At 62.5% G+C, this 50,705-nt stretch carries 58 protein-coding genes and 1 pseudogene (1 of these 59 running past the window's edge); 33 read left to right on the top strand and 26 right to left on the bottom strand.

The genetic code is table 11. The features are described 5' to 3' along the window. Nucleotides 1-177 precede the first annotated feature (177 nt). On the bottom strand, nt 178-1,431 hold the full coding sequence (gene tyrS / locus NKH80_RS18560; RefSeq protein ID WP_352992842.1) for a tyrosine--tRNA ligase: 1,254 nt from the start codon (nt 1,429-1,431) through the stop codon (nt 178-180). 387 nt (nt 1,432-1,818) lie between these two features. Here tyrS and NKH80_RS18555 point away from each other — a divergent pair, with 387 nt between their 5' ends. Both NKH80_RS18555 and NKH80_RS18550 read left to right on the top strand, forming a co-directional pair. After that, the gene (locus tag NKH80_RS18555) at nt 1,819-2,547 is read left to right on the top strand and encodes a glycosyltransferase family 2 protein (protein WP_352477338.1); all 729 of its coding nucleotides are present in this window, start codon (nt 1,819-1,821) and stop codon (nt 2,545-2,547) included. Beyond that, nucleotides 2,540-2,872 carry a lipid-A-disaccharide synthase N-terminal domain-containing protein gene (locus NKH80_RS18550; protein WP_023674681.1) on the top strand — a complete coding sequence of 111 codons (333 nt, stop codon included), beginning with the start codon at nt 2,540-2,542 and terminating at the stop codon, nt 2,870-2,872. Before NKH80_RS18555 ends, NKH80_RS18550 begins: the two co-directional genes overlap by 8 nt. A gap of 40 nt (nt 2,873-2,912) precedes the next feature. Here the strand turns inward: NKH80_RS18550 and NKH80_RS18545 are convergent, their stop codons facing one another. Together NKH80_RS18545 and NKH80_RS18540 are read right to left on the bottom strand one after the other, a co-directional pair. Then, nucleotides 2,913-3,581, bottom strand: coding sequence for an FMN-binding negative transcriptional regulator (locus tag NKH80_RS18545; protein ID WP_352506449.1), 669 nt, complete (start codon nt 3,579-3,581; stop codon nt 2,913-2,915). 6 nt (nt 3,582-3,587) lie between these two features. Continuing rightward, complete coding sequence (locus tag NKH80_RS18540; RefSeq protein WP_023674683.1) at nt 3,588-4,262, bottom strand: alpha/beta hydrolase; 675 nt, start codon at nt 4,260-4,262, stop codon at nt 3,588-3,590. A 254-nt stretch (nt 4,263-4,516) separates the two neighbouring features. On the opposite strand from NKH80_RS18540, the gene NKH80_RS18535 reads away from it, so the two are divergent. The 8 genes from NKH80_RS18535 to sufA all read left to right on the top strand — a co-directional run bounded on the left by NKH80_RS18535 (nt 4,517) and on the right by sufA (nt 12,051). Continuing rightward, nucleotides 4,517-5,695, top strand: coding sequence for a cysteine desulfurase family protein (locus NKH80_RS18535; RefSeq protein WP_352992840.1), 1,179 nt, complete (start codon nt 4,517-4,519; stop codon nt 5,693-5,695). 187 nt (nt 5,696-5,882) lie between these two features. Beyond that, the gene (gene sufB, locus NKH80_RS18530) at nt 5,883-7,400 is read left to right on the top strand and encodes a Fe-S cluster assembly protein SufB (RefSeq protein WP_352506447.1); all 1,518 of its coding nucleotides are present in this window, start codon (nt 5,883-5,885) and stop codon (nt 7,398-7,400) included. Nucleotides 7,401-7,419: 19 nt separating this feature from the next. Next, entirely contained in the window at nt 7,420-7,686 is a 267-nt protein-coding gene (locus NKH80_RS18525; RefSeq protein WP_352820843.1) for a hypothetical protein, read from the top strand. Beyond that, the gene (gene sufC, locus NKH80_RS18520; protein WP_352506445.1) at nt 7,686-8,441 is read left to right on the top strand and encodes a Fe-S cluster assembly ATPase SufC; all 756 of its coding nucleotides are present in this window, start codon (nt 7,686-7,688) and stop codon (nt 8,439-8,441) included. Before NKH80_RS18525 ends, sufC begins: the two co-directional genes overlap by 1 nt. Before the next feature lie 25 nt (nt 8,442-8,466). Beyond that, nucleotides 8,467-9,738: a Fe-S cluster assembly protein SufD gene (gene sufD, locus NKH80_RS18515; protein WP_352820846.1), complete on the top strand. Its 1,272-nt coding sequence runs from the start codon at nt 8,467-8,469 to the stop codon at nt 9,736-9,738. Nucleotides 9,739-9,917: 179 nt separating this feature from the next. Further along, nucleotides 9,918-11,159: a cysteine desulfurase gene (locus NKH80_RS18510; protein ID WP_352637795.1), complete on the top strand. Its 1,242-nt coding sequence runs from the start codon at nt 9,918-9,920 to the stop codon at nt 11,157-11,159. Nucleotides 11,160-11,164: 5 nt separating this feature from the next. Then, complete coding sequence (locus tag NKH80_RS18505; protein ID WP_352458424.1) at nt 11,165-11,560, top strand: SUF system Fe-S cluster assembly protein; 396 nt, start codon at nt 11,165-11,167, stop codon at nt 11,558-11,560. 110 nt (nt 11,561-11,670) lie between these two features. After that, a complete protein-coding gene (gene sufA / locus NKH80_RS18500) occupies nt 11,671-12,051 on the top strand; it encodes a Fe-S cluster assembly scaffold SufA (protein ID WP_013895897.1) in 381 nt (126 codons plus the stop codon). A 35-nt stretch (nt 12,052-12,086) separates the two neighbouring features. Here the strand turns inward: sufA and NKH80_RS18495 are convergent, their stop codons facing one another. Continuing rightward, a complete protein-coding gene (locus tag NKH80_RS18495; RefSeq protein ID WP_352703031.1) occupies nt 12,087-12,584 on the bottom strand; it encodes a GFA family protein in 498 nt (165 codons plus the stop codon). Between the two features lie 90 nt (nt 12,585-12,674). Here NKH80_RS18495 and NKH80_RS18490 point away from each other — a divergent pair, with 90 nt between their 5' ends. Beyond that, a complete protein-coding gene (locus NKH80_RS18490; RefSeq protein WP_254817632.1) occupies nt 12,675-12,998 on the top strand; it encodes a TfoX/Sxy family protein in 324 nt (107 codons plus the stop codon). Nucleotides 12,999-13,031: 33 nt separating this feature from the next. Here NKH80_RS18490 and NKH80_RS18485 read toward each other — a convergent pair whose 3' ends face one another. After that, nucleotides 13,032-13,964 carry a carbohydrate kinase family protein gene (locus NKH80_RS18485; protein WP_352992836.1) on the bottom strand — a complete coding sequence of 311 codons (933 nt, stop codon included), beginning with the start codon at nt 13,962-13,964 and terminating at the stop codon, nt 13,032-13,034. A gap of 277 nt (nt 13,965-14,241) precedes the next feature. Between NKH80_RS18485 and recA the strand changes: the two genes are divergently transcribed. The 3 genes from recA (at nt 14,242) to NKH80_RS18470 (ending at nt 19,103) form a co-directional block, all read left to right on the top strand. Then, a complete protein-coding gene (gene recA / locus NKH80_RS18480) occupies nt 14,242-15,339 on the top strand; it encodes a recombinase RecA (RefSeq protein WP_023674696.1) in 1,098 nt (365 codons plus the stop codon). Between the two features lie 259 nt (nt 15,340-15,598). Further along, nucleotides 15,599-18,265 (top strand): alanine--tRNA ligase, encoded by a 2,667-nt coding sequence (alaS, locus tag NKH80_RS18475; protein WP_352883672.1) that lies wholly within the window; start codon nt 15,599-15,601, stop codon nt 18,263-18,265. Between the two features lie 58 nt (nt 18,266-18,323). After that, nucleotides 18,324-19,103: a PhzF family phenazine biosynthesis protein gene (locus tag NKH80_RS18470; protein WP_352992853.1), complete on the top strand. Its 780-nt coding sequence runs from the start codon at nt 18,324-18,326 to the stop codon at nt 19,101-19,103. A 121-nt stretch (nt 19,104-19,224) separates the two neighbouring features. Here the strand turns inward: NKH80_RS18470 and NKH80_RS18465 are convergent, their stop codons facing one another. Continuing rightward, entirely contained in the window at nt 19,225-19,851 is a 627-nt protein-coding gene (locus NKH80_RS18465) for a glutathione S-transferase family protein (RefSeq protein WP_352992833.1), read from the bottom strand. 9 nt (nt 19,852-19,860) lie between these two features. Further along, a complete protein-coding gene (locus tag NKH80_RS18460) occupies nt 19,861-21,072 on the bottom strand; it encodes an NADP-dependent isocitrate dehydrogenase (RefSeq protein WP_352477351.1) in 1,212 nt (403 codons plus the stop codon). A 206-nt stretch (nt 21,073-21,278) separates the two neighbouring features. On the opposite strand from NKH80_RS18460, the gene NKH80_RS18455 reads away from it, so the two are divergent. The 4 genes from NKH80_RS18455 (at nt 21,279) to NKH80_RS18440 (ending at nt 24,105) form a co-directional block, all read left to right on the top strand. After that, a complete protein-coding gene (locus NKH80_RS18455) occupies nt 21,279-22,145 on the top strand; it encodes an RNA methyltransferase (protein WP_352883668.1) in 867 nt (288 codons plus the stop codon). A gap of 45 nt (nt 22,146-22,190) precedes the next feature. Further along, complete coding sequence (locus NKH80_RS18450) at nt 22,191-22,868, top strand: hypothetical protein (RefSeq protein WP_352804918.1); 678 nt, start codon at nt 22,191-22,193, stop codon at nt 22,866-22,868. A 159-nt stretch (nt 22,869-23,027) separates the two neighbouring features. After that, on the top strand, nt 23,028-23,840 hold the full coding sequence (gene murI / locus NKH80_RS18445; protein WP_352477507.1) for a glutamate racemase: 813 nt from the start codon (nt 23,028-23,030) through the stop codon (nt 23,838-23,840). Between the two features lie 76 nt (nt 23,841-23,916). Next, a complete protein-coding gene (locus NKH80_RS18440) occupies nt 23,917-24,105 on the top strand; it encodes a DUF3008 family protein (protein WP_023674705.1) in 189 nt (62 codons plus the stop codon). Between the two features lie 90 nt (nt 24,106-24,195). On the opposite strand, the gene NKH80_RS18435 is transcribed toward NKH80_RS18440, so the two are convergent. Beyond that, the gene (locus NKH80_RS18435) at nt 24,196-24,402 is read right to left on the bottom strand and encodes a hypothetical protein (RefSeq protein ID WP_352881125.1); all 207 of its coding nucleotides are present in this window, start codon (nt 24,400-24,402) and stop codon (nt 24,196-24,198) included. A gap of 380 nt (nt 24,403-24,782) precedes the next feature. Between NKH80_RS18435 and rpsD the strand changes: the two genes are divergently transcribed. The 4 genes from rpsD to NKH80_RS18415 all read left to right on the top strand — a co-directional run bounded on the left by rpsD (nt 24,783) and on the right by NKH80_RS18415 (nt 27,714). Beyond that, complete coding sequence (rpsD, locus tag NKH80_RS18430) at nt 24,783-25,400, top strand: 30S ribosomal protein S4 (RefSeq protein ID WP_352883665.1); 618 nt, start codon at nt 24,783-24,785, stop codon at nt 25,398-25,400. Between the two features lie 152 nt (nt 25,401-25,552). After that, entirely contained in the window at nt 25,553-26,440 is an 888-nt protein-coding gene (gene ttcA / locus NKH80_RS18425; protein ID WP_352738028.1) for a tRNA 2-thiocytidine(32) synthetase TtcA, read from the top strand. Next, a complete protein-coding gene (locus NKH80_RS18420; RefSeq protein WP_352506431.1) occupies nt 26,430-27,257 on the top strand; it encodes an inositol monophosphatase family protein in 828 nt (275 codons plus the stop codon). The genes ttcA and NKH80_RS18420 overlap by 11 nt, the downstream gene beginning before the upstream one ends. Before the next feature lie 49 nt (nt 27,258-27,306). Next, the gene (locus NKH80_RS18415) at nt 27,307-27,714 is read left to right on the top strand and encodes a UCP034077 family protein (RefSeq protein ID WP_254817643.1); all 408 of its coding nucleotides are present in this window, start codon (nt 27,307-27,309) and stop codon (nt 27,712-27,714) included. A gap of 18 nt (nt 27,715-27,732) precedes the next feature. Here NKH80_RS18415 and NKH80_RS18410 read toward each other — a convergent pair whose 3' ends face one another. Continuing rightward, nucleotides 27,733-28,932, bottom strand: a complete 1,200-nt coding sequence (locus NKH80_RS18410; protein ID WP_254817732.1) for a multidrug effflux MFS transporter — start codon at nt 28,930-28,932, stop codon at nt 27,733-27,735. Nucleotides 28,933-29,139: 207 nt separating this feature from the next. Then, nucleotides 29,140-29,475: a Grx4 family monothiol glutaredoxin gene (gene grxD / locus NKH80_RS18405; RefSeq protein WP_023674712.1), complete on the bottom strand. Its 336-nt coding sequence runs from the start codon at nt 29,473-29,475 to the stop codon at nt 29,140-29,142. A 162-nt stretch (nt 29,476-29,637) separates the two neighbouring features. Here grxD and NKH80_RS18400 point away from each other — a divergent pair, with 162 nt between their 5' ends. Next, nucleotides 29,638-30,444 carry a phosphodiester glycosidase family protein gene (locus tag NKH80_RS18400; RefSeq protein WP_352477360.1) on the top strand — a complete coding sequence of 269 codons (807 nt, stop codon included), beginning with the start codon at nt 29,638-29,640 and terminating at the stop codon, nt 30,442-30,444. A gap of 12 nt (nt 30,445-30,456) precedes the next feature. Here the strand turns inward: NKH80_RS18400 and NKH80_RS18395 are convergent, their stop codons facing one another. The 3 genes from NKH80_RS18395 to NKH80_RS18385 all read right to left on the bottom strand — a co-directional run bounded on the left by NKH80_RS18395 (nt 30,457) and on the right by NKH80_RS18385 (nt 34,575). Continuing rightward, a complete protein-coding gene (locus NKH80_RS18395) occupies nt 30,457-30,690 on the bottom strand; it encodes a BolA/IbaG family iron-sulfur metabolism protein (protein ID WP_023674714.1) in 234 nt (77 codons plus the stop codon). 86 nt (nt 30,691-30,776) lie between these two features. Next, nucleotides 30,777-33,014: a phosphoribosylformylglycinamidine synthase subunit PurL gene (purL, locus tag NKH80_RS18390; RefSeq protein WP_352992831.1), complete on the bottom strand. Its 2,238-nt coding sequence runs from the start codon at nt 33,012-33,014 to the stop codon at nt 30,777-30,779. Between the two features lie 148 nt (nt 33,015-33,162). Next, nucleotides 33,163-34,575 (bottom strand): aminotransferase-like domain-containing protein, encoded by a 1,413-nt coding sequence (locus tag NKH80_RS18385; protein ID WP_352992829.1) that lies wholly within the window; start codon nt 34,573-34,575, stop codon nt 33,163-33,165. Nucleotides 34,576-34,667: 92 nt separating this feature from the next. Here NKH80_RS18385 and NKH80_RS18380 point away from each other — a divergent pair, with 92 nt between their 5' ends. Beyond that, nucleotides 34,668-34,913, top strand: coding sequence for a DUF1127 domain-containing protein (locus tag NKH80_RS18380; RefSeq protein WP_352738039.1), 246 nt, complete (start codon nt 34,668-34,670; stop codon nt 34,911-34,913). A 14-nt stretch (nt 34,914-34,927) separates the two neighbouring features. Here the strand turns inward: NKH80_RS18380 and NKH80_RS18375 are convergent, their stop codons facing one another. Genes NKH80_RS18375 through purC form a run of 6 tightly spaced genes read right to left on the bottom strand, consistent with a single transcriptional unit; the run spans nt 34,928 to nt 38,431 of the window. Next, a complete protein-coding gene (locus tag NKH80_RS18375; protein ID WP_352820866.1) occupies nt 34,928-35,569 on the bottom strand; it encodes a Pr6Pr family membrane protein in 642 nt (213 codons plus the stop codon). Between the two features lie 4 nt (nt 35,570-35,573). Continuing rightward, nucleotides 35,574-35,984 (bottom strand): hypothetical protein, encoded by a 411-nt coding sequence (locus NKH80_RS18370; RefSeq protein WP_352820868.1) that lies wholly within the window; start codon nt 35,982-35,984, stop codon nt 35,574-35,576. Nucleotides 35,985-35,986: 2 nt separating this feature from the next. Further along, nucleotides 35,987-36,652: a glutathione S-transferase family protein gene (locus tag NKH80_RS18365; RefSeq protein WP_352477367.1), complete on the bottom strand. Its 666-nt coding sequence runs from the start codon at nt 36,650-36,652 to the stop codon at nt 35,987-35,989. Nucleotides 36,653-36,683: 31 nt separating this feature from the next. Continuing rightward, a complete protein-coding gene (gene purQ / locus NKH80_RS18360; RefSeq protein ID WP_352820871.1) occupies nt 36,684-37,352 on the bottom strand; it encodes a phosphoribosylformylglycinamidine synthase subunit PurQ in 669 nt (222 codons plus the stop codon). A 1-nt stretch (nt 37,353) separates the two neighbouring features. Further along, nucleotides 37,354-37,596, bottom strand: a complete 243-nt coding sequence (gene purS / locus NKH80_RS18355) for a phosphoribosylformylglycinamidine synthase subunit PurS (protein ID WP_254817733.1) — start codon at nt 37,594-37,596, stop codon at nt 37,354-37,356. A gap of 40 nt (nt 37,597-37,636) precedes the next feature. Then, entirely contained in the window at nt 37,637-38,431 is a 795-nt protein-coding gene (purC, locus tag NKH80_RS18350) for a phosphoribosylaminoimidazolesuccinocarboxamide synthase (RefSeq protein ID WP_023674725.1), read from the bottom strand. Between the two features lie 270 nt (nt 38,432-38,701). Here purC and NKH80_RS18345 point away from each other — a divergent pair, with 270 nt between their 5' ends. Both NKH80_RS18345 and NKH80_RS18340 read left to right on the top strand, forming a co-directional pair. Continuing rightward, nucleotides 38,702-39,022 (top strand): DUF1476 domain-containing protein, encoded by a 321-nt coding sequence (locus NKH80_RS18345; RefSeq protein WP_254817651.1) that lies wholly within the window; start codon nt 38,702-38,704, stop codon nt 39,020-39,022. Nucleotides 39,023-39,140: 118 nt separating this feature from the next. Beyond that, nucleotides 39,141-39,914 carry an HpcH/HpaI aldolase family protein gene (locus tag NKH80_RS18340; protein WP_352506422.1) on the top strand — a complete coding sequence of 258 codons (774 nt, stop codon included), beginning with the start codon at nt 39,141-39,143 and terminating at the stop codon, nt 39,912-39,914. On the opposite strand, the gene NKH80_RS18335 is transcribed toward NKH80_RS18340, so the two are convergent. Then, a complete protein-coding gene (locus NKH80_RS18335; protein WP_352820979.1) occupies nt 39,911-40,459 on the bottom strand; it encodes an RBBP9/YdeN family alpha/beta hydrolase in 549 nt (182 codons plus the stop codon). The genes NKH80_RS18340 and NKH80_RS18335 overlap by 4 nt on opposite strands. Before the next feature lie 271 nt (nt 40,460-40,730). Here NKH80_RS18335 and NKH80_RS18330 point away from each other — a divergent pair, with 271 nt between their 5' ends. Then, complete coding sequence (locus NKH80_RS18330) at nt 40,731-41,543, top strand: VOC family protein (protein ID WP_352820874.1); 813 nt, start codon at nt 40,731-40,733, stop codon at nt 41,541-41,543. Between the two features lie 5 nt (nt 41,544-41,548). Here NKH80_RS18330 and NKH80_RS18325 read toward each other — a convergent pair whose 3' ends face one another. The 4 genes from NKH80_RS18325 to NKH80_RS18310 are packed head-to-tail and all read right to left on the bottom strand — an operon-like array spanning nt 41,549 to nt 44,725. Further along, entirely contained in the window at nt 41,549-42,121 is a 573-nt protein-coding gene (locus NKH80_RS18325) for an RBBP9/YdeN family alpha/beta hydrolase (protein ID WP_352820877.1), read from the bottom strand. After that, nucleotides 42,121-43,428, bottom strand: a complete 1,308-nt coding sequence (gene purB / locus NKH80_RS18320; RefSeq protein WP_352820880.1) for an adenylosuccinate lyase — start codon at nt 43,426-43,428, stop codon at nt 42,121-42,123. The genes NKH80_RS18325 and purB overlap by 1 nt, the downstream gene beginning before the upstream one ends. 59 nt (nt 43,429-43,487) lie before the next feature. After that, complete coding sequence (locus NKH80_RS18315) at nt 43,488-43,988, bottom strand: hypothetical protein (RefSeq protein WP_352820883.1); 501 nt, start codon at nt 43,986-43,988, stop codon at nt 43,488-43,490. An 11-nt stretch (nt 43,989-43,999) separates the two neighbouring features. Then, on the bottom strand, nt 44,000-44,725 hold the full coding sequence (locus NKH80_RS18310; RefSeq protein ID WP_352992824.1) for a DUF2259 domain-containing protein: 726 nt from the start codon (nt 44,723-44,725) through the stop codon (nt 44,000-44,002). A 244-nt stretch (nt 44,726-44,969) separates the two neighbouring features. Here NKH80_RS18310 and NKH80_RS18305 point away from each other — a divergent pair, with 244 nt between their 5' ends. After that, nucleotides 44,970-45,224, top strand: a complete 255-nt coding sequence (locus NKH80_RS18305; RefSeq protein ID WP_254817658.1) for a DUF2171 domain-containing protein — start codon at nt 44,970-44,972, stop codon at nt 45,222-45,224. A 45-nt stretch (nt 45,225-45,269) separates the two neighbouring features. On the opposite strand, the gene NKH80_RS18300 is transcribed toward NKH80_RS18305, so the two are convergent. Both NKH80_RS18300 and NKH80_RS18295 read right to left on the bottom strand, forming a co-directional pair. Next, entirely contained in the window at nt 45,270-46,289 is a 1,020-nt protein-coding gene (locus NKH80_RS18300) for a P1 family peptidase (RefSeq protein ID WP_352992850.1), read from the bottom strand. A 14-nt stretch (nt 46,290-46,303) separates the two neighbouring features. Then, nucleotides 46,304-47,377: a branched-chain amino acid ABC transporter substrate-binding protein gene (locus NKH80_RS18295; RefSeq protein ID WP_352477374.1), complete on the bottom strand. Its 1,074-nt coding sequence runs from the start codon at nt 47,375-47,377 to the stop codon at nt 46,304-46,306. Nucleotides 47,378-47,557: 180 nt separating this feature from the next. Between NKH80_RS18295 and NKH80_RS18290 the strand changes: the two genes are divergently transcribed. The 5 genes and pseudogenes from NKH80_RS18290 to NKH80_RS18275 all read left to right on the top strand — a co-directional run. Continuing rightward, nucleotides 47,558-48,052 (top strand): flavin reductase, encoded by a 495-nt coding sequence (locus tag NKH80_RS18290; protein ID WP_352506415.1) that lies wholly within the window; start codon nt 47,558-47,560, stop codon nt 48,050-48,052. Between the two features lie 67 nt (nt 48,053-48,119). Next, a pseudogene (locus NKH80_RS30130) lies at nt 48,120-48,215 on the top strand (AAA family ATPase); the annotation flags it as partial. A gap of 63 nt (nt 48,216-48,278) precedes the next feature. Beyond that, entirely contained in the window at nt 48,279-48,617 is a 339-nt protein-coding gene (locus NKH80_RS18285; protein ID WP_352992821.1) for an XdhC family protein, read from the top strand. Between the two features lie 6 nt (nt 48,618-48,623). Continuing rightward, nucleotides 48,624-49,328, top strand: a complete 705-nt coding sequence (locus NKH80_RS18280) for an XdhC family protein (RefSeq protein ID WP_352474019.1) — start codon at nt 48,624-48,626, stop codon at nt 49,326-49,328. Beyond that, nucleotides 49,325-50,705 carry the 5' portion of an NTP transferase domain-containing protein gene (locus NKH80_RS18275; protein WP_352992820.1) on the top strand. Its footprint extends 230 nt past the window's final position, so the window shows 1,381 of its 1,611 coding nt (coding positions 1-1,381); its start codon is at nt 49,325-49,327; its stop codon lies beyond the right edge, outside the window. Before NKH80_RS18280 ends, NKH80_RS18275 begins: the two co-directional genes overlap by 4 nt.

The raw sequence follows: 50,705 nt of genomic DNA, 5'->3' as shown, positions 1-50,705 counted from the left end.
GCAAATCACTCAAGGCGGCACCTCCTGCCACCTTGAATCACCCAACAGAGATCAACTCAACAAATTAATGGGTCCTGACCCTAGCTGATTAACCTCCGCCGTGATTCCGAACCGAAGGTCAGCGCCGCAAGATGAAACCGGTTCGGAAAAGATCTAACAGGAAGGACCGGGCCCTGGTCAGACCGGCCGCACCAGAACGTGCTTCTTCTTGCCGAGCGACAGCTTTGCGACGTTTTCCGGGCCAAGGTCCTGCAGCGTCACCATCCTGCGGTCGTCGGCCACGAGCTGGTCGTTGAGGCGCACGGCGCCGCCCTGGATATGCCGCCGTGCCTCGCCGTTGGACCCAGCCAGCCCGGCGGTGACGAACAGCGACAATATGCCGACGCCGGCTTCAAGATCGGCCCTGTCCAACTCCACTGTTGGCAGTGTTTCGGCGAGCGCCCCTTCTTCGAACGTCTTGCGCGCCGTTTCGCTCGCCTCCTCTGCCGCCCCGCGGCCATGCAGCATGGCGGTGATTTCGGTGGCGAGGATCTTCTTGGCTTCGTTGATCTCCGAGCCGCCGAGCCGTTCGAGGCGCGCGACCTCGGCGAGCGGCAAGGTCGTGTAGAGCTTGAGGAAACGGCCGACATCGGCATCCTCGGTGTTGCGCCAATATTGCCAGAACTCGTACGGGCTCAACATCTCCGCATCGAGCCAGACCGCGCCCGAGGCGGACTTGCCCATCTTGGCGCCGGACGAGGTGGTGAGCAGCGGCGTCGTCAGCGCATAGAGCTGCGCGCCTTCCATGCGATGGCCGAGATCGATACCGTTGACGATGTTGCCCCACTGGTCGGAGCCGCCCATCTGCAGCCGGCAACCGAGGCGCTTGTAGAGCTCGACGAAGTCGTAGGCCTGCAGGATCATGTAATTGAATTCGAGGAACGATAGCGACTGCTCGCGATCCAGCCGGAGCTTGACCGAATCGAAGGCCAGCATGCGGTTGACCGAAAAATGCCGGCCGACATCGCGCAGGAAATTGACGTAGTTGATGTCCATCAGCCAGTCGGCATTGTCGATCATGACGGCGTCGTTCGGGCCGCTGCCGAATTTGAGGTAAGGCGTGAAGTTGCGGCGGATGCCGGCAAGATTGTCCTCGATATCCTGCGGCGTCAAAAGCTTGCGCGCCTCGTCCTTGAACGACGGATCGCCAATCATCGAGGTGCCGCCGCCCATCAGCGCGATCGGCCGGTGGCCGGTCTGCTGCAGCCAGTAAAGCATCATGATCTGGATCAGCGACCCGGCATGCAGGCTCCTGGCGGTGGCGTCGAAGCCGATATAGGCGCTCACCGTTTCCGTGGCGAAAAGCTGGTCGAGGCCGGCATCGTCCGAGGTCTGGTGGATGAAACCGCGCTCGCTCATCGTGCGCAGGAAATCGGATTTGAAGGCGGACATTTTCTTTCCCGAAAAGCTTCCGGCCGAACGCGGCTCGGCCATGCATGAAGGCGGGCGTTTAGCACTCAAGCGCGATCAGCAAAAGTGGAATCCGGTTTTGCGACACCCTCTTGCCTTCTCCCCTTGTGGGAGAAGGTGGATTGGCGCGCAGCGCCGAGACGGTTGAGGGGTGTTGGACGGAGTGCCGTCGTTGCCAAGCTGGAACACCCCTCATCCGACCGCGCTTCGCGCGGCCACCTTCTCCCACAAGGGGAGAAGGGAGAACCCCAAGCGTGCGGCCTGCTTGCGTCATTGTTTCGGCTGGCGTAATGAGGCGCCGCGCCAGCGGGGCTCTTCCACTGGACCGCGCGGCATCGATCGAATGCCATATCCTGTGACAGAGTCGAGATGCCGGAGATATCCATCGTCATTCCTTGCCGGAACGAGGCGGCGAACCTGCCGCTTCTGCTCGACGAGATCGGCACTGCCATGGCCGGGCGGGACTTCGAGGTCATTGTCGTCGACGACGGCTCGACAGACGATACACCTTCGGTGCTTGCCGCAGAGGCAGCGCTTCGCCGGTTTCCGCTGCGCCATCTCAGGCATGAAAAATCCGCCGGCCAGTCGCTCTCGGTGCGCTCAGGCGCCTGGGCGGCGCGCGGCGATATCGTCGCCACCATCGATGGCGACGGCCAGAACGACCCCGGCTACATCCCGGTGTTGATCGACGCGCTGCGGCAGGCTGGTCCCGAAGTCGGGGCCGCGCAGGGACAGCGTCTGAAGCGCCGCGACAGCAAGATCAAGCAACTGGCGTCGCGTTTCGCCAACGGACTGAGAAAAGCCATCCTGCACGACGAGACGCGGGATACCGGCTGCGGCCTCAAGGCGATTCACACCGACATTTTGCGGAAATTGCCCTTCTTCGACGGCACCCATCGCTTTGTTCCAGCGCTGGTCATCCAGGAGGGCTACCGCGTCGTCCATTGCGATGTCGTCGACCGCTCCCGCCGTCACGGCAAATCGAATTACGGCATCTTCGATCGCGGCCTTCAGGGCGTGCTCGATCTTGCCGGCGTCTGGTGGCTGCGCCGCAGGCGCCGCAGAATGCCCAAAGTAGAGGAAATCAGGCATGGGTAACGTGCTTCAGGAATTGGCGACCTGGCTTCACGATGTTTTCGTCAAGCAATTCGATGCCTGGGTGCTGCTCGGCTTCGTCGCCCAGTTCTTCTTCACCATGCGCTTTCTGGTGCAGTGGGTGGCGTCGGAAAAAGCCAAGCGCAGCGTCGTGCCGATTGCCTTCTGGTTCTTTTCGCTGTTCGGCGGCGGCCTGCTGCTGATCTACGCCATCCAGCGTCAGGATCCGGTGTTCATCGCCGGCCAGGCCATGGGCCTGTTGATCTATATCCGCAATCTCTGGCTGATCGCCAACGAGCGCAAGGCGGCGATGACCAAGGTCGATTGAGCCCGCCACCGGCCTGAACCGGTCGAGCAAGCAAGCAAGACTACTTGCCGTCCAGCCCGCCGTAGGACCTTACCAACTGGACCATGTCGGCCGAGTTGGCGGTCTCGCTCTCGAGCCCCTCGGCGACACCGACGCGGTCGCCGGCCGGGCGGTTCTGGCTGACTTTCCACTTGCCGCTGATTTCGGTGATTTCGATTTCCAGGCCGACGATGCCCTTGATCTGTGACTGGATGAAGGGTGCCGGCGCGTCGGTCACCGCCCACGGCGCCGGGCGGCTGCCCTCCTGCGACATCGTCAGATCGGAAATCTGCTCGGCCAGCCAATCCTGGTCTTCGATCACCGTGACGATGCCGCGCACCTGGACGATGGCGTAGTTCCAGGTCGGCACCACCTTGCCGGTTTCACGCTTGGTCTCGTACCAGGACGGCGTCACATAGGCATCGGCGCCCTGGAAGACGACCAGCACCGGCACCAGGGGACTGTCGGCCAAAAGCCGCCATTGCGGATTGGCCTTGGCCAGATGGGCGCGCAGCCTGCCGTTCGGCGGCACATCCGCGTTGAGCAGGGAGGGCGCGTCTAGAAGAAAGGGAATTGCGTTGGCGATCGGCCCCTCGGTGCCGTTCGACACCAGCAGGCCAAGCGGATGCGCCCGGATCAGCCCGTGCAGGACGTCCGGCCGTGTTTCCTGGAAGTGAGGCGGTTGGTACATCGCCGATTATCTCAGCCGCTTCGGCCGTGGGTCGGACAGTTCCCCGGCCAGCCGGCGGTCGAGGTAGTCCGCGCATTCCTCGATCAGAAGCTCCGCATGGTTGGCAAAGAAATGGTTGGCGCCGGGCAAGGTCTTCTGAGTGATGGTAATGCCTTTTTGCGTGTGCAGCTTGTCGACCAGGCCCTGCACGTCCTTGGGCGGCGCGACCTTGTCGGCGTCGCCGTGGATGATCAGGCCGGACGACGGGCATGGCGCCAGGAACGAGAAATCATAGGTATTGGGCTGGGGCGCGACCGAGATAAAGCCCTCGATCTCCGGCCGGCGCATGAGAAGCTGCATGCCGATCCACGAGCCGAACGAATAGCCGGCAACCCAGCAACTCTTCGAATCGGGATGCAGCGACTGCACCCAGTCGAGCGCCGCCGCGGCGTCGGACAACTCGCCGGTGCCGTGGTCGAACTCTCCCTGGCTGCGGCCGATGCCGCGGAAATTGAAGCGCAGCGTGGTGAAATTGCGCTTCTGGAACATGTAGAAGAGGTCGTAGACGATCTTGTTGTTCATCGTGCCGCCGAACTGGGGGTGCGGGTGCAGGACGATGGCAATCGGCGCGCTCTTTTCCTTCGAGGGCTGATAGCGACCCTCCAGACGGCCGGCCGGACCGGTGAAAATGACCTCAGGCATGAAATACTCCACTTGGCATAAATTGCGCGGCGCCCGGAACAACTTTTCCTCTGGCCCCAGTTTTCCCTAGGCCTTGACGCAGGGCGAGCGTCTTTCTAGAAGCTAGTTTAGAATTGTTCAAAACTGGGCGGCCAAAACTGTGGCTCGGCCACCCGCGCCGCAAGCCGCGTAAATAGGACGTCTTGCCTTGCAATTTCAAGGAAATAACGCGCTATCTTCGCGGAACGGCTTTTGAAGGGACCAGTTGGACGGAAATGGCCGGAGCACGCGCCTATCTCGACTACAATGCCAGCGCGCCGCTGCTTGCCGCCGCGCGCGCGGCGGTGGTCGCTGCGCTCGACGTCGCCGCCAACCCGTCCTCCGTCCATGCCGAGGGCCGCGCTGCGCGGCGGCTGATCGAGGATGCCAGGCGCAATGTGGCGCGACTGGTCAACGCCAGGGCCGAGCATGTCGTATTCACCTCCGGCGCGACGGAAGCGGCCTCGACGCTGCTGACGCCGGACTGGCAGATGGGGCGCGGTGCTGTCCGTATGAGCCGGCTCTATGTGTCCGAGGCCGATCATCCTTGCCTGCTGAACGGCGGGCGTTTCCCAGCGGCGCAGGTGATACGGATCGGCGTCGACGCCGACGGCGTCGTCAGGCTCGACGTTTTGGCCGAGGCTCTCGCCCAGCATGACAAGGCCGAAGGCTTACCGCTGGTGGCCATCCACGCTGCCAACAATGAAACCGGCGTAATCCAGCCGGTCGGCCGCATCGCCGAAATCGTCAAGGCGGCGGGTGGCATCCTGGTCGTCGATGCCGTGCAGGCAGCCGGCCGCATTCCGCTCGATATATCAGAGGCTTACGCAGACTATTTTATTCTCTCGTCGCACAAGATCGGCGGCCCCAAGGGCGTCGGCGCCATTGTCGCGGCGTCGGACCTGATGATGCCAAAACCGCTGGTCAGCGGCGGCGGCCAGGAAAAGGGCCATCGGGGCGGCACCGAAAACCTGGCGGCGATTGCCGGGTTTGGTGCGGCCGCTAGCGAAGCGTCTGCCGGCTTGCAAACGATCGAAGCGGTGCGGCAGCGTCGCGACGAAATCGAGGCGATCGTTAAAACGCTTGTTCCGGACGCCGAAATCTTCGGGACCGGCGCTGCAAGGCTTGCCAATACCACATTCTTCGCTATTCCCGGCATCAAGGCCGAGACGGCGCAGATCGCCTTCGACCTTGCCGGTGTGGCGCTGTCGGCCGGATCGGCCTGTTCGTCGGGCAAAGTCGGGCCGAGTCACGTGCTGAAAGCCATGGGTTACGGCGATAGCGTTGGCGCGTTGCGTGTGTCCATCGGCCACGCGACCAGCGCCAAGGATATCGAGCTGTTTCGCGCGGCGCTGGCGACGATCGTTGCACGGCAAGCCGGTAGGGAAAAGGTGAACAGGGAAAAGGCCGCCTGAGCGCGGCGAAGGAATATTTGGGCCTTGTGGCCTGGTAGAGCCGTGCGTTCGAATTTGGCCGGGTGAATTTCCGGCATGAACGCACTATATGAAACTTACGCCGCCGCGGGTGCTCAAGGGTGCTCGTTCGCGGTGCCATAGTTTGAAAACTGCCGGGCCTTGACCCCGGCGTGGATGGAGAACGCTGATGCCTGCTGTGCAGGAGACGATCGATCGAGTTCGAAAGATCGATGTCGACCAGTATAAATACGGATTCCAGACCGAAATCGCGATGGACAAGGCCCCCAAGGGCCTGAGTGAAGACATTATCCGCTTCATTTCGGCCAAGAAGGACGAGCCGTCCTGGATGCTGGAATGGCGCCTGGAAGCCTATCGCCGCTGGCTGACGCTGGACGAGCCGAAATGGGCGCGCGTCCACTATCCCAAAATCGATTTCCAGGACATTTATTATTACGCGGCGCCCAAGAGCACGCCCGGCCCGACTTCGCTCAGCGAGGTCGATCCCGAACTGCTGAAGGTCTACGAGAAGCTCGGCATTCCGCTCAGGGAACAGGAAATCCTCGCCGGCGTGCAGAAGACCGATGCGTCGGAGCTCGAGGAAGCCAGCGACAACGTCTACAAGTCGGGCCGCGTCGCCGTCGATGCGGTGTTCGATTCCGTCTCCGTCGTCACCACTTTCAAGAAGGAGCTGGCGCAGGCCGGCGTCATCTTCTGCTCGATCTCGGAAGCCATCCGCGAGCATCCGGAGCTGGTGAAGAAGTATCTCGGCTCGGTCGTGCCGACCTCCGACAATTTCTACGCGACGCTGAATTCGGCCGTGTTCACCGACGGCTCCTTCGTCTTCGTGCCCAGGGGCGTGCGCTGCCCGATGGAACTGTCGACTTATTTCCGCATGAACGAGAAGAATACCGGCCAGTTCGAGCGCACGCTGATCATCGCTGAGGAGGGGGCTTACGTCTCTTACCTCGAAGGCTGCACGGCGCCGCAACGCGACGAGAACCAGCTTCATGCCGCGGTGGTCGAGCTGATCGCGCTCGATGACGCCGAAATCAAATATTCGACGGTGCAGAACTGGTATCCCGGCGACGCCGAAGGCAAGGGCGGCATCTATAATTTCGTCACCAAGCGCGGCGACTGCCGCGGCCATCGCTCGAAGATTTCGTGGACACAGGTCGAGACCGGTTCGGCCATCACCTGGAAATATCCGAGCTGCATCCTGCGCGGCGACGATTCTAGTGGCGAGTTCTATTCGATCGCCGTCTCCAACGGCTATCAGCAGGTCGACAGCGGCACCAAGATGATCCATCTCGGCAAGAACACGTCGAGCCGCATCATCTCCAAGGGCATTGCCGCCGGCTTCTCGCAGAACACCTATCGCGGCCAGGTCTCGGCGCACCGCAAGGCGACCAACGCCCGCAACTTCACCAATTGCGATTCCCTGCTGATCGGCGATCAGTGCGGCGCACACACCGTGCCCTACATGGAAGCCAAGAATTCGACCGCGCAGTTCGAGCACGAGGCGACCACTTCGAAGATTTCAGAGGACCAGAAGTTCTACGTCATGCAGCGCGGCATCCCGGAAGAAGAGGCGATTGCGCTGATCGTCAACGGCTTCGTCAAGGACGTCATCCAGCAACTGCCGATGGAATTCGCGGTCGAAGCGCAGAAGCTGATCGGGATTAGTCTTGAGGGGAGTGTTGGGTGAGTTAACTGGAACGGCGATCATGGATTTGTTCAAGCGGATGGAAGGCTTGATATTTGCCGTTCTGATGCTCTTGCTGACATTGGCTGTTGGTGGTGCTGTGATGGCGTTGATAGGCGCAGTGTTTGGCTTGAGTTCGACAAAAACTATTGGTGGTTCGATTGCAGGCTTAAGCGCGGCTGGGTTTTTTGGCTGGATGTTGGTCACCAGCAAGTTTGTACGCGCTTTTCGAGCTTTTAGAAAAGTTCCGTCGCAGGCCGGGCACCGCGAACAAGAAAGTGGAAAATAATGCTTGAAATCAGAAACCTCCATGCCCGTATCGTCGATGACGGCACCGAGATCATCCGCGGCCTGAATCTTTCGGTGAAGGCCGGTGAGGTCGCCGCCATCATGGGGCCGAACGGCTCGGGGAAATCGACGCTGTCCTATATCCTCGCCGGCCGCGAGGACTATGAGGTCACCGAGGGCGACATCCTCTACAACGGCCAGTCGATCCTTGAAATGGATCCGGCCGAGCGCGCTACCGCCGGCATCTTTCTCGCCTTCCAGTATCCGATGGAGATACCGGGCGTGGCGACGATGGAATTCCTGAAAGTGGCGATGAACGAGCAGCGCAAGGCGCGCGGCCAGGAGCCGCTAAAAATCCCGGAATTCCTCAAGCGCGTGAAGGACGCGGCGGCCTCGCTCAACATGGATATGGCGATGCTGAAGCGGCCGCTCAATGTTGGCTTCTCCGGCGGCGAGAAGAAGCGTGCCGAGATCCTGCAGATGAAGCTGCTCGAGCCAAAGCTCTGCGTGCTCGACGAGACCGATTCCGGTCTCGATATCGACGCGCTGAAGATCGTCGCGGACGGCGTCAACACGCTGCGCTCGCCGGACCGGGCCATCGTCGTCATCACCCATTACCAGCGCCTGCTCCAATACATCGTGCCGGATACGGTGCACGTGCTCTACAGGGGACAGGTCATCAAATCGGGCGACAAGTCGCTGGCGCTCGATCTCGAGGCCAATGGCTATGCAGGCGTGATCGGGCAAGCCGCGTGAGATGCCGGAAGGCAGGACGAAACTGATGAATATGCACACGACAACACCCCAGCGAACATTAGCCGAAACGGCGCTGATCGACGCCTTTGGCGAGCGGCTGTCGCTGCTGCCCGGTGACGGCGCGGTGATGCTGAAGCGCGACGACGCCATCGAGGCGATCAAGAGCGGCCTGCCGACGCGGCGCATCGAATCCTGGCACTATACGGACCTGCGCCGGCTGCTGACCTCGGTGCCGGACTTCGATCCGGCAGCGGTTGCGAAAGCCATTGCGCCGATCGTCGAAGGCTCCTCGGTTTTGCCGGTGCTGAACGGCGTTTCGAGCGCCAAGCTCGCTAGCATCGAGGGCGTTGTCGTGCAGCGCCTGTCGGAGAAGCTGACCGACGGCAGCGCAGCACCTGGGCTCGATTCTTATGGCAGCGACGACGCCATCGGCGCGCTCAACACCGCCTTTGTCGCCGACGGCTATTTCGTCGACATCGCCGACGGCGCCCAACTGGAAAAGCCGCTTGAGCTGCAGAATCTGCAGGCCGGTGGACAGACGCATGTACGCCTGGCCGTCCGTGTCGGTGCCGGCGCCAACGCTGTCATCGTCGAACGCCAGGCGGGCGAGGGGGCGGCGCTGGTCAGTTCGGTCAGCCAGCTTGTGCTTGGCGAGGGCGCCGAAGTGACATGGCTTGTCGTGCAGGAGCAGCCGGATACGGCGACGCATCTCGCCCAGTTCAAGGCGCATCTCGGCAAGAATTCGAAGCTGACGCTGTTCGTCATGAATGCCGGCGGCAGACTGGTGCGCCAAGAGGTCGTTGTGAAGACGACCGGCGAGGGCGCCGAATTCACGCTGCGCGGCATCAATCTGCTCGCCGGCGACACCCATACCGACGTCACCATGGTGCTCGACCACGCCGTGCCGCATACCGCATCGACCGAAGTCATCCGCAATGTGGTGACCGGCAAGGCGCGCGGCGTCTTCCAGGGCCGCATCAATGTCCACCAATATGCGCAGAAGACCAACGCCAAGATGGCCTGCAACACGCTGCTTCTGTCGGACGACGGCGAGTTCTCGACCAAGCCGGAACTCGAAATCTTCGCCGACGACGTCGTCTGCGGCCATGGCGCGACCGTCACCGAGATCGACCACAGCCATCTGTTTTACCTGATGGCGCGCGGCGTCGACGAGAAGACCGCGCGCGGCTTGCTGGTCAAGGCCTTCGTCGCCGAAGTGATCGAGGAACTGGACGACGAGGCCATCGTCGAGGCGCTGGAACGTCGGCTCGACGATTGGTTTTTGACGCACGGGTAGAGGTGACTGAGGGGTTGGTGCCAACACCCCTCATCCGTCGCCTTCGGCGCCACCTTCTCCCACAAGGGGAGAAGGAGAGGCGCTCTTCCTTCTCCCCTTGTGGGAGAAGGTGGCCGAGCGAAGCTCGGTCGGATGAGGGGTGCTGGACGGAATGAGGCGATGCCTCGAGAGAGCTTGTGATGGACCAGAAAGTCGAAAACATCCCCTACGACGTCGAGGCGATCCGCCGCGACTTCCCGATCCTGTCGCGGCAAGTTTACGGCAAACCTCTGGTCTATCTCGACAATGGCGCCTCGGCGCAGAAGCCGCAGGCCGTGCTCGACGCTATCCAGCACGCCTATTCCCAGGAATATGCCAACGTCCATCGCGGCCTGCATTTCCTGTCGAATGCCGCGACCGACGCCTATGAGAAGGCTCGCGAGACGGTGCGCCGTTTCCTCAATGCGCCGAGCACCGACAACATCGTCTTCACCTCGAACACCACGGCGGCGATCAACACGGTCGCCTATGGTTTCGGCATGCCGAACATCGGCGAAGGCGACGAGATCGTGCTCTCGATCATGGAGCACCATTCCAACATCGTGCCGTGGCATTTCATCCGCGAACGGCAGGGCGCGAAACTGGTGTGGGTGCCGGTCGACGATCTCGGCGTCTTCCACATCGAGGAATTCGAGAAGCGGCTAACCGACCGCACCAGGCTGGTTGCCATCACCCATATGTCGAACGCGCTGGGCACGGTGACGCCGATCAAGGAGATCGTGCGCATTGCCCATGCCCGCGGCATTCCGGTGCTGGTCGACGGCAGCCAGAGCGCCGTGCACATGCCGATCGACGTGCAGGACCTCGACTGCGATTTCTTCGTCTTCACCGGCCACAAGGTCTATGGCCCGTCGGGCATCGGCGTGCTCTACGGCAAGAAGGATATTCTGGAGCGCATGCGCCCGTTCATGGGCGGCGGCGAGATGATCGAGGAGGTGACGCAAGACATCGTCACCTACAACGACCCGCCGCACCGTTTCGAGGCCGGCACACCGCCGATCGTGCAGGCGATCGGGCTTGGTGCTGCGCTGGAATACATGGAAAAGATCGGCCGCGAGCGCATCGCCGCGCACGAGGCCGATCTGAAGGATTATGCGCATCAAAAACTGCGCGCCATCAATTCACTGCGCATCTTCGGCGACGCGCCCGGCAAGGGCGCCATTATCTCGTTCGAGCTGCAGGGCATCCACGCGCACGACGTGTCCATGGTCATCGACCGGCAGGGCGTGGCGGTCCGCGCCGGCACGCATTGCGCGCAGCCGCTGTTGAAACGCTTCGGCGTAACATCCACATGCAGGGCGTCGTTCGGCATGTATAATACCAGGGCCGAAGTCGACGCTTTGGCCGATGCGCTGGAGAAGGCGCGAAAGTTCTTCGGGTGACGATCATGGATGATGCGAGCCACACCGCCGAAAGCACGGCACTGGATATGACCACCAATGCGGCGGTTTCCGGGTCAACGATTCCTGCCGACGAACTGGCGCGGCTGACCGACGACATCGTCTCGGCGCTAAAGACGGTCTACGACCCGGAAATCCCGGCCGACATCTATGAGCTCGGCCTCGTCTACAAGATCGACATCGAGGACGACCGCTCGGTCAAGATCGACATGACGCTGACCGCACCCGGCTGCCCGGTGGCCGGCGAAATGCCGGGTTGGGTGGAAAATGCCGTCGGCGCCGTCGAAGGCGTTTCCGGTGTCGAGGTCAACATGACCTTCGACCCGCCCTGGTCGCCCGACCGCATGTCGGAAGAGGCACAGGTGGCGGTTGGCTGGTACTAGCATCCGACCAGCCAGAGGCTGGCGCACTTGCGCCGGGTACAAAACTTCACCATTTTAGGTGAGGAATCATTCGGCAGGCCTTGAACCTGCGCGCAATGGAGAAGGAAAACATGGGACGCTTCGCCGTCATCACTATGACCGAAAAGGCCGCCGACCGGGTGCGCGAGATCGTCGCGACCCGCGAGAATGCGCATGGCATTCGCCTTGGCATCAAGAAGGGCGGCTGCGCCGGCATGGAATATACGGTCGACCTGGTGACCGAGCCCAACACCAAGGACGACCATATCGAGCGCGACGGCGCCCATGTCTATGTCGCGCCGGAGGCAGCGCTTTTCCTTTTCGGCACCGAGATGGATTTCGAGCAGACGACGCTGCGCACCGGCTTCACCTTCCACAACCCAAACCAGAGTTCGGCTTGTGGCTGCGGCGAATCGGTCGAACTGAAGCCGGCCGATTTGAAGGCCTTGGCTGAAGCGCGCGCTTCCGCCTGATCTTTCCTTCTCCTCCGTTCACGGGGAGAAGGGACCTAATCCACCCACATTCCTGTTCGTTTGTGCCAGTCGGCAATTGATTCTTCCGGGTACACGTCGAAGACCTTGTCCCTTTTGCCGATCTCCGGCTCGACCCAGTTCGCCTTGTATTTCAGCATAAGATGCACCTTCTCCGGCGGCTTTGGCAGGTCTGTGTCGATCGCCGAGGCGAAGGGGTGCACCAGCTCCGGCCAGGTCGGGTCGTAGAGCCAGAGTGCCGTCCCGCATTTCGTGCAGAAGTTCCGCTCGCCCGTCGAGATTTCGCGTTGCGGGTGCTCGTCGTCCTCGATCTCGGCGCGGTAGACGCCGAGATGGCGCTTGCCCTGGATTTTCAACGTCTTGTAATCGGCGCCGAGATTGATGGCGAAACCGCCACCGCCCTGCTGCTTGCGGCAGATCGAGCAGTAGCACAGCATGAACGGCACCGGCGTGTGGCTTTCCACCTCGAAACGCACGGCATTGCACCGGCAGGACCCTTTGAGCAGAAGCGGCATGAGAAACTCCGACGAAACTGGTTCCGAACTTGTCAGGATGGTGCCGGTTGCGGCGATGACAAGGGGAAATCCGGATGACATGATCGCCGCATGGACAATGAGCGCATCGAAGAGCTTTTCGAAGGCCTTGGCCCGGTTAGCATCCGCAAGATGTTCGGCGGCAAGGGCATCTATTTCGACGGCGTCATCGTCGCCGTCGTCATCCGTGACGAATTGATGCTGAAGGCTGACGCGGAAAGCGCGCCTGAATTCGAAGCGGCCGGCTGCCGGCAATGGACCTATACCGGCTCACGGCACGGCAAGCTGGTGTCTATGCCGTATTGGAGCGTTCCCGACAGTGCCTTCGATGATCCGGATGAGATGGCGATCTGGGCACGCCGCGCCTACGAGGCAGGACGGCGCGCCGGAAAATAGCTGCGTTATGCTTCGGCAATTCCGGGCCGCACTTCATGCCAGGTCCCGCGCCTCGGGCACGAGCGCCAGCGCCTCGGCAAAGCTGGCACTGGTGAAGGCGGCGCTCTCGATGGCGAGCGTCGCGGCGGCGACGCCTTCACGCAACGCTTCGCGCAGCTTCAGGCCACGCAGCAGGGCAGCGATCGTGGCGCCGGCCAATGCGTCGCCCGCGCCTGTGGCATCGGTCCGCTTTTGCAGTGGCGGTGGCAGGATCGAAAATGCGCCGGTTTGGTCGAAACCGAGCACCGGTCCGTCGCCGGCGGTGATCACGCCGCTTTTCAGGCCGGCGCGTCTCAGGCTGTCGACGATGCCTTGATCGCCAGCATCGATGTCGGCGCCGGCGAGCACGCCGGCCTCGTGCCGGTTCATGAACGCCATCGCCAGACGGTCGAGCACCGGCGTCAGCCGCGCCGCTTTGCTGGGCGAGACGGCAAGCGCAAACACCGGCTTGCCGGCGGCGAGTGCCGCCAGCCGCTCCAGCGCGGTCGACGGCAGGTTGGCGTCGCACAGGATCGTATCGGCCGAACCGATAGCTTCGCGCACCTTGGCGCGGCGGATCTGCTTGGGAAGCGCCAGCTCATAGAGCACCATGTCGGCAAGGCCGGCGATCAGCCGGCCGTCGCTATCGATCAGCATCGTATGGCTTGGCGTTGCCCGGTCGAGGAACACCGCCGACAGGTCGGCGATTCCGGCCTCGGCGACGGCGCGTAAAACCGTGTCGCCCAGAGCATCGCCGCCGCGCACCGAAAGCAGCGAGGCCGAGGCGCCGCGCCGCACCGCCCAGCGCAAGGCGTTGAAGACGGCGCCGCCAACATGCTCGCGCATCGTGCCGGGGTTCAAGGCGGCTGGCACGAAGGTGCCGGCAACCCGGCCGCGCCGCTCGATATAGGCGCCGCCCACGGCCAGGATCGTCGGGGAGTTCATCATGCCGGCGAAATGCCCTTTGCTGTTGCCCGGGAGGAGACTAGGTCGCTGGGCGGAACCCTGCAATCGCGGGTGCGATTCGGTTGGTGACGGCGGCGGCGCCGCATGCGAAGCCGGTTGCATCCGGAAGCAAAATTACGAAACAAAAATAGAACAAATATGGATATCCGTTATTTTTCAAATCCTTGCCGCTCATTGACAAATGAGAACAAACGAGGTACATTCTTTTAAGGATTGCGGGATTGTCCGGCCTCCATTGACGACCACGGGGTGATGTATCATGGCTCAGAATTCTTTGCGGCTTGTAGAGGACAAAGCGGTGGACAAATCAAAGGCTCTGGATGCGGCGCTGTCGCAAATCGAGCGTGCCTTCGGCAAGGGCTCGATCATGCGGCTCGGCGCAAACGAGCAGGTCGTCGAGATCGAAACGGTGCCGACCGGCTCGCTTGGGCTGGACATCGCGCTTGGCGTCGGTGGCCTGCCGCGCGGCCGCATCGTCGAGATCTACGGGCCGGAAAGCTCGGGCAAGACGACGCTGGCGCTGCACACGGTGGCCGAAGCCCAGAAGAAGGGCGGCATCTGCGCCTTCGTCGATGCCGAGCACGCGCTCGACCCGGTCTATGCCCGCAAGCTCGGCGTCGATCTCGAAAATCTATTGATCTCGCAGCCCGATACCGGCGAGCAGGCGCTGGAGATCTGCGACACGCTGGTGCGCTCCGGCGCCATCGACGTGCTGGTGGTCGATTCGGTGGCGGCGCTGACGCCGCGGGCGGAAATCGAAGGCGAGATGGGCGATTCGCTGCCCGGCCTGCAGGCGCGCCTGATGAGCCAGGCACTGCGCAAGCTCACCGCCTCGATCTCGCGCTCCAACACCATGGTCATCTTCATCAACCAGATCCGCATGAAGATCGGCGTCATGTTCGGGTCGCCCGAGACGACGACCGGCGGCAATGCGCTGAAATTCTATGCTTCGGTCCGCCTCGACATCCGCCGCATCGGCTCGGTCAAGGATCGCGACGAGGTTGTCGGCAACCAGACCCGCGTCAAGGTGGTCAAGAACAAGCTGGCGCCGCCCTTCAAGGTGGTCGAGTTCGACATCATGTATGGCGAGGGCGTCTCCAAGACCGGCGAGCTGGTCGATCTCGGCGTCAAGGCCGGCGTGGTCGAAAAGTCGGGCGCCTGGTTCTCCTACAATTCGCAGCGTCTTGGCCAGGGCCGCGAAAACGCAAAACTGTTCCTGCGCGACAATCCCGACACGGCGCGCGAGATCGAGCTGGCGCTGCGACAGAATGCCGGGCTGATCGCCGAGAAATTCCTTGAAAACGGCGGCTCCGAAAGCAGCGACGACGGTTTCGAGGACGACGCTGGGGTGATGTAGGGCAGGCGACGCCTCGCGGAGCCTCAGCCGGGTTTCGATTTGATGTTTTGATTTTGAGTTTGCGTAATCGATGCGTTTCGCCGCCGGCCCCGTGCCGGCGGTTTGCGTTTGATGGCGGGGCAGAAGCCATTTCAAAGCGCTGGTGAAAGCGGGAATTTGAGCCCATTTGGTGTTTCTGGACAGGCTGCGGTGCGACCGCTAAAAGGCCATGTCTATTTTCCGCCGGCAGCCGGCGGTTCTCTCGAAAAGGCAGTATTTCATGAGTGGCGTCAACGAGATCCGGTCGGCATTTCTCGACTATTTTCGCAAGGAAGGTCACGAGGTCGTCGCGTCAAGCCCGCTGGTGCCGCGCAACGACCCGACGCTGATGTTCACCAATGCCGGCATGGTGCAGTTCAAGAACGTTTTCACCGGTCTGGAGAAGCGGCCCTATTCGCGCGCCACGACTGCCCAGAAGAGTGTTCGCGCCGGCGGCAAGCACAACGACCTCGACAATGTCGGCTACACTGCGCGCCACCTGACCTTCTTCGAGATGCTCGGCAATTTCTCCTTCGGCGACTATTTCAAGGAGCGCGCCATAGAGCTTGCCTGGAACCTGATCACCAGGGAGTTCGGGCTGAAGAAGGAGAAGCTGCTGGTCACCGTCTACCACACCGACGACGAGGCGGCCTCGTACTGGAAGAAGATCGCCGGCCTTTCGGACGATCGCATCATCCGCATCGCGACTTCGGACAACTTCTGGGCAATGGGTGACACCGGGCCTTGCGGGCCGTGTTCGGAGATATTCATCGACCGTGGCGAGCATATCTGGGGCGGCCCCCCCGGCAGCCCCGAGGAGGATGGCGACCGTTTCCTCGAATTCTGGAACCTGGTGTTCATGCAGTATGAACAGGTGACGAAGGAACAGCGCGTCGACCTGCCGCGTCCGTCGATCGACACGGGCATGGGCCTCGAGCGCATGGCCTCCATCCTGCAAGGGGTTGAAAGCGTCTTCGAAACCGACCTGTTCCGCCACCTGATCGACGCTGCATCGTCGGCGCTCGGCAAAGGTCCGGATGCGGACACCGTCGCATCGTTCCGGGTCATCGCCGACCATTTGCGTTCGTCCTGCTTCCTGGTCGCCGACGGCGTGCTGCCGTCCAACGAAGGACGCGGCTACGTGCTTCGTCGCATCATGCGCCGCGCCATGCGCCACGCGCAGTTGCTCGGCGCCCGCGATCCGCTGATGTGGCGCCTGGTGCCGGCGCTGGTCCGCGAGATGGGCCAAGCCTACCCGGAACTGGTGCGCGGCGAACAGATGATCACCGAGACGCTGAAGCTTGAGGAAACTCGTTTCCGCAAGACGCTGGTGCGCGGCTTGGGCTTGCTTTCGGAGGCGACGGAGAAGCTGGCCTCCGGCGACATGCTGGATGGCGAGACAGCGTTCAAGCTCTACGACACCTATGGCTTTCCGCTCGATCTGACGCAGGACGCGCTGCGCCGGCGCAACATCTCGGTCAACCTTGCCGGCTTCACCGAGGCAATGGAGCGGCAGAAGGCGGAGGCACGCAAAAGCTGGGCTGGTTCCGGTGAGGCCGCAACCGAGACGGTATGGTTCGCGGTGCGTGAGGAGACCGGCGCCACCGAATTCCTGGGTTATGAGACCGAGCAGGCCGAAGGCCTTATCCAGGCGCTGGTCAAGGACGGCAAGACCGTCGACAGTGCCGGCAAAGGCGACGCCGTTGCCGTGGTTGTCAACCAGACGCCGTTCTATGGCGAGTCCGGTGGCCAGATGGGCGATACCGGCGTCATTTCGGGCGACGGGTTCTCGATCGAGATATCCGATACCCAGAAGAAGGCCGATGGGCTTTTCGTCCATCTCGGCAAGGTGGCCAATGGCACTGTCAAGACGGGCGCGACCGTCGAGCTGAAGGTGGACCACGCGCGGCGCTCCAGGCTGCGCGCGAACCATTCCGCCACACATCTGATCCATGAGGCGCTGCGCGAGGTGCTGGGTACCCATGTGGCGCAGAAGGGCTCGCTGGTCGCGCCCGAGCGTCTGCGCTTCGACATTTCGCACAACAAGCCGATCTCGCCGGACGAGCTCGAAGAGGTCGAGCGCATGGCAAACGAGATCGTCGTTCAGAACGGCTCGGTGATCACGCGACTGATGTCTGTCGACGACGCCATCGCCGAGGGCGCCATGGCGCTGTTTGGCGAGAAGTATGGCGATGAAGTGCGCGTCGTTTCGATGGGCACGGGCTTGCATGGCGCCAAGGCCAACCGGCCTTATTCGGTCGAGCTATGCGGCGGCACGCATGTCAGGGCGACCGGCGATATCGGCCTGGTGCGCATCGTGTCCGACAGCGCGATCGCTGCCGGCGTGCGCCGCATCGAGGCGTTGACCGGCGAGGCCGCCAGAAAGCATCTCGACGAACAGGACAAGCGGCTGAAGGCGGCCGCCGCCACGCTGAGGATTTCGGCGGCCGATGTGCCGGCCCGCGTCGAGGCGCTGCTCGACGAGCGCAAGAAGCTCGAAAAGGAGCTGACAGAGGCACGCAAGAAGCTGGCGCTGGGCGATCGCTCGCCAGCTGGTGTGCCTGCGGAGAACGAAACCATTGCCGGTGTCGGTTTTCTCGGCAAGGCGGTATCGGGCGTCTCGCCAAAGGATCTTAAGCCGTTGGCCGATGCCGGCAAGAAGTCCCTCGGCTCCGGCGTCGTCGTCTTTGTCGGCGCCGGCGAGGACAACAAGGCGAGCGTCGTCGTCGCCGTTACCGATGATCTGACCGGCCGCTTCAGCGCCATCGATCTGGTGCGCGTCGCGTCCGCGGCATTGGGCGGGCAGGGCGGCGGGGGGCGACCCGATATGGCCCAGGCCGGCGGCCCGGACGCGTCGAAGGCCGAAGACGCGATCGCTGCGGTGAAGGCGGCGCTGGAAGCTGCGTGAATCTGCACCAGTAAGGACAGGCCGAAGTGGCAGCGGGGATGAGGTGGCAACGTTGACTATGTATCAAGTCGACGCTTTTGCCGAACGGGCTTTCCAGGGCAACCCTGCTGCCGTTCTCATTTTGGAGGACTGGCTATCGGACGACGTGATGCAGGCCATCGCAAACGAGAACAATCTTGCTGAAACCGCGTTTGCGCGGCCGAGTGGCGAGGGTTGGGATTTGCGCTGGTTCACGCCGGTTCATGAAGTCGACTTCTGTGGCCATGCTACACTTGCGGCCGCCCATGTGCTGACTACGGAATACAATGGTCAGGGCGAAATGGCCTTCGCCACCCGGGTGGGCGCGCTGCGGGTTTCCCGGCGGGAAGGCGCCTATCAGCTCGATCTGCCGTGTTTTCCGCCGCAGCCCGTCGAGGACGAGCTGAACTCGGCGCTGCAAGCGATATTGCCTCAGCGGCCGGCTGCGAGCTTCCGCAATTTCGAGAACCTGTTTGTCGAGCTTGCCGACGAGACAACCGTGCGATCTTTCGTTCCCGATCTGCTCAGGATCGGACGTTTTCATCCTCTCGGCCTGGTCATTACCGCGCCTGGGCGAGCCCATGATTTCGTCTCGCGTTATTTCGTACCCGGAGCTGGCATTCCCGAGGACCCGGTGACTGGCTCCATTCATGCGATATTGGTGCCGTACTGGGCTGAAAAGCTCGGCAAGACGCATATGTCGGCATTCCAATGCTCGCAGTGCGGCGGGCATTTGCTATGCGAACTGGCCGGAGATCGCGTGCTGATCACAGGCCGTGCGAAGACCTTCATGAAGGCGGAGATTTACCTTCCCGATTGAGCGGTATTTCGCAGTGGGTCGCCTTCGGCGAAGCTGCCGATCTCCCCCGCAAGGGGGGAGATTGGATGTCACTTCGGCTTTCGCTAATCACCAGAAGGCCTATTGCCGAATGCTTGTCTCCTCACTCTGCCTTTTCGGTCTTCGCAAAACCCGCACGCGCCGCGATGCGCACATACCAATCCCGAATATCGGCAAACTCCGCCAGCAGGGCTTGCCCCTCGGCGACCTTGACGAAATAGCTGATGATTGGCGCAGCGTGCAGGTCGGCCAGCGTCAGGTCCGTCCCCAACAGCCAAGGCCCTTCGGCTTTCAGCGAAGACAGCGCCTGCAATGCCGTTCTCGCCTGCCGCAACCCGTTGGCGATCACGGCTTCGTCGGGTGGCGTTTTCTCCAGCCGCTCGACCGCGACATCCCAGACCATGGCCCTGTAAGCGTAGGCGTCGAGCAGGCCGGTGATCTGGTTCATGCGTGATCGAGGCCGGGCTTCGACCGGCTGCAGCGCCGGGCCGTCAAAGGCTTCGTCGACATAACGGGCAATCGCGCCGGTCTCGTAGAGGCGAAAGCCGTCATGTTCGAAGGCCGGGATGCGGCCGAACGGCTGGTGCTCGAAGTACCAGCCGGGAATGCCGTCCGCGGCAAAGACGTCGACGGGCACCAGCTCGTAGCCGACGCCCTTTTCCTCGAGCACCAGCCGCACGATGCGCACATAGACGCTGTAGTCCGCGCCGTAGACGACGGGCTTGCCCATGTCGCGGGCTCAGGCCATCGCCTTCTGCAAATTCTCGTCGATCTTGTCGAGGAAGCCGGTGGTCGAAAGCCATGGCTGGTCGGGACCGATCAGCAGCGACAGATCCTTTGTCATGAAGCCGGACTCGACCGTCTGGATGCAGACCCTTTCCAGGGTCTCGGCAAAGCGCTTCAGTTCGGCATTGTCGTCGAGCTTGGCACGATGCGCGAGGCCGCGCGTCCAGGCGAAGATCGAGGCGATCGAATTGGTCGAGGTCTCCTCGCCCTTCTGGTGCTGGCGATAGTGGCGGGTAACGGTGCCGTGCGCGGCTTCCGCCTCGACGGTCTTGCCGTCCGGCGTCATCAGCACCGAGGTCATCAGGCCGAGCGAGCCGAAGCCTTGCGCCACCGTGTCGGACTGAACGTCGCCGTCATAGTTCTTGCAGGCCCAGACATAGCCGCCCGACCATTTCAGGCTGGAGGCCACCATGTCGTCGATCAGCCGGTGCTCGTACCAGAGCTTCTTCGCCTTGAATTCGGCTTCGAACTCAGCCTCGTAGACCTCCTGGAAGATGTCCTTGAAGCGGCCGTCATAAGCCTTGAGGATTGTGTTCTTGGTCGAGAGGTAGACGGGGTAATTACGCAGCAGGCCATAGTTCAGCGAGGCGCGGGCGAATTCGCGGATAGATTCGTCGAGATTGTACATGGCCATGGCGACGCCGGCGCTGGGTGCGTCGAACACATCGTGCTCGATCACCTGGCCGTCCTCGCCGACGAATTTGATCGTCAGCTTGCCCTTGCCGGGAAAGCGGAAGTCGGTGGCGCGGTACTGGTCGCCGAAGGCGTGGCGGCCGACGATGATCGGCTTGGTCCAGCCGGGCACCAGCCGCGGCACGTTCTTCATGATGATCGGCTCGCGGAAGATGGTGCCGCCGAGGATGTTGCGGATGGTGCCGTTCGGCGACTTCCACATCTTCTTCAGCTTGAATTCCTCGACGCGCTGCTCGTCGGGTGTGATCGTCGCGCATTTCACGCCGACGCCGTATTTCTTGATGGCGTTCGCCGAATCGATGGTCACCTGGTCGTTGGTGGCGTCGCGGTGCTCTATGCCGAGGTCGTAATATTCGAGCTTGAGGTCGAGATAAGGGTGGATCAGCTTGTCCTTGATGAACTGCCAGATGATGCGGGTCATCTCGTCGCCGTCGAGTTCGACGACCGGGTTCGCCACCTTGATCTTCGCCATGGAAAGAATGCCTCGCTTTTGGGGAACGGAACGGCCTTGCCCGCACGGCTGCCGGCCCTGGGATGCGGCCCGTATATCAAAGGCTTTTTGGCCGCGCAAACGGCGAACCGCGCCGTAGTGCCGGCATTCTTTGCGAAAGCTTCATTTTCGCCGCCAAATGTGGCAGGGGACTGCGAAATGCCGCAAACAGCAGTTCACTGACAACCATGGCCGCTACCCAGGATCCCGACACCCCTCTTGCCTCCGGAACGCCTGCGTCCGGACCGGCGATCATCCTGGTCGAGCCGCAGCTCGGCGAGAATATCGGCATGGTTGCGCGCGCCATGGCCAATTTCGGCCTTGCCGAGCTGCGGCTCGTCAATCCGCGCGACGGCTGGCCGAGCGACAAGGCGCGTGCCGCCGCAAGCCGCGCCGACCACGTCATCGATGCCGTCACGGTGTTCGACGACCTGGCCTCGGCGGTCGGCGATTTGAACTTCGTCTTCGCCACCACGGCGCGCGCGCGCGACAATTTCAAGCCGGTGCGCGGTCCGGTCGAGGCGGGCAGGGCGCTGCGGGCGCGGCAGCGGGCCGGCCAGCGCACCGGCATCCTGTTCGGCCGCGAGCGCTTCGGCCTCTATAATGACGAGGTCGGCCTTGCCGACGAGATCGTCACCTTCCCCGTCGATCCAGCCTTCTCCTCGCTCAACATCGCCCAGGCGGCCCTGCTGATGTCCTATGAATGGATGAAGTCCGGCCTGGAAAACGAGACCATGACCAACTTTTCCGGCCCTGAAATGCCGCCGGCTGCCAAGGAAGAATTGCACGGCCTGTTTGCGTATCTGGAAGGTGCACTGGAGGCGCGCGGCTATTTCCGCCCGGCAGCGAAGAAGCCGAAGATGGTCGACAATTTGCGCGCAGTGCTGACCCGCCCCGGCTTCGCCGAGCCGGAGCTCAAGGTGCTGCGCGGAATAATATCATCGCTGGACAGGTTCTCGCCGGCCATGCCGCGCGGCGATGGATCGCCCGGCGACGATCCAAGGCGGCTCCCGGCGGCTGCGGCACGCGCTGCGAGGGCGAAAGACAAAGACTAGGCGCGCAAATGCAAGCGTCTTACCAGTAACCGAATTTTATTTGGTTTGATCCATGGTTTTCGAAACGATGGATCTCGGATGTTTAGCTCAAATATCGGTCGTCTTCGCTTTTTCTTCTATTCCGTGGGTCTGCTGGTTGCGGAAATCGCGACCTTTGTGCTGTGTGTCGTGCTGACCATCGGTATCGAGGGCTTGGCCAATTCGAAACCAGGTCCTTCCAGGGAAGGTCTGGCCGCGGCCGTTCTCGTCGCCTCGCTGGTGATCGTTCTGTTGCGCGCGAATTTCGCCTGGCGTCGAAGCCGCGACGCGCAAGGGTCGGGTTGGATCCTTTGGTCGTATATCGTGTTCTCGACCCTGTTTGCGATTCTGCAGGCCGGCACTGTTCTTGTCGTAAAATTCGACGGCGAAGATTCGCATTCCGGCCTTAACCTGCTGGGATTAGCTCTTGTCGGGCTGTGGGCCGTTATCTTGGCGGCCAAGCCGGCGGGCGGTGGCTCTTCGGATATGGCATCATCCCTGAGTTTCGACGATTTCGACCCGCCCGGGCCGCTGCGCCGCACCGCGGCGCCCCGTTCAGCGTCAGCCGCGGGCGTGACGGCCCTGGCTCCAGCCTACGCCATGCGCGCCGCGCCGGTGCCGTCGAACCATGCTGCATCTCAACCTGCATCTCCGGCAACCGGCCGGCCGCGGGCCGGCGGCTTCGGCAAGCGGGGCCTTGTGTGACCCGTCTCGCCGCATCAAGGCCATGATGGTTCCACATAGAAGCGGCCGGGACAAAGCATCATTGGCCGAAGCAAAATGCATAGGCCGGCCTTCTCTCGTGATCTCGTTTTGTAATTCCCCAGCCCTTAGTGATTCCCAGCCCTTAGTGACTCAATGACCATGACCGATCCGTCGAGCGCCCGTCCGATCCTGATGTTCGATTCCGGCATTGGCGGCCTCACCGTGCTGCGTGAGGCGCGCGTCCTGATGCCTGACCGCCGCTTCATCTATGTCGCCGACGACGCGGCGTTCCCCTTCGGCGCCTGGGAGGAAACGGCGCTGAGAACACATATTCTGGAGTTGTTCGCTAGGCTGCTCGAACGGTTTTCGCCGGCCATTTCGGTCATCGCCTGCAACACCGCCTCGACACTGGTCATCGATGCGTTGCGCGAGCGGTTTCCCGGCCACCCTTTCGTCGGCACCGTGCCGGCCATCAAGCCAGCGGCGGAACGCACGCGCTCAGGCCTGGTTTCGGTGCTGGCGACGCCCGGCACCGTCAAGCGCCAGTACACGCGCGACCTGATCAGCAAGTGGGCGCAGAAATGCCACGTCCGCCTGGTCGGCAGCGACAGGCTGGCTGGATTGGCCGAAGCCTATATGCGCGATGGTTTTGTCGACGAGGACGCCGTGCGCGCCGAGATCGCGCCGTGCTTCGTTGAGCATGACGGGCTGCGCACCGACATCGTCGTGCTTGCCTGCACCCATTATCCTTTTTTGGCCAACCGCATGCGCAAGACAGCACCTTGGCCGGTCGACTGGCTCGACCCGGCCGAGGCGATCGCACGCCGCGCGCTGTCGCTGCTTGCCGATACCGAGGCCGCTTATCGCAGAGAGGCACTGCCGGAAGGGGCCGACCTTGCGTTCTTCACCTCGAACAGCGCCGATTTTCCGACGCGCCGGCTGATGCAGGGATTTGGCCTGGCGATATCTTAACCGCAAGCAATTTTCGCTTTGGGAACATCACACCAGACAATGCGTTTTCCTCTCATCGGAAACGGGAGAAACCATCATGCCAGCCACCTCAAAAGCCCAGCAGAAAGCGGCCGGCGCGGCATTGTCAGCCAAGCGCGGCGAGACCAAGAAGGGCGCGCTCAAAGGCGCGTCGAAGGGAATGTATAAATCCATGAGCGAAAAACAGCTCGAGGAATTCGCCGAGACCAAGCGCAAGGGCCTGCCGGAAAAGAAGTCGAAGCACTGATCGACTGACCATTCTGGCAGCGGATGCCGGCCAACAAAAGGCCCGCGGCTGAGCCGCGGGCCATGAAGTCTCGACGGGCGAGGGCGAAAATTACCAGTTCCAGCCGCAGCGCCGCACTTTGTAGCGGATGACCTTGCGATGACCGTGGCGCCACACCACCTTCTTCTTGACCACGATGCGGCAGATCTGGTGATGCCTGTGCCCATGCCAATGCCGGGCCTGCGCTGGCTCGGGCACAACCGCCATCGTGCCGGCCATCACCGCGGCTCCTACCAACGTAAGGAAGAACTTCTTCATGCGAATTCCTGCTCCTCTGACTTCAGTCCCTTCCTGATGCCGCTGGCGCAACCTCCCGCCACATCCGGCACGTTCCACAACAGTAACACTATCCGGTTCGGCGACTCGCGCCAGCCAGAAGCTTGACAGCGGTTAAATCTCCGTTTAACCAGCCCACCAACACCGGGCCGCAATGCCCGGTGGTTTTCTTTATGTGTGCAAGACGTTTGGGAAGCCGGTTTTACTTTCCCTATGTCTTGTTTGAAATGACGTGTCCCGTGGGTTTTCCGTCGCGTTGCGTGGAAAACCCTGTCAGGTCTCGAAAACGGAGGCCAGAGGAGGGCGCGTTTCCTTCACACGGACCATAAGGTTCCGGGTGTGTTGTTTTGAAAGGGAATGCGATGAGCAAGCGCGAATCCGCGAAGTACAAGATCGACCGCCGTCTTGGCGAAAACATCTGGGGCCGCCCGAAGTCCCCGGTCAACAAGCGTGAATACGGCCCCGGCCAGCATGGCCAGCGCCGCAAGGGCAAGCTTTCCGATTTCGGCCTGCAGCTGCGCGCCAAGCAGAAGCTGAAGGGCCACTATGGCGACGTTTCGGAGAAGCAGTTCCGCAAGGTCTATGAAGAGGCGGACCGCCGCAAGGGCGACACCTCGGAGAACCTGATCGGCCTGCTCGAATCGCGCCTCGACGCCGTCGTCTACCGCTCCAAATTCGTGCCGACCATCTTTGCGGCGCGCCAGTTCGTCAATCACGGCCACGTCAACGTCAATGGCAAGCGCGTCAACATCGGCTCGTACCGCTGCAAGCCGGGCGATGTCATCGAAGTGCGCGAGAAGTCGAAGCAGCTGGTCATCGTGCTGGAATCGGTGGGCCTGGCCGAGCGCGACGTGCCCGATTATATCGAGGCCGATCACAACAAGATGACCGCGGCCTTCACGCGCATCCCCGGCCTGGCGGACGTTCCGTTTGCCGTGCAGATGGAACCGAACCTGGTCGTCGAGTTCTATTCGCGCTGATCGGCGCGTTCGTCGCGATACAATCGAAGGCCGCCCGTCGAGGCGGCCTTTCTTTTTTCGTTCCTTTTCCGCGGCGTGATTCCGAAATCGATTTCGGTTTTCGGTCCGATGCGCTACTGCGGGCGGCAACAGGATCTTGGGGCGGACGCGCCATGAATATGCTGCCAGACGCCGAAACACTCGAACCGGTCGCCGACACCGAAGGCGGCTTTCATCCGCTGTTTGCCGATGTGCCGTCCTCCGTCGAGTTCAACAAGCTGCGCAAGCGGCTGTTGCGGCTTGCCCGCCAGGCGATCGACGATTTCGCCATGGTGAGGCCCGGCGACCGTTGGCTGATCGCTCTGTCGGGCGGCAAGGATTCCTACGGCCTGCTTGCCGTGCTGCTCGATCTCAAATGGCGCGGGCTGCTGCCGGTCGAGCTGTTGGCCTGCAATCTCGACCAGGGCCAGCCGAACTTTCCCAAGCACATATTGCCCGACTATCTCGACAGCCATGCCATTCCGCATCGCATCGAATATCAGGACACCTATTCGGTGGTCACCGACAAGCTGGCCGAGGGCAGCACCTATTGCTCGCTGTGCTCGCGGCTACGGCGCGGCCATCTCTATCGCATTGCCCGCGAGGAGGGCTGCTCGGCGCTGGTGCTCGGTCATCACCGCGAGGACATACTGGAAACCTTCTTCATGAACCTGTTCCATGGCGGACGCCTTGCCGCCATGCCGCCGAAGCTGCTCAACGACGAAGGCGATGTCATGGTGCTGCGGCCGCTCGCCTATTGTGCGGAAGCCGATCTCGAGAAATTCGCCGGCGCCATGAAATTCCCGATCATTCCGTGCGATCTGTGCGGTAGCCAGGAAGGCCTGCAGCGCAACGCCATGAAGGCGATGCTCGACGACATCGAGAAGCGCATGCCTGGCCGCAAGGACACGATGATCCGCGCCATGACCAATGTGCGGCGTTCGCATCTGCTCGACAGGAAACTGTTCGATTTCGCCGCCCTCAACGAAACCCTCACCACTAGGCGTCCCGATGACATTTGAAGATAGCGCGATCGACTGGCTTGCCGACCTTCTGTCGGAAGCCGCCGTCGCCGAGATCATGCCGCGCTTTCGCCGTTTGAGCGAGGGCGACGTCCGTCGCAAGACCTCGGCCGCCGATCTCGTCACCGAGGCCGACGTCAATGCCGAACGGCTCATCACCGCCAGCCTGCGCCAGCGTTATCCCCACGCAATGATCGTCGGCGAGGAGGCCTGCTCCGACGACCCGACGCTGCTCGACGGTCTCGGCGATGCCGAACTCGCCTTCGTCATCGACCCGGTCGACGGCACTTTCAACTTCGCCTCCGGCGTGCCGCTGTTCGGCGTCATGCTTGGCGTCGTGGTCAAGGGCAAGACGGTCGCCGGCATCATTCACGACCCCGTCGGCAAGGATTGGCTGATCGGCGTTAGTGGCGCCGGCAGCCATATCCGCCATGCCCATGGCAATCTGGAAAAGGTCCATGTCGCCAAACCGGCGCCGATGTCGGAAATGACCGGTGCGGTCTCATGGCACTATGTGCCCGAGCCGGACCGCTCACGTTTGGCGCGCAACCAGACTAAGTCGCTATCGCAGTTCAATTATCGCTGCGCCGCCCACGAATACCGCCTGCTGGCCAGCGGCCACGGCCATTTCGTCGTCTACAACAAGCTGATGCCTTGGGACCACTTGGCCGGCGTGCTGATCCATGCGGAGGCCGGCGGCCATGCCGCGCGCTTCGACGGCAGCGCCTATCTGCCGTCGCATGTCGGGGGTGGCTTGCTGGTCGCGCCGGACCGTGAGAGCTGGCGGGAGCTGCGCCGCGAGCTCTGGGCGGAATAGCTCTTCGCTGCCAAAGGTGTCCAATCTTGTGCGAAACCGGAGATCTCGAATGAAACCTCGGTCCGCAATTGTTGCAACGGCCTTTGCCCTTGCCTTGGTTGCCGGTGTCAATGAAGCAAGAGCTGGGGAACGCGCATGTCGCAGTCCCGACTCCGTCGACACCATAGACGAGATGTTCTCCGCAATCTTCGCCTGTTGGAAGCCGCCGCCCGGAACCGCGGGCATGACCCTGACGCTGCAGTTCTCAATTCGCCGAAACGGCACGCTTATTGGCAAGCCGCGCGCCACTTTCTCCCATCTAGGGGACGATGGTCCGCTCAACCGGGCCTTTGTGGCTTCCGTCCTCGAGGCGCTCGACAAGGCTCTTCCACTGCCCGTTTCCGACAGTATGGGTGGAGCAATCGCAGGACGTACGCTGTTCCCTCGCTTCACCGCGGTCAGTGAGGGTGCATCATAGGCGCACGCGCAATGTGTATTAAACCGGCGGGTTATGCGGCTGGAATAGTCTGCCGCGCTCGGCCAGCAGGATCATCAGCAGCGCCGCCACCGACACGCTGCAGAACCCGGCGGCCAGCGGCGTCACCGTGCCGTTGAAGGCTTGGCCGATTAGCGTGCCGAGAATGCCGCCAAGAAATGTCTGCATGAACCCAAGGATCGACGACGCAGTGCCGGCCAGGTGCCCCAGCGGCTCCATAGCGAGCGCGTTGAAGTTCGCGCCGAGCGCGCCGAACGGGACCATGGCGCAGGCAAAGAAGGCAATGAAGAGCCATAGCGGCATCTTCATTTCGATGGAAACGACCAGCCAGGCAAGGCTGATTGCCAGAAACAGCAGCAGCGCGCTTTGCGACAGGCGGCGCATGCCGATACGGCCGACGAGGCGCGAATTGAGGTAGTTCGAAAACGCAAGCACGCCGGCAACCCCCGCGAAGATGACCGGGAACATCTCACCGACATTGAACACGCTGACATAGATCTGCTGGGCCGAGGCGATGAAGCCGAACATGGCGCCGAAGATGAAGGTGCTGGCGAAGGCGTAGCAGAGCGCGATGCGGTTGGTGAGAACGATGCGGAAGCCGCCGATGATGGAGGACAGCGTCAGCGGCCGGCGATATTCGGGATGTAATGTCTCGGGCAGGCGCAGCAGCGACCAGGCGGACACGATCAGCGCGCCGGCTGCCATGGTGACGAAGATCACATGCCAGGTCGCAAACAGCATGATGAACTGGCCGATACCGGGCGCGACCACCGGAATGGCCATGAACACCATGAAGATCAAGGACATGACTTCGGCCATGCGCCTTCCGTCGAACGTATCGCGCACGATCGAGACGGCAATGACGCGCGTCGCCGCCGCGCCGATGCCTTGCACGGCCCGGCATAGCAGAAGCGTGGCGAATGACGGGGCGATTGCCGCAGCGCCGGCCGCGACGACGTAGATCACCAGCCCTGCGACAAGAGGCGCGCGGCGCCCGAAACGGTCCGAGATCGGCCCGAAGAACAGCTGTCCGCCCCCAAAGCCAAGGATATAGGCGGTGACCACATATTGCCGGTGGTTTTCATTTTCGACGCCAAGCGAAGCGCCGATCTGCTGCAGCGCCGGCAAAATAATGTCGATGGCCAGCGAATTGAGCGCCATCAGCGCCGCGCACAGCGCAATGAATTCCCAGCGCGGAATGGGCAAGGTGCTTGCCTTTTGCTGCGCTTGTGCTTGCTGATCCACGGCCAGTCCGATCCTCAACGAAAATGCGCCGGCTGGCCGACGCATCCATTCGTTGATTGCCCCGATGTCGGGCAGAACTTTTTGCCAAGGTGGGGGCTGCCCCGGCGCTTATCGCTTGACCCCCGAAAATCGCAGTCGGAAGGTCATACGCAGAAACAGAAGTCAGGCGGCGCCTTTGACGCTGACGCCTTTTTCGACGAGGAAGGTCTGCAATTCGCCCGCCTGGAACATCTCGCGGATGATGTCGCAGCCGCCGACGAACTCGCCCTTGACGTAGAGCTGCGGGATGGTTGGCCAGTTGGAGTAGTCCTTGATGCCTTGCCGCAGTTCGGCCGACGTCAGCACGTCGACGCCCTTATAGTCGGCGCCGATATAGTCGAGGATCTGCACGACCTGGCCGGAAAATCCGCATTGCGGAAAGCCGGGGGTGCCCTTCATGAAGAGAACGACGTCGTTGCCCTTCACCTCATTGTCAATGTAATCGTTGATGCCGCTCATGGAATACCCTTTCATGCCTGTGGGAGTCAGGCTCGAACATTACCCTTCAAATAAACCCATGGGTTGCGCGAAACAAGATGTTTGCCGCCTTGCCATGCAAATGGCGCAAAGGAAGGTCTGATCTTGGGCCAAGCCGTTGGCCACCATTTGTCCCGAGGCGTGATGAAAAGACGGTATCTCGCCGGGGTCGTCCTCGCCGTTCTGTTCGCCGCACTGTCCTTGATCTGGTGGGCCAAGTCGCCGAGGCAGCCACCTCTCGTCGTCGGCGGTGGATTACCGGCGCCGTGCCGCGACGCGAGCTTCGAGGCGGTCGCCTATGTCGTCTGCGAAATCGATCTGCGCCGCTATGACATCGGTGTGTTCCACGCAGGCATTGACGGCAAGGCTTTCGGTTCACTGGACAAATTCGACAAGGCGATGGCGGATCAGGGCCGGCCGGTGCTGCTCGCCATGAACGCCGGCATGTATCACCAAGACCTGACTCCGGTCGGCCTTCTCGTCGAGGACGGCCGGGAGAAGGCGCCGATCAACCTCGCCGACAGCGAAGGCAATTTCTTCCTGAAACCGAACGGCGTCTTCCTGGTCCGGAAGGATGGCAAGGCGGCGGTCATCGAGACAAGCGCCTATGTTGCGACCAGACTGGACGTGATGTTTGCCACGCAATCCGGCCCGATGCTGGTGATCGACGGCCGGCTTCATCCCCGCTTCGAGCAAAACGGCACATCGCGCTATATCCGCAATGGCGTCGGCGTGCGTGACGAAAACACTGTCGTGCTGGCGATCTCGCGCTCTGAGGTCAGCCTCGGCAGCTTCGCCCGACTGTTTCGAGACGCGCTCGATTGTCCCAGCGCGCTTTTCTTCGACGGGGCCGTTTCGGCGCTGTCGAACGGCGAGCGGATGATTGTGGGTGGAAACTATCCAGCCGGGCCGATCATCGCCGTGACCGGTAAGAAGCTTGCGAGCCGGTAACTGCAAGAGAGCTCAGTCCGGCACGCTGGTCTGCAGGGCAAGCGCGTGCAGCACGCCGCCCATGTTGCCCTTCAGCGCGTCATAGACCATCTGGTGCTGCTGGACGCGGCTTTTCCCGCGAAAGCTTTCGGCCACAACCTCAGCCGCATAATGGTCGCCGTCGCCGGCCAGGTCGCGAATCGTCACCTTGGCGTCCGGAATGCCTTCCTTGATCAGCCGTTCGATGTCGTGGGCGTCCATTGCCATGTGAGGATTCCTTGTTCAGGTCGTGATCTCATAGATATGGTCGAAATGGCGGATGAACCACAGGGAAAGGGGCCCACTCGATCACATCACGGGTCCACGACCTCATTTGCCATGAAGCGAGGGAACCAGGATTCGTGGGCGGCAGTCAATTCGCTGACCGGTATCGCACGCGCCTCGCCCAGCTTCAGTTCGCTGCCGCCGGTCGAGCCGATCCACGGCGCAAAAACGCCGAGCTTGTTTTGCTGTTCGCGAATGGCGTCCCATTGCTCGCTCTGCGGGTCGATCGACAGCGTCAAGAGATAGCGGCCCTGGTCCTCGCCGAACCAGACCGGGATTGGATCTGTGCCGATCAGGCCGGGGATGGTCGCGCCGATGCCGGAGGCCATCGCCATCTCGGCCAGCGCCACCGCGATGCCGCCATCGGAAACGTCATGCGCCGCGGTAACGACACCGGAGGCGATCAGTGCCCGCACATGGTCGCCGACCCGCTTCTCGTGGCCGAGATCGACCGGCGGCGGCGGGCCGTCGGCGCGGCCATGAATGTCGCGCATATAGACCGACTGGCCAAGATGCGTTCCCCACATGCTCGGCGCGCCGACCAGCACGATCATCTGGCCTTCGGCGGCAAAACCGATCCGTACCATCTTCGACCAGTCGGCAATCAATCCGACGCCGCCAATGGTCGGTGTCGGCAGGATGCCTTGGCCGTTGGTCTCATTGTAGAGCGAGACGTTGCCGGAGACGATCGGGAAGCCGAGCGCCCTGCAGGCATCGCCAATACCTTTCACCGCGCCGACCAACTGACCCATGATCTCCGGCCGTTCCGGATTGCCGAAATTGAGGTTGTCGGTGGCCGCGAGCGGCAGAGCACCGGTGGCGGTAAGATTGCGCCAGCATTCGGCAACCGCCTGCTTGCCGCCCTCGTAAGGGTCGGCTTCGCAATAGCGCGGCGTCACGTCGGAGGAGAAGGCGAGCGCCTTGGTCGGGTGGCCATCGACGCGCACGACACCGGCGTCGCCGCCGGGAAGCTGCAGGGAATTGCCCTGGATCAGCGTGTCGTACTGCTCCCACACCCAGCGGCGCGAGGAAAGGTCCGGTCCCCCCAACAGCTTGAGCAGTGCGTCGGCCACATCGGCTTGAGGTGCATCGCCGGTCAGCGGCGCCGGCTTCTTCGGTTCGACCCAGGGACGGTCATATTCCGGCGCCTGGTCGCCGAGATCCTTGATCGGCAGATTGGCAACCTCGTCGCCCTGGTGCAGCACGCGGAAGCGCAGATCGTCCGTGGTCCTGCCGACGATGGCAAAGTCGAGGCCCCATTTGTGGAAGATCGCCTCGGCCTGTTTTTCCTTTTCGGGGCGCAGCACCATCAGCATGCGCTCCTGGCTCTCCGAAAGCATCATCTCATAGGCGCTCATGCGCTCTTCACGCACCGGCACCTTGTCGAGATCGAGCTCGATGCCTAGGTCGCCCTTGGCGCCCATCTCGACCGCCGAGCAGGTGAGGCCGGCCGCACCCATATCCTGGATGGCGATAACGGCGCCGGACGCCATCAGTTCGAGGCAGGCTTCGAGCAGGCATTTTTCGGTGAACGGATCGCCAACCTGCACGGTGGGGCGCTTCTCGTCGATCTTGTCGTCGAACTCAGCCGAAGCCATGGTGGCGCCACCGACGCCGTCGCGCCCGGTCTTGGCGCCGAGATAGACGACCGGCAGGCCGACGCCCTTGGCCTCGGACAGGAAGATTGCGTCTGTCTTTGCGAGGCCTGCGGCAAACGCATTGACCAGGATGTTGCCATTGTAGCGGGCGTCGAAATTGACCTCGCCGCCGACCGTCGGCACGCCGAAGGAATTGCCATAGCCGCCGACGCCGGAAACGACGCCGGCAACGAGGTGCCTGGTTTTGGGATGATCCGGCGCGCCGAAGCGCAGCGCGTTCATCGCCGCGATCGGCCGCGCGCCCATGGTGAAGACATCGCGCAGGATGCCGCCGACGCCGGTCGCAGCTCCCTGATAAGGCTCGATATAGGAGGGGTGGTTATGGCTCTCCATCTTGAAGACGACGCAGTCGCCGTCGCCGATGTCGACCACACCGGCATTCTCGCCCGGGCCCTGGATGACTTGCGGCCCGGTGGTCGGCAGCGTGCGCAGCCACTTCTTCGAGGATTTGTAGGAACAATGCTCGTTCCACATAGCCGAAAAAATACCAAGTTCGGTAAAGCTCGGTTCGCGCCCGACCAGGTCGAGGATGCGCTGGTACTCGTCGGGCTTCAGCCCGTGCGCGGCAATGAGTTCAGGAGTGATCGGCACGGAATTGGAAATGGTCATGGTCGGCAATTGTGTCCTTGGGATCGAGTCCCGTCTTATCGCAAGCTTTGCAGCCGATACACCCCGTCGGATGACTAAAACGATGGAAAGCAACAGCTGACGGCAAGTAGCGAAAGATCGCCACTCGACCCGCCGGTTTCAAGCCGGTTCAGGAAAAGCTGTCGTAGCCGGCGCGGCCCTCGTCCAGAAGCCGCCGGATCACCGCGACGCCGTGCGCGATATCGGCCCGCTGTCGCGGTTGCGAGATGCCAAACCGCACGCCGTGAAAGGCCTGTTCGGAACGCCCTGCCTTGAACTCATCCTCGTCATCGATGAGCACGCCATGTTCGAGGCAAGCCTGTTTGAAAGTGCCGGAAAGCCACGGGTCGGGCAAAGTGAGCCAGACGAACGGCACGTTGTCCAGCGCCTTGAAGTCGAAACCGTCGAGTGTCTCGCGCACGATCGCGATGCGCGCACCGATCTCGGCAATGCTGCGCTTGCGCATCTCGGCGGCCTGACCGGACAGCACCAGCCGGCTGCCCACCTCCGCCAGCAGAAAGGGCAGGCCGCCCGTCATCATCTTATGGGCGACCCGGATGCGGTGACGGTAGGCCGGCGGGCAAGCGAGCCAACCGCCGCGAACACCCGCCGCGACCGATTTCGACAGGCCGCCGGCAACGATGGTCCGTTCGGGAGCATATTCGGCCATTAAAGGCGTTGGGTCATCGGTCAGTCCGCCATAGAGATCGTCCTCGATCAGGACGACGTTATATTGACGGGCGACATGCGCGATTGCTTCGCGGCGCGATGCCGACAGCGTTGTCAGCGTCGGGTTCTTCGCCGTGGGCATCAAAAAAATCATCTTCGGATGCTTTTGTGCGCAGACGCGCTCGAAATCCTGGGGATCTATGCCCTCGTCGTCAGCCGCCACCAGTGCGGTCCGGCGACCGATCAGGCCGGCACTGCGGGAGATCTGCGAATAGGTGAGGTGCTCGAAGACGACATAGTCGCCGGGGGCGGTGAGTCCCGCAATGGTTGCCATCACCGCGGCGTGGGTGCCGAGCGTGGGAACGATTGCATCCGCCGCCGGGCGATAGGAATTGCGCGACAGCCAGCGTCTGCCCGCTTCCAACCAGCGGTCCGGGAAATCACGAGTATAGCTTGAAATCTCATGCGGATGGTCTTGCGCCGTGCGTGTCAATACGTCGGCGACGATGGCACCCTGGCCGACATCCGGTGCGGCCGTGCTATCGAAGCGCAGCTTGTCGCCGGGCGCATCCATATAGCGCGTGCCTTGTTCGACCGGCCCCAGGAAATCCGGCTTTGCGCTCTCCGACTGTTGAGCGATAACATAGGTTCCGCGGCCGACCTCGCCGCTGACCAATCCCCGCTCGCGCAGCAATTGATAGGCCCTGCCGACCGTGCCGACGGTCGTGCCGATGTCGTATGCCAGGTCGCGCTGCGGCGGCAGCTTTGCCCCTGCACCGATCAGGCCGCGGTCGATGTCCGTCTCGATGGAATCGGCAAGCCGCTGATAGAGCGGGCCGGTGCGGGCGGTCAGGTCTGGAAGCCAAGTTGTCATGGTGACAATTTTTTACATTGCACCGAAATGAGAGTCAATACATATGAAGCGGGCCGCACGGAAGGCACAATTGCAATCCTGGCAGAAAGACAATGGGTACAATAGAGACAATCCGTTACGCGGCAGTTGAATTGACCGGAAGCCGCTCGTCGGGCCGGAGATCCTATGTTCGCCGGATCGTGCAAGTGGTCACGTCATTCGTCCGATGGATCGACGGTCTGCTGGAGCGCCGGCGCAGTCGGCTGGTCCTGCTCGAGATGACCGACGATCAGCTCAAGGACATCGGTATCTCGCGCTGCGATGCCCATCGTGAAGGTCTGAGGCCGTTCTGGGACTGATGCGTTCGAGCGCGTCAGCGGACGCTCGCCGTCCTGAGCCGCGCGACGCCGCGGTCCACAAGCACCGCCACAGTACATAGCACGAGAAAAAGCCCCGTGATGGCCACGGCCGAGGCGGCGACGCTGGTCGCGCCGTTCTTGGCGACGTTGAGGAACGGGTAGGGCACTTCGCCCGATATTGGCGCCCGCGCCAGTACATAGGCCAGATACGCGATCGGATAGATCATCCACCAGGAGATGTCACGCCACCGCGTCGAGCCGTCGGCGCCCGCCACAAGCCACCACAGCACGAACAACACCGGCGTCACATAGTGCAAGAGCACATCGCAGAGCAGGAACAGCCCTCGCGGCTGCCAAAGCTGCGCCAAGACCGTTGCATAAACGATGAGAACCAGCGTTATGGCGACGGCTACGCCCGCCCGCATCCGTGGGGCGGCAAAAGCCGGAAACCAGGCATAACCCGTTGACGACAGCAACGAGGCATGGACGAGCACCGCGCCGATATTGGTCAGGATGGTGAAGAAGCTGAAATAGAAGACCAGCGAGCCGACAAAGCCGCGGCCGGCTTCCATTGATGCCGGGACGGTGATGCAGAGCTGCAGGACGAGCCCGGCCAGGCCGACGACCAGACCGGTGATCTGCAGCAGGCGACCCATTGGGCTAGGCAGCAGCGCCACAGGCCGGATTGCCCGCCCGCCAGCGGGCAATGTCCGAGCCGATGCGGGCGCCGAGCGGTTCCGCCATCAATGGGCCGAACACGTCGACGCGGCTCGAATTGCCTTGCGCCTGCACGACCAGCAGCGGCTTTCCGCCGTAATGTTTGGCCGGCACCAGCAAGAAGCGCGGCGTGCCGCTGAATGAATTCAGTTCGTTGGCCATCTGATAGGATTTGAAGGCGGGGTCCTTGCTGGCGATCCAGCATTTGTGGGCAGCGATTGCCACCTGCTCCATGGCAAGCAGTGACGCGCTCTTGCCCGCCGGCGCTGGCGTGCTCTTCGGGCCTGACTGGCAGGAGGCGAGTACAAGACCGGCGGAAGCGGCGAGGGCGAGGCGGGCTAGTGTCGATCGCATGGTCAAGCGGCGCCCATCTCGAGTTCGGACAGAAAGATCTTCAGACCGTCTGTCATCTCACCCCAGACGCGCGACAGCGCCGGATGCTGCAAGGCGATTTGCTCATAGGCATCGAATTTCGGATAGGCGTCAAGCAGGTCGGGGCGGCCGATGGTCGCCCTGAAATTGTTGAAGACGAAGCGGGTCGGCGTCAGCCACGCATCGGCGAAGGAGATGTCGTCGCCGAGCGCGAACGGGCCATGCGCCATGCGGGCCTCGATTGCTGCAAGCCCGTGATGCAATCGGGCGAACTGTGCCTTGATTTCGGCCTCGTTGCGCTGCGGTACGAAATAGAGCTCGAACAGCTTCATCGTGGGGGCGAGCACGTCAAGGTCGGTGATGCGGGCGAACATGCGCACCAGTGCGCGGTCCTTCGAATCCTTGGGCAGCAGCGCTGGCTCGGGAAAGCGCTCCTCCAGATATTCGGCAATCACCACCGATTCGACGATCGTTTCGCCCGAGCCGGTGATCAGCACCGGAATCCGGTTCAGCGGCGAGATGGCACGAAATGCCTCGGGGATGGGAAACCCAGGCGGCGGTGCAATGACCTTGAGCGGCACGTTCTTGATGTAGGCCAGCGCCCGCACGATCGACGAATAGGGCGACAACGGCCGCGAATAGAGTTTCATGACCGTCGCTCCAGGAGGAAAATTGAAGGCATCAAGCGGCGATGCCCAAGGCGCCTTCGAACAGCGCCCGGCCGTCGCTGCCGCCATGCGCCGCTTCGATCAGGTTTTCGGGATGCGGCATCAGGCCGAGCACGTTGCCGCGGCCGTTGACGATGCCGGCAATGTCGTTGATCGAGCCGTTTGGATTGGTGCCTTCGGCATAGCGGAACACCACCTGGCCTTCGCCTTCGAGGCGGGCCAAAGTTTCGGCGTCGGCAAAATAATTGCCGTCATGGTGCGCTACCGGTGCGCGGATGATCTGGCCCGGCTGGTAGCGGCGGGTGAACATCGTGTTGGCATTGGCGATCTGCAGCTTCACCTGGCGGCAGACGAATTTCAGCGAGGTGTTGCGCATCAATGCGCCCGGCAGCAGGCCGGCCTCGACCAGGATCTGGAAGCCATTGCAGACGCCGATGACCGTGACGCCCTTGGCCGCCTTTTCGGCGACAGCCCGCATTACCGGCATCCGCGCGGCAATGGCGCCGCAGCGCAGATAATCGCCAAAGGAAAAGCCGCCGGGAATGGCGATCAGGTCGACATCGGGAATTTCGGTGTCCGTCTGCCAGACGGTGACCGGCGGCGTGCCGGAAATCTTGGTCAGCGCCGCGATCATGTCGCGGTCGCGATTGAGGCCGGGGAGCAGGACGACGGCTGATTTCACCTCAGGCGATCTCCACCGCGTAATTCTCAATCACCGTATTCGCCAGAAGCTTGTCGCACATGGCTTTCAGATCGGCCTCAGCCTTGGCCCTGTCGCCCTCGGCAAGCTCGACATCGAAAACCTTGCCTTGCCGCACCTGGCCGATGCCGCCGAAACCCATTGCGGACAGCGCATGCTCGATTGCCTTGCCTTGTGGGTCTAGCACTCCGTTCTTGAGGGTTACGGTAATGCGGGCCTTGATCACGCTGGACATGCTCCTGTTCACCTGTTGAGCGGGCAAGCCATCAGTGCGGCTTGCCTTTGACGCCGTCGGTCGATGCGACCAGCACCGGCCCGGCCGGACGCGGCGGTTCGTTCTCGTTCATGATGCCGAGGCGGCGGGCAACTTCCTGATAGGCTTCGACCAGCCCGCCCATGTCGCGGCGGAAGCGGTCCTTGTCGAGCTTGTCCTGGGTCGCCACATCCCACAGCCGGCAGGAATCCGGCGAGATCTCGTCGGCGACGACGATGCGCATCATATCGCCTTCGAACAGGCGGCCGCATTCGATTTTGAAATCGACGAGCTGGATGCCGACGCCCATGAACAGTCCGGAAAGGAAGTCGTTGACGCGAATGGCCAGCGCCATGACGTCGTCGATCTCCTGTGGGCTCGCCCAGCCGAAGGCGGTGATGTGCTCTTCCGAGACCATCGGATCGTCGAGCGCATCGGCCTTGTAATAGAATTCGATGATCGAGCGCGGCAGCACGGTGCCTTCCTCGATGCCGAGACGCTTGGCCAGCGAGCCGGCGGCAACGTTGCGCACCACCACTTCGAGTGGGATGATCTCGACTTCCTTGATCAGCTGCTCACGCATGTTGAGCCGGCGGATGAAGTGGGTCGGAATGCCCATCCGGTTGAGATGATTGAAGATGTGCTCGGAAATGCGGTTGTTGAGCACGCCTTTGCCATCGACGATTTCATGCTTCTTCTTGTTGAAAGCGGTAGCGTCGTCCTTGAAGAACTGGATCAGCGTGCCAGGCTCCGGTCCCTCATAAAGGATCTTGGCCTTGCCTTCATAAATGCGGCGGCGATTTTTCATCTGATTTTTCTCTGGATTTGCGGGCAGGCGGCAAGCGACCAGTTCCTGTCCGTCTGCCTAAAATAAGATGGCGACGGTGGGGTTCAATGCCGGTGTCTATCCCAATCGCACTGTTTGCTCAATCGGCAAATCCTTTCAATCAACCGCTTTCGGGGACCGAAATGCCGCAGCGCAGCAAGCAATGTAGCATATTGACCGGCCGGCGCCCTTTTGGTTTGTGCTCCGGCAACACATATTGGCACGACGAATCGGATTTCACGGAGGGATGCCATGAGCAGCATGAAAGACCGCGAAGAGGGCTTTGAGCGCAAATTCGCATTCGATGAGGAACTTCGGTTCAAGGCTGCGGCACGCCGCAACAGAGCGCTCGGCCTGTGGGCTGCCGAAAAGCTCGGCAAGTCAGGCACCGATGCCGACGCTTATGCCAGGGAAGTGGTCGTCAGCGACATTGAGGAAGCCGGCGATCACGACGTTTTCCGCAAGATACGCAAGGATTTCGATGCGGCCGGCATTGACCAGTCGGACCATCAGATCCGCCGCACCATGGATGAATTGATGGCGCAGGCGATCGAGCAGATCAAGAACACCTGATCCTTCTCTATACCGATCGAATGCTGGACCAATCGACCGCTCGGCCCAACCGGGCGGTTTTTCTTTGCCTTTGCGGTCATTTCCGGCTGAATTGTTGCAACCAAAGAGGAAATCGCCAATGTCCCTGAAGTCACGCCTTGCGGCCGACGAGACACTGTTCACCGCATGGTCAGGCGTGCCGGATGCTTTGACGGTCGAGATACTGGCCAGACAAGGATTCGACGCGGTTACGCTCGACATGCAGCATGGTGGCCATCACGAGGACAGCGTGCTGCGCGGGCTTGTGCCGGTGCTGGCCGCCAACAAGCCGGCTTTGGTGCGCATCCCGGTCGGCCGCTTCGACATGGCCAGCCGCGCGCTCGACTTCGGCGCCGAGGCTGTGATTGCGCCGATGGTGAATTCAGTGGCGGACGCAAGGCTGTTTGCCGCCGCCATGAAATACCCGCCGCTCGGCGAGCGCTCCTGGGGCCCCACCTATGCCTTTCCGCGCCATGGCAAAGGCGATCATGCCGACTGGCTGCGCGACAGCAACCAGCGCACCATGGCGTTCGCCATGGTCGAAACGCGCGCCGCGCTTGCTGCACTCGACGGCATCCTCGACACGCCGGGTATCGACGGGATCTTCCTCGGCCCGTCGGATTTCTCGATCGCCTGGTCGAAGGGGACCACCGTCAGCTCGACGCTGGAGAGCATGATGGAGACCGTCGCCTCGATCGCCGAGCGCACCCGCAAGGCCGGCAAGCATGCGGCGATCTACGTGATGGAACCGGCCATTGCCGGTCGTGTGGTGTCGATGGGTTACCGGCTGCTGGCGATGGGTTCGGAGCATTCGCTGATTTCGCTTGGGGCAAAGACCCTGCTGAGCAGCGTCAGGGATTCGATCGCTTCCTAGAGATCCGTCAGGAATTTCGCGAACGTCATCGAACCTTCGGGCCAGGGGCCGAAGCCGGAATCCGCGTTGAGATGACCGGCATCGCCGGCGTCGATGAACAGCGAGCCCCAGGCCGCGGCAATGTCCTCGGCGACGCCAAAGGCGCAGAACGGGTCGTTGCGGCTGGCGATCACCACCGACGGAAATGGCAGAGGATCGCGCGGATAGGGACCGAAGGTCATCAGGTGCCTCGGCTTTATCTTTGGATTGGCGACATCGGGCGGCGCCACGAAGAAAGCGCCGGCGACCGGTCGCTCGAACCGAGACAATGCCTGGATGACCGCGGCGACGCCAAGCGAGTGAGCGACAATGACGACCGGCCGCTCGGCCTGGTTAACCGCCTTGGCGACACCGGCCGTCCAATCCTCGCGCACCGGCTTCGACCATTCCGTCTGTTCGACGCGGCGCGCTGTCGATAGTTTCGCCTGCCAGCGGCTCTGCCAATGATCGGGGCCGGAATTGGTGTAGCCCGGCACGATGAGAATATCTGCTTCCCTGACTTTCATGGCGCGCATGTAGCGAGAGGCGCTGTCGGGTGCAACCGGGTATGAACTCAACACTGACATGCAAACGCACCTCTCATGAGTCCGGTCTGCTCGCTATTGTGAACACCTTGTTCGCTTCTTGCGCTCTTGTGTGAACGATAGCGATCGACGATCTGTCGCCAGGAAAGAATGGCTGTTCCGAGATTTTGGCACGGACACGGCGTAGAATGATTGATGGCGCCAGGTTCCTCCGTTGGAAGCTTGTCGAGCGCCGGCTGAACGGAGCACTTCGATGAGCGAACTGCCTTTTGCCGCAACGACCCCGGTCAGCGTTGCCCGCGTCGGCTTGCGGGCGCGCGATGCAGAAAATCTCGCTGCCTACTATAGCAAAGTCGTCGGTTTGCAGGAACTGAGCCGCGCCGGCGGCACGATTACGCTCGGCGCAGTCAATCGCCCTTTGCTCGACATCGAAGCGGATCCGGCTGCGAAACCCGATGACCCGCGCAGCGCCGGTCTTTTCCACACCGCCTTCCTGCTCCCTAGCCGGGTCGATCTCGGCCGCTGGATCAACCACGCTATCGCGGGCAAGATTGGCATCGAGGGCGCGTCCGATCATCTGGTCAGCGAGGCGCTTTATCTTACCGACCCGGAAGGCAACGGCATCGAGATCTATGCCGACCGCCGCCCCCAGGATTGGAAATGGAATGGCGACAAGATCGCGATGGCGACGGAGCGGCTGAACATTCCGTCGGTCATTGCCGAAGTGCCGGCCGGTGACGTCGGCTGGCAGGGCGCGCCGGAAAACAGCATTATCGGCCACGTCCATCTGCGGGTCGGCCGGCCGGAAGAAGCCGAAGCATGGTGGCATCAGGAGTTCGGTTTCGACACCGTGGCAAAATACGGTGGCGCGGCGGTATTCTTGTCGTCCGGCGGCTACCATCACCACATTGGCGCAAATGCGTGGCAGAGCGCGGGTGCCGGCCGCCGCGATCCCGCCCGCTCCGGCTTGGCCTGGGTCGAGATGCGTTCGGACAATGTGGCTGATGCAACGACCCGCGAGGATCCGTGGGGCACGGTGATCAGGACCGTTCCCGGCAAGGCGTAGTTCGGTTAGAGCTTCGCCTTTTCAAGCAAGCGGCCAAGCATCAGCAGGCCCGCCGGCCACAGGCCGAGGCCGGCCTCGTTTCCCATATGGCCGAGATCGCCGGCATCGGCGATATCCGCGCCCCAGGCTGCGGCAAAAGCGGTCGCCTTGTCGAAAGTGACGCGCGGGTCGCTGCGGCTCGCCACCACCAATGCCGGGAAGGGCAGGCGCTTCAGCGGCATCGGCGCGAACGGGCGCACCGCGTCGAATGAGGAATCGGTATCCTCGACATTGGTCGCGGCAACCAGGAATGCCGCCGCGACCTTGTCGAGTTGGCTTTGACTGGCACTAGCAGCCCACTTCACCGCCGTCGCCACCGCCAGCGAATGCGCAAGTAGCACGACGCGGCGCGGTGCGGCGGCCACCGCCGCATCCACCTGGCCGATCCAGTCCCCAAGCTTAGGCCGGTCCCACTCGGCCTGCAGCACGCGGCTCGAATTGGGGAACACCCGGCACCAATGCGACATCCAATGATCTGGCCCGGAGTTGCCGCGCCCGGGCAGGGCAAGGAAATCGAAATCTCCGGCTGACGAAATCATCAGGCCTCTCCAAACACTCGGCTAAAGATCGTATCGACGTGCTTGGTATGATAGCCCAAGTCGAATTTCTCGCGGATCTCGGCCTCGGGCAAGGCTGCGACAACGTCCTTGTCGGCCAAAAGTTCCTCAAGAAAATCAGCGCCTTGCTCCCACACCTTCATCGCGTTGCGCTGCACCAGCCGGTAGGCGTCCTCGCGCGAAACGCCAGCTTGCGTCAGCGCCAGCAGCACGCGCTGCGAATGCACAAGGCCACGGAATTTGTTCATGTTCTTCAGCATGTTGTCGGGGTAAACGAGCAGTTTGTCGACAACGCTGGTCAGCCGTGAGAGCGCGAAATCGAGCGTCACCGTCGCGTCGGGCCCGATCATGCGCTCGACCGAGGAATGCGAGATGTCGCGCTCGTGCCACAGCGCCACATTCTCCATTGCCGGCAATGCGAACGAGCGCACCATGCGGGCAAGGCCGGTTAGGTTCTCGGTCAGCACCGGGTTGCGCTTGTGGGGCATCGCCGACGAACCCTTCTGGCCGGGTGAAAAGTACTCTTCTGCTTCGAGTACCTCCGTGCGCTGCAGATGGCGCACCTCGATCGCCAGCCGCTCGATCGACGAGGCGATCACGCCGAGCGTGGCGAAGAACATCGCGTGGCGGTCGCGCGGGATCACCTGCGTCGACACCGGCTCCGGCTTCAGTCCGAGTTTCTTGGCCACGTATTCTTCGACATATGGGTCGATATTGGCAAAGGTGCCGACCGCCCCGGAGATGGCGCAGGTGGCGATGTCCTCGCGTGCGTGCACCAGCCTCTCGCGGCAACGCGAGAATTCGGCATGGGCCTGCGCCAGCTTGACGCCGAAGGTGGTCGGCTCGGCATGGATGCCATGGCTGCGGCCGATTGTGATCGTGTCCTTGTGCTCGAAGGCGCGGCGCTTGAGCGCCGCAAGCAGCCCGTCAATGTCGGCCAGCAGGATGTCGCTGGCACGGGTGAGCTGCACGGCAAAACAGGTGTCGAGAACGTCCGAGGATGTCATGCCCTGGTGGATGAAGCGGGCATCCGGCCCGACGAATTCGGCAAGATGGGTGAGAAAGGCGATGACGTCATGCTTGGTGACGCGCTCGATCTCGTCGATGGCTTCGACATCGAATTTCGCCGCCCCGCCTTTCTCCCAGATGGTCTTGGCGGCCTCCTTCGGGATGACGCCGAGCTCGGCCAATGCGTCGCAGGCGTAGGCCTCGATCTCGAACCAGATGCGGAACCGGGTTTCGGGCGACCAGATGGCCACCATTTCCGGCCGGGAGTAGCGAGGGATCATCAGTCGGTCCTGACTTGCGAGAGCATTTGCCCGCGTCCTAACAGAGGCAGGCAAAATGCTCAACGTTGCTGGCGCGCAAACCAGACACTGGCGACAGCGAGCGCAATGAAACCGAGCGGAAAATACAGCCGGATGCCAAGGACGACGAACTGGTAGAGTGCCGTCAACATCGTGAACACGAACTGGAAAACCCAGGTGATGGTGAACGCGGGCGCATGCCATTGGACATAGTAGGAGCGGTATTGCAGCCCAAAGAGGCCGCCGGTGAAGACAATCGTCGCTGCGAGAAGGCAGACGAAGGCGGCGGCGAGGGCGATCTCCCAGTGGCGTCCGAGCGAGACGAGCCGCGCCAGGAACAGCCCAATCGGGAAAGCGAGCGCACCGCCGGCTGCATAAAGCAGCGAGACGAAGCGGATCTTTGCCGGGGTCTCCCAATTGTACTGCAGCAGATTGAGGAGCGCGCTGGCGCCCATCGCCATGGCCCACAGCAAGGCACCGGCAAATGCCGTGCGCAGCGACGGCAGAGCGCGGCGGAGACGATGCAGGGTGCGATAGCGCATGGCGGGGAACGTCACAGGCGACGGGTTACCGCGATCCAGCGATAGTCTGGCCCCTCGAACCCGTATTGGCGCACCGCGATCAGCACGGCATAGGCGCTGAGGCTATCCAGTGAAAATGTCTGAACCGCGCCGATCTGGTAGCCGGTCGGACAGCCTCTGCTTTGCGGGATCGATTTGTCCTCGTGAATAATGCTCGTCTGACCGCCGTCCTTCGCCTCGATGCGCAGCAGGCGAAAGCCATTGATCTCGCCCTGGCTCTGGCAGCGCTCGGTGTCATTCATGCCGATCTGGTCGAGCCGGAACTCGAGCGGCTCGTCGACCGGCGAAAAGATCGGGCGCGGATTGACCACCATGCGGAAGGGATCGGCAGAAAGCTCGGTCACCGGGTTGAAGCCGGCGGTGATGCCGCGATTTGCCTTCAGTTCCGCCTGACTGACGATCGCTTCGCCCTTTTGCCGGGCCTGCAACCGCGCCGCGTCCACCGCGGCATTCGCGTCGTCGAGCCGGACACGGATCGGCGAGCCCTTCAGGAAACTGTCGTCGGCCGTGTCGATATAATAGCGGTTTGCATAGGGAAATCCCGATCCGTCCTGGACGCCGTATTCCTCGAAGGCAAAGACCCCGCCATCGCGGCTGAAGCCGAGGATCTCAAGCTCGGCGACATCGCCTGCGTGGCCGGCGGCCAAAGTTGCCAGCTGGGCAAGCAGGCAGGCGGCAAACAGAGCAAGATTTCGCATGGGGAATTCCATTCAGGCGGTCGACGCCGTTAAATTCCTATCACGATGCCGTCAAAAGATCGTGCTGACTGGAACACAAAGTCGATGCATCCAATCCGGCTGTCGTTTGTTATTGTCGGCAGCTTCACCGCATCGTGCCTTCCGAAAATCAGGATCGATTTCGGAAGGCACGGCACATTGAGTCAAAATGTTTAGAGCGTCCTTTGCGCGTTCAAAAGGGCGCGGCGCTATAAGGGAGACCCCCATGACAGATGCAGCCAAGATTCGCGAACGTATGGAAGTGATCGGCGCCGACGGGGTCCATGTCGGTACTGTCGACAAGGTTGACGGAGATCGCATCAAGCTGACCAAGCGCGACAGCGGTGAGGGCGCTCACAGGGGTCATCACCACTTCATTCCTCTCAGCCTTGTCGCCGAGGTCGAGGGCCAAAAGGTGCGGCTGTCGGCAAACTCCGACGTTGCGGTCACGTTCGAGGAAGAAAAATCCGACCCCACTTGATCATAAGTCCAGTCCGGTTACGGCAAATCCGAATAAGCGGCGCGGTCAGCGCGACGACCAGACCGGGAACAGATCGCCCTCGGCCGGCGTCGCGGCAAAGACGCCGCGGCTGATGGCGCGCGCCATCGTGGCGCCGGCCGCGGCGTAGAGATCGATCGCATCGTTGGGCCTGAGCTCGATGCCGCTCTTGCCTGTTGCCAGCGCGAAGACCAGATCGCCGTCTGCGGGCGTGTGCGTCGGCCAAATGGCCCGGACAAAGCCGTCATGCGCTGATATCGCCAGGCGTTTGGCGGCGGCCTTGGTGAGTACCGCATCGGTGGCGATCACGGCGATGGTCGTGTTGGCGCCGGTTTCCGCCTGCTCTGCGGCATGCTTGTCACGGAACTTCAGCAGGATCTTTCTGGCATCGTCAGGCATCGGGTGGGGAAAGCCTAAGCCGCCGAACTCGTCGCCGATCTCGAACGGCGCCGCCCAGAAATGGCGGGTCCCGGCGACAGTCACCGAGCCCGTCGGGTTGACAGCGGCGAGCGCGCCGATGGTGACGCCGCTGTCCAGCACTGTCGAGGCCGAGCCGAGCCCGCCCTTCAAGCCGGAGCTCAAAGCCCCGCTACCTGCGCCGGCAGTGCCGAGGGCAAAGTCGATCGCGGCGGCTTGCGCGGCTTCGTAGCCAAGGGCGCGGTAAGGCGGATACCGGCCCCAATCCTTGTCGCCGCCATTGCGCAGGTCGAACAGGATCGCCGCCGGCACGATCGGCACCCGAAAGCCGCCGACCTCGACGCCGATGCCTCTTTCGCGCAAGGCCGCCTGCACCCCTGACGCGGCGTCGAGGCCAAAAGCCGAGCCGCCGGAAAGCACCACGGCATGGATGGCGTGGATCGAATTGTGCGGCTCGAGCAGGTCGGTTTCGCGGGTGCCTGGCGCACCGCCCAGGATTTGCACGCCGGCCACGGCCGGTTCGTCGCAGATGACGGTGGTCACGCCGGATTTCAGCTTCGCATTCGCCGCATTGCCGACACGCAGGCCGGCGACGTCGGTGATGAGATTGCGCGGACCCGTACGGAACATCCCCGTGCTGGACATCATTGGCTCTCCGCCGGCACGAAACGGCCGCCGTCGAAACGGTAGGCTCGATAAGGATTTTGCGTCAGGTCACCTTTTTCGTCAAAGCGGATCGGTCCGATCGCCGTGGCGAAGTCATGCGCGGTCAGCACGTTGGCCAGTCTCTCGCCGGAGCTTTGCGTCAATGCCGAAGCCGACTTGGCGATCTCGACCGCGGCATAGGCGGGCAGGGTGTAACCTTCCGGCACGATGTTTTGCCCGGCAAAGCTCTGCAGCACCTTGGGGTCGGCGACATCGGCCCATTCGGGCGGCGCGATCATCAGCGTGCCGATGGCATAAGGCACATCGCCGAGCGGCGCGCGCAACGCTTCGCCGCCCGCAAACACCATGCCGGTATTTAGCTGGCCAGCATCCCGGCCCATAATGGCGACATCATCGCCGTCGCCGCCGGCAAAGACATGCGTTGCGCCGGCTTTCTTAAGTCGGCCGATCAGGCCGATCTGGTTGTCGAGCTGCGGCCGGAACGTGTCGACGAACACCGGCTTCAGGGCCGCTTGCTCGGCGGCTGCCCGAAACGTCTCGGCCATTTCGCGGCCATAGATCGTGCCGTCGTCGACGATGGCGAACAGCTCGGTCTGCCATAGGCGGGTGAGGATGGCAGCGACGGCATTGCGCTCGTCGTCGCCGCGCGGCCCGAGACGATAGATCGGCCATCCCGTCTTGGCGCGCCGGTCGGTCAGGCTTTCCGTGCGAACGCCGACTGTGATCACCGGTATGCCGGCATCCTTGAGGATCGGCAGAGCCGCCTCGATTGCGTCGGTGCACAAAAACCCGATGACGACGTTGACCTTGGCCGCGGCGAACTCCCGCGCGGCGGCGGCGCCACCATCGGCCGTGCAGGCGTCATCGATCGTCGTGATTTCGGCGTCGTTCGCTTCAGCCGCCATTGTCGCGCCTGCCTCGATCTGTTTGCCGAGGATCGCCGACGGCCCCGACAGCGGTGCCGCGACGCCGACCAGCAGCCTCTCGGCGCTCGCACCCCCGGCGACCGAGAGCCAGGCCAGCACCGCTATTGTGGTTGTCCAAGGTCGCATGCGAGCGAAGAATTCCTCCGCGCCGGTCGCGTGTTCTGCCGGCGCCAATGCCGTCAAGACCTAAAGGCTGGCCAGCTTTGGCGCAACACGGGAATCCAGGATATACGTCAAGCACTTCGCTTGTGGGCTGCAATATCCCCCCATATATAACGGTTGGTTCTGACTAGTGGAAAATCATCGGTGCTGAAGAAGAATGACATCGGGCCGCAGGCCTACCGCGACGCGATGGCCCATTTTGCCGGTCATGTGCATGTAGTCACCACCGATGGCCCCGCCGGCAGGCGCGGCGCGACGGTGATCGCGGCCTGCTCGGTGTCGGACACGCCGCCAACCATCCTGGTCTGCCTCAATCGCGAAAATCCCAAGAATGAGCCGTTCGTGGAAAACGGCAAATTTGCCCTGAACACGCTGGCTTCGGATCAGGAGCCGCTGTCGATCGGCTTTTCCGGCATGACCGGCCTGCCGGTCGAGGAGCGTTTCGCGTTGGCCGAATGGGATGTGATCTCGACCGGTGCGCCGACGCTGAAGGGCGCGCTCGCTGTCTTCGACTGCGAACTGATCGACTCCAAGGATCTGGCGACCCACCGTGTGCTTTTTGGCAAGGTTACAGGTTTGCGCATCGGCGACAATTTGCGGCCGCTGATCTATCACAACCGCGGCTACCACGCTTTGTAGAGGCTTTCAGATGGCCGCGCCCGCGGAGACAGAATGACCGAGTGGAAAACCGCGTCCGGCGCCGCGGATGATCGACGAGACGCTCGATCTGTTGACCCGTGCGGATTATGTGGCGGACCGGTTGCTGGCAACCGTGCTGTTTTTATGGGTTCGGTCGACCCGCGCCGGTGGATCGAGGCTGGCGTGAAGCGCGTCGCGTAGCCACATGTCTCCCAAGGAGAAGATCATGGAACGCAGTATCTATCTCGATGAGGCTCGCGACCCGCTAATCATCGCGGAGGGCTGGATGAAGGACGGCAAGGGTGTCGCCATTGCCACCGTGGTCGAGACCTGGGGCTCGGCGCCGCGCCCGGTCGGCAGCCACCTGGTCATCGACGCCGAAGGCAATTTCCACGGCTCCGTCTCGGGCGGCTGCGTCGAAGGCGCCGTAGTCACCGAGGCGGTCGAGGTTATCGATAGCGGCAAGGCCAAAATGCTCGAATTCGGCGTCGCAGACGAGACCGCCTGGCAAGTCGGCCTGTCATGCGGCGGCCGCATCAAGGTCTATGTAGAAAGATTGGGTTGATCTCGAATGGATCCCTATGCGCTGAAGACACTCAACGCCGAACGCCGCGCCCGCCGCGCGGCAATCCTGGTCACCGATCTCGGCGACGGCCGCGACCGTGTCGTGCGCGAGGGAGACAGGGTAGCCGGTGAACTCGGGGCGGCCGTCGCCAAGGCATTTCGCACGGGCAATTCCGGTTCGGTCGAAGCTGAGGGGCGCACGTTCTTCCTCAACGCACATCTGCCGCAGCCGCGCCTGGTGGTGATCGGCGCCGTCCACATCAGCCAGGCGCTGGCACCGATGGCCAGGATCGCCGGCTATCCTGTCGAGATCATCGATCCGCGCACGGCCTTTGCCACGCCCGATCGTTTTCCCGATATCGCGCTGCATGCCGAATGGCCAGAGGATGTGCTGACGCGTCAGCCGCTCGATAGCTATACGGCGCTGGCTGCTCTCACCCACGATCCGAAGATCGACGATTTCGCGCTGAAGGCGGCGCTCGACGCCGGCTGCTTTTATGTCGGCGCGCTCGGCAGCCGCAAGACCCACGCCAAACGTGTGGAACGCCTGCTGGCTTCGGGGGCGACAGCCGACCAGATCGCCCGCATTCATGCCCCGATCGGCCTCGACATTGGGGCTGCCAGCCCGGCCGAGATCGCCGTCGCGGTGTTGGCGCAAGCGATCCACGCCTTTCGCTCCCGCGGCCTCGAATCCAAAGGCGCAGTCGCGTGAAATTTGGTCCCGTTGCGATCGATGCGGCCGAAGGGGCAGTGCTTGCGCACGCCACTACAGCCGGAGGGCGCCGCTTCCGCAAGGCGCACCGGTTAAGCGCCGGGGATGTGTCCCTGTTGAAGGCCGCTGGCATTTCCGAGGTCGTCGCGGCGGTGTTGGCGCCCGATGATCTCAGCGAGGACGTCGCCGCTGAAAAGATCGCCGCATGTATGATCCATCGCAACATCGAGGCGAAGCCTGCCGCGACAGGTAGGGTCAACCTGCACGCGCAGGCTGCCGGCATGTTCACCGTCGACGCGGCGATGATCGACGCCATCAACGCCGTCGATCCGACGATCACCATCGCCACACTCGCGCAGCATGCGCCGGTCGAAAAAGGTCAGATGGTGGCAACGGTGAAGATCATTCCGTTTGCGGTCGCCTCCGCTTTGGTCGATGCGGTGGCAAGGATCTGCGCGAGCGGCGAGATATTTGCGGTCAACGCCTATCAGCCCGTGCGCGTCGGCGTCATCCAGACGGTGCTGCCCGGCATCAAACCCAGCGTGCTCGACAAGACGCTGCGCGTCACCGAAGCACGCCTGGCGCGTTCGGGCGGCAGGCTGACGGCGGAGCGTCGAACGCCGCATGAAATTATCCCCGTCGCCGAGGCCGCGGCCTCGCTGATCCGCGACAACGATATGGTGGTGATCTTCGGCGCTTCGGCGATAGCCGATTTCGGCGACGTCGTTCCTGCTGCGATCGAAAGGGCGGGCGGCACTGTCATCCGCGCCGGTATGCCGGTCGATCCCGGCAATCTGCTGGTGCTCGGCACACTCGGCGGCAAGCGCATCATCGGTGCGCCGGGCTGCGCCCGCAGTCCCAAGGAGAACGGCTTCGACTGGGTGCTCGACCGGCTGATCGCCGGTCTCGACGTGACCGCCAGGGATATTGCCGGCATGGGTGTCGGCGGGCTGTTGATGGAAATTCCGACGCGGCCGCAACCGCGCGAGCCGTTGCCGGCCAAAGCCGAACCAAAGGTCGAGATTGTGCTTCTGGCCGCCGGCCGCTCCAGCCGCATGGGCGGGCCGAACAAGCTCTTGGCACTGTTCGATGGCAAGCCTCTGGTCCGCCGCACCGCCGAACGCGCGGTCGGTTCGAAAGCCGCGGCCACCATCGTCGTCACCGGCCACCAGAGCGAGCGCGTGCGCAGTGCACTGTCTGGCCTCGATGTGACCTTCGCCGACAATCCGGATTTCGCCGAGGGCCTGTCTTCGTCGCTAAAGGCCGGCATCGCCAAGATTTCCGGCGACGCCGCCGGCGCTATGATTGTCCTCGGCGATATGCCCGGCGTCGCCTCGGCCGACCTCGACAGGCTGATGGAGGCGTTCCGCAGGTCCG

It is taken from the genome of Mesorhizobium sp. M0904 (assembly GCF_040319475.1).
In the GTDB taxonomy this organism is placed as follows: domain Bacteria; phylum Pseudomonadota; class Alphaproteobacteria; order Rhizobiales; family Rhizobiaceae; genus Mesorhizobium.
Note: the sequence above shows the minus strand (reverse complement) of the source record. Positions and strands in the feature narration are given on the sequence as shown.

Coding starts and splice junctions, on each gene's coding strand:
- NKH80_RS18295 (WP_352477374.1), bottom strand. CDS start 47,377: ATGCGACCTTGGACAACCACAATAGCGGTGCTGGCCTGGCTCTCGGTC.
- NKH80_RS18340 (WP_352506422.1), top strand. CDS start 39,141: ATGTCCCTGAAGTCACGCCTTGCGGCCGACGAGACACTGTTCACCGCA.
- NKH80_RS18460 (WP_352477351.1), bottom strand. CDS start 21,072: ATGGCGAAGATCAAGGTGGCGAACCCGGTCGTCGAACTCGACGGCGAC.
- NKH80_RS18310 (WP_352992824.1), bottom strand. CDS start 44,725: ATGCGAAATCTTGCTCTGTTTGCCGCCTGCCTGCTTGCCCAGCTGGCA.
- sufB (WP_352506447.1), top strand. CDS start 5,883: ATGCCTGCTGTGCAGGAGACGATCGATCGAGTTCGAAAGATCGATGTC.
- sufA (WP_013895897.1), top strand. CDS start 11,671: ATGGGACGCTTCGCCGTCATCACTATGACCGAAAAGGCCGCCGACCGG.
- NKH80_RS18400 (WP_352477360.1), top strand. CDS start 29,638: ATGAAAAGACGGTATCTCGCCGGGGTCGTCCTCGCCGTTCTGTTCGCC.
- sufD (WP_352820846.1), top strand. CDS start 8,467: ATGAATATGCACACGACAACACCCCAGCGAACATTAGCCGAAACGGCG.
- NKH80_RS18440 (WP_023674705.1), top strand. CDS start 23,917: ATGCCAGCCACCTCAAAAGCCCAGCAGAAAGCGGCCGGCGCGGCATTG.
- NKH80_RS18395 (WP_023674714.1), bottom strand. CDS start 30,690: ATGGCAATGGACGCCCACGACATCGAACGGCTGATCAAGGAAGGCATT.
- NKH80_RS18490 (WP_254817632.1), top strand. CDS start 12,675: ATGGACAATGAGCGCATCGAAGAGCTTTTCGAAGGCCTTGGCCCGGTT.
- NKH80_RS18380 (WP_352738039.1), top strand. CDS start 34,668: ATGGGTACAATAGAGACAATCCGTTACGCGGCAGTTGAATTGACCGGA.
- NKH80_RS18545 (WP_352506449.1), bottom strand. CDS start 3,581: ATGTACCAACCGCCTCACTTCCAGGAAACACGGCCGGACGTCCTGCAC.
- sufC (WP_352506445.1), top strand. CDS start 7,686: ATGCTTGAAATCAGAAACCTCCATGCCCGTATCGTCGATGACGGCACC.
- rpsD (WP_352883665.1), top strand. CDS start 24,783: ATGAGCAAGCGCGAATCCGCGAAGTACAAGATCGACCGCCGTCTTGGC.
- murI (WP_352477507.1), top strand. CDS start 23,028: ATGACCGATCCGTCGAGCGCCCGTCCGATCCTGATGTTCGATTCCGGC.
- NKH80_RS18285 (WP_352992821.1), top strand. CDS start 48,279: ATGGAACGCAGTATCTATCTCGATGAGGCTCGCGACCCGCTAATCATC.
- purL (WP_352992831.1), bottom strand. CDS start 33,014: ATGACCATTTCCAATTCCGTGCCGATCACTCCTGAACTCATTGCCGCG.
- tyrS (WP_352992842.1), bottom strand. CDS start 1,431: ATGTCCGCCTTCAAATCCGATTTCCTGCGCACGATGAGCGAGCGCGGT.
- NKH80_RS18540 (WP_023674683.1), bottom strand. CDS start 4,262: ATGCCTGAGGTCATTTTCACCGGTCCGGCCGGCCGTCTGGAGGGTCGC.
- NKH80_RS18535 (WP_352992840.1), top strand. CDS start 4,517: ATGGCCGGAGCACGCGCCTATCTCGACTACAATGCCAGCGCGCCGCTG.
- NKH80_RS18325 (WP_352820877.1), bottom strand. CDS start 42,121: ATGATTTCGTCAGCCGGAGATTTCGATTTCCTTGCCCTGCCCGGGCGC.
- NKH80_RS18375 (WP_352820866.1), bottom strand. CDS start 35,569: ATGGGTCGCCTGCTGCAGATCACCGGTCTGGTCGTCGGCCTGGCCGGG.
- NKH80_RS18385 (WP_352992829.1), bottom strand. CDS start 34,575: ATGACAACTTGGCTTCCAGACCTGACCGCCCGCACCGGCCCGCTCTAT.
- NKH80_RS18550 (WP_023674681.1), top strand. CDS start 2,540: ATGGGTAACGTGCTTCAGGAATTGGCGACCTGGCTTCACGATGTTTTC.
- NKH80_RS18300 (WP_352992850.1), bottom strand. CDS start 46,289: ATGTTCCGTACGGGTCCGCGCAATCTCATCACCGACGTCGCCGGCCTG.
- NKH80_RS18365 (WP_352477367.1), bottom strand. CDS start 36,652: ATGAAACTCTATTCGCGGCCGTTGTCGCCCTATTCGTCGATCGTGCGG.
- NKH80_RS18510 (WP_352637795.1), top strand. CDS start 9,918: ATGGACCAGAAAGTCGAAAACATCCCCTACGACGTCGAGGCGATCCGC.
- purB (WP_352820880.1), bottom strand. CDS start 43,428: ATGATCCCTCGCTACTCCCGGCCGGAAATGGTGGCCATCTGGTCGCCC.
- NKH80_RS18525 (WP_352820843.1), top strand. CDS start 7,420: ATGGATTTGTTCAAGCGGATGGAAGGCTTGATATTTGCCGTTCTGATG.
- NKH80_RS18345 (WP_254817651.1), top strand. CDS start 38,702: ATGAGCAGCATGAAAGACCGCGAAGAGGGCTTTGAGCGCAAATTCGCA.
- NKH80_RS18370 (WP_352820868.1), bottom strand. CDS start 35,984: ATGCGATCGACACTAGCCCGCCTCGCCCTCGCCGCTTCCGCCGGTCTT.
- recA (WP_023674696.1), top strand. CDS start 14,242: ATGGCTCAGAATTCTTTGCGGCTTGTAGAGGACAAAGCGGTGGACAAA.
- NKH80_RS18305 (WP_254817658.1), top strand. CDS start 44,970: ATGACAGATGCAGCCAAGATTCGCGAACGTATGGAAGTGATCGGCGCC.
- NKH80_RS18555 (WP_352477338.1), top strand. CDS start 1,819: ATGCCGGAGATATCCATCGTCATTCCTTGCCGGAACGAGGCGGCGAAC.
- alaS (WP_352883672.1), top strand. CDS start 15,599: ATGAGTGGCGTCAACGAGATCCGGTCGGCATTTCTCGACTATTTTCGC.
- NKH80_RS18335 (WP_352820979.1), bottom strand. CDS start 40,459: ATGAAAGTCAGGGAAGCAGATATTCTCATCGTGCCGGGCTACACCAAT.
- ttcA (WP_352738028.1), top strand. CDS start 25,553: ATGAATATGCTGCCAGACGCCGAAACACTCGAACCGGTCGCCGACACC.
- NKH80_RS18280 (WP_352474019.1), top strand. CDS start 48,624: ATGGATCCCTATGCGCTGAAGACACTCAACGCCGAACGCCGCGCCCGC.
- NKH80_RS18495 (WP_352703031.1), bottom strand. CDS start 12,584: ATGCCGCTTCTGCTCAAAGGGTCCTGCCGGTGCAATGCCGTGCGTTTC.
- NKH80_RS18435 (WP_352881125.1), bottom strand. CDS start 24,402: ATGAAGAAGTTCTTCCTTACGTTGGTAGGAGCCGCGGTGATGGCCGGC.
- NKH80_RS18330 (WP_352820874.1), top strand. CDS start 40,731: ATGAGCGAACTGCCTTTTGCCGCAACGACCCCGGTCAGCGTTGCCCGC.
- grxD (WP_023674712.1), bottom strand. CDS start 29,475: ATGAGCGGCATCAACGATTACATTGACAATGAGGTGAAGGGCAACGAC.
- purC (WP_023674725.1), bottom strand. CDS start 38,431: ATGAAAAATCGCCGCCGCATTTATGAAGGCAAGGCCAAGATCCTTTAT.
- NKH80_RS18420 (WP_352506431.1), top strand. CDS start 26,430: ATGACATTTGAAGATAGCGCGATCGACTGGCTTGCCGACCTTCTGTCG.
- NKH80_RS18505 (WP_352458424.1), top strand. CDS start 11,165: ATGGATGATGCGAGCCACACCGCCGAAAGCACGGCACTGGATATGACC.
- NKH80_RS18485 (WP_352992836.1), bottom strand. CDS start 13,964: ATGATGAACTCCCCGACGATCCTGGCCGTGGGCGGCGCCTATATCGAG.
- NKH80_RS18465 (WP_352992833.1), bottom strand. CDS start 19,851: ATGGGCAAGCCCGTCGTCTACGGCGCGGACTACAGCGTCTATGTGCGC.
- NKH80_RS18415 (WP_254817643.1), top strand. CDS start 27,307: ATGAAACCTCGGTCCGCAATTGTTGCAACGGCCTTTGCCCTTGCCTTG.
- NKH80_RS18315 (WP_352820883.1), bottom strand. CDS start 43,988: ATGCGCTATCGCACCCTGCATCGTCTCCGCCGCGCTCTGCCGTCGCTG.
- NKH80_RS18455 (WP_352883668.1), top strand. CDS start 21,279: ATGGCCGCTACCCAGGATCCCGACACCCCTCTTGCCTCCGGAACGCCT.
- NKH80_RS18470 (WP_352992853.1), top strand. CDS start 18,324: ATGTATCAAGTCGACGCTTTTGCCGAACGGGCTTTCCAGGGCAACCCT.